The following is a 54,757-nucleotide window of genomic DNA, read 5'->3' as shown; positions in this document are numbered from 1 at the left end:
GATCTTCGCCATGGCCAGCCACGGCTCCGACCAGCTCATCGTCCAGCGCATCCTCGCGACCCGGACCCTGCGCGACGGCCAGAAGGCGATGATCGCCTCCGGCGTGTTCGTCACCCTCCAGTTCGCCGCCTTCTCCCTCGTCGGCGCCCTGCTGTGGGCCTACAACGAGGGCAAGAGCTTCAAGGCCCTCGGCTTGGGCAGTTCCGACAACCTCTACCCCGACTTCATCCTGCACGGGCTGCCCGTGGTGGTCTCCGGCCTGCTCGTCGCCGGCATCCTCGGCGCCGCCATGGGCTCGCTGTCCTCGGCCCTGAACTCGATGTCGAACTCGACGGTCGCCGACATCATCCACAGCTTCTTCCGCCGGACCCCCTCCGAGGAGTTCCTGCTCAGGCTCGCCCGCGTGATGACGCTGGCGTGGGCCGCACTGATGGCCGTCTTCGCCTGCGCCTTCAGCACCAGCACCGGCAACGTCTACCTCACCGGCCTGACCATCGCCGGCTACACCTACGGCGCACTGCTCGGCGCCTTCCTGCTCGGCCGCCTCGTACGGCGCGCCAACGAGGCCGACTCCGTCCTCGCCTTCCTGGCCACCGTCGCCGTGATGACCTACCTCGTGCGCGAGGTGAAGATCGACGTCACCACGGCCGCCGGGACCGTTCCCACCGCCATCGCGGCGCAGTGGCTGGTCCCGGTCGGCGTGCTGGTCACCCTCGCCGTCGGCGGCCTGCTCAGCCTCCTCCACCGCGCCCCCGACACCTCGCGCACCCCGGCGGACGACGCACGGCCCACCCCCGAGGCCGGCCTCCCCGAGGCGGCCGCCGCCCAGGAGTGACGCCGGCTCGTTCGACAGCGTGCCCGACGTTCGGAGCCGGCGGTGTCGCGAATGCGGATGAACGGGCGCGCCACGACGGCACCGTGACGCGGAGACGGCCCCGACGACGGCTAGAACGGGGGAATGCGTCTACCCTCCCTCGCCGCGCTCCCCGCAGCGGCCCTGCTCGTCATGCTCCCCGGCACCGCCCACGGCACCGCCCCCGTCGCACCGGAGCGGGCCCGCCGGCCCGTTCCCGTCACCCAGCCCGTTGCCAGTTCCGTACCCGTCACCCAGCCCGCGCCCGTTCCCCGGCCCCTCGCCGCGCCGCTGCCGGAGTACCGGTTCACCGGGGCCGGATTCGACGCCTGCTCGGCGCCGCCGCTGGAAGCCCTGTCCGCCTGGCGCACCGCCTCGCCCTACGGGGCAGTGAACATCTACAGCAGCGGAGGCCAGCGCCACTGCTCGCAGGACCGGCTGACGCCGGAGTGGGTCGCCGAGGCCCGCTCGATGGGGTGGAAGCTGGTGCCCACCCACGTCGGACTCCAGGCACCCTGCGCCGACCGCCCGGACAAACCACTGCGGATCGACCCAGCACGCGCCGAGGCGCAGGGCGAGGAGGAGGCGCAGGAGGCGGCGCAGGCACTGCGGACGCTGGGCCTGGGGCCGGGCAGCCCGGTGTACCTCGACATGGAGGGGTATCCGGTGGGCGACGCGGTGTGCAGCCGGGCGGTGGTCGACTTCACCGCCGGCTGGACCACGGCCCTGCACGAGGCCGGGTACCGGTCGGGCTTCTACTCCAGCATGAACTCCGGCATCGCGGACCTCGTCGCCGCCGTCCGGGCCGGGCGGTCCCCGGTGCCCGACGCGATCTGGTACGCCCGCTGGGACGGAAGGCCCACCACCACCGGCCAGGCCGGGCTGCCCGACGACCTGTGGACCGGCCACCAGCGCATCCACCAGTACCGGGGCAGCGCCGACGAGACGTACGGCGGGGTGACGCTCAACGTCGACCGCGACCAGCTGGACGGCCCGGTCGCAGGCGGTTACTGACCCCGGACGAACCGGCAGGCCGACCGGGAACGGGAACGGGGGCGGGACATGGGCCCGTACCGGGTGGACGGGAGGAGCTGGGAGGTGGCACTGCCGCGGGCACCGCACCGGGCAGGGGCTCCGGACCGGGTCCGGAGCCCCTTGCGGTGTGCTGCGGTCGCGGGTGGATCTCGCGGCCGAGGGCCGAGGGCCGGCGGACGGCCGCCTCGGCGGCCGAGCTCGGGCTACCTCCGCAGGTGGTCGCGCGGAGCCGGGGCGGTCAGGGCGCTTTCCGGGCCCTTGACCATCAGCCCCCCGACCAGCGCCGCGATCAGCAGGGCCGCGGCCGACAGGTACAGGGCCACGGGAGTGTGTCCGCCGGATTCCAGCCCGACCGTCCCGCCGAGCAGGGCGGCGGAGGCCGAACCGCCCAGCTCCTGGCCCGTGACGGCGAGGGCGGCCCGGCCGCCGCAGTCGTGCGCGACGATGCCTTCGGTGATCGCCGAATAGAGCAGGGTGGCGGCCGTGCCCAGTCCGACGCCGAGGCAGATCAGGCCGGACCAGGCCCCGGCGGGGGATTCCGGGCCCGTGCCGATGAGCAGGACACCGACCGCCGCGAGCCCCAACCCCGGTACCAGCAGAGCGCGGAACGCGACGCGGGGCAGCAGCGGGGCGGCGAGGAGCAGGGAGCCGGTGAGGAATGAGCCGGCCGTGACCGCGAACGCCACCAGCCCCGGTCCGGGCCCGACGGACCACAGGAACTCGGCCAGCGAGGGCACCGCCGACTCCAGGGCGAACCCGCTGAGGCACAGGGCGATCAGTGCGCCGCGGCGCCCGAGGGCCCCGGTCCCGTACGCCGGCAGGATCGCGGCGCCCGGTGTCCTGCCCTGCCGCCGGAAGAAGGCGGCCATCAGGACGACACCGCCGGCCAGGCACAGGGGCGGCAGCGGAGTGTCCCAGCCGAGCGCCGGCGACCGGTCGAGGGCGAAGACGACGGCGGCGACCCCCAGCGTGCTCAGCAGCGCGCCCAGCGCGTCGAATCCGGCCGGCGTGCGGTCGGGCAGGTCACGGACCAGGGCGGCCGTGCCGGCGAGGGCGATGAGGGCCAGCAGGATGATGACGTAAAGGGACATGCGCCACGTCGTGTACTGGGCGAGCGGCACGGCGAGGAACAGGCCGAGCACGGAACCGCCCAGGGCCGCCAGCGAGTAGAGCCCGAAGGCCTTCGTACGGGCCCTCGACCCGGTGAAGTGGACGGCGACCAGCGCGAACGAGGCCGGGGTGCTCAGGGCCGCGAAGACGCCCTGGGCGGTGTAGGCCCAGAGCATGGTGTCGGGCTCGGTGGACCACACCTGGACCGCGGTGGTCAGGGTGAACCCTGTCAGGCCGATGAGCAGCGTCGTCTTGCGGCCGATGAGGTCCGCCAGGTGTCCGCCGAGGAACAGCAGCGCACCGAAGGCCAGGAAGTGGCCGGTGTCCATCCACTGCGCGGACGAGCTGTCCGCGTCCAGATCGCGCATGACGTCGTACAGCAGCACGGTCGAGGTCGACGTGGCGAGGGCCACGGCCAGCTGTGCGATCGTCGCCATCGCCAGTGCCCACCCGCGCCGCAGGTTCGGGCCCGGCGGCGGTGCCGGCGGTCCGTATCCCGGCGGGGGCCCGGCGTGCGCCGGGTCGGTGGGCGCGTACGCGGGCGGGCCGTACGCGGGCGGGGCCAGGGGATACGAGGTCTCCTGGCCGGGGGCGGGGGCGGGGGCGGGGGCGGGGGCGGGAGCGGGGGCGGTGTGCCCGTGCGGAGACGGCTGCGGGCCCCGGTTCTGCGGGGTGAAGTCCAGCAGTTCCGCCGCCTTGCGCCCGATGTGGGCCAGCACCGGCCCCGGCAGCCACTCCCCGACTCGGTCCGGCTGCGTGCGCTCGACCACCTGGGCGGGCGTGGGCCGCGCCGCCGGGTCCTTGGCCAGGCACGCGCGGACGAGATCGACGAGCGAGTCCGGTACGCCGGTGAGGTCCGCCTCCTCCTCGGCGATCCGGAAGAGGTGGGCGTTGAGGCCGGTGTCCGTGGCGCCGAACAGGAGGCGGCCGGTGGCGGCGTAGACGAGAACCGCGCCCAGGCAGAACACGTCGCTGGCAGCGGTGAGTTCACGGCCCCGGACCTGCTCGGGGGACATGAAGCCAGGCGATCCGATCAGCATGCCGGTGCGGGTGAGCAGGCTGTCCCCGCCTATGCTTTCGAGCGCCCGGGCGATGCCGAAGTCGATGACGCGCGGCCCGTCCACGGTGACGAGGACGTTGGACGGCTTGAGGTCGCGGTGGATCAGCCCCGCCTGGTGCACGGCCTGCAGGGCGAGGGCCAGGCGGTTGGCGAGGGTGCGCACCGAGTGCTCGGGCAGCGGCCCGTAGCCCTTGCCGACCACGGTGGTCAGGTCGGGACCGGGGATGTACTGGGTGGCGACCCAGGGCACGGCCGCCTCGGTGTCGGCGTCCAGGACGGCGGCCGTCCAGTCCCCGCCCACCAGCCTGGCGGCGGCGACCTCGCGGGTGAACCGCCTGCGGAATTCGGGGTGGTGGGCGTGTTCGGCCTGCACGGTCTTCACGGCGACCGTCCGGCCGAGGTCGGACCGGCCGAGATAGACCAGGCCCATTCCGCCCTCACCCAGGCGGGCGATCAGACGGTAGGGGCCGATGTGTGTGGGGTCCTGCCCCGTCAGCTGTTCCACGGCGGAGGGATCAGTCCTTCACGTTGGGGCTCAGATGGTGACACAGCTTCACGAAGAGGTCGAGATTGGGCAGGACGTGCGCCCGCGCGGACCTCGGAGTCGGCCGCTCGGTCCGGATGTGCTCGATCTCGTCCTTGCCCATGCGGTGATCCCCCGTAGGTGAAAGTGCCTTGATCAGAAGATAGTGCAGTTGTCCACGGTCAAACCGCGGTTCAGCACTATGGATCCGGCCGGCCGGCAGCCGACTTCATCAGTCTGTGCGGCCCCGACGTGCTCTTGGACGGGACCGACCTGCGGCCGCAACTCCCTGGATGATCAAGCGGGTTGCGGCCGTCCCCGGCGAGCCGGTGGCCGCCCCGCTCCTCGGCCGGTGCCGGGGGACCGTGGTTCCGCGCGGCTACTTCCTCGCACTCGGCGGCAACACCGCGGCCGGCATCGACTCGCGCCACCACGGATACCTGCCGCCGTCAGGAATCCGGGGGCGAGTGGTGCGGCAGGTGTGAGGCGAGGAGAGGAGAGGGTGCCGTGCTACCGGTCCGACCCCTCCAGCACCTGCGTGACCAGGGCGACGTCGGCCTTGGGAATCACGATCACGTGCTGCTCGCCGCTCGCCGACAGGTCGAAGCGGGCCATCTTCGGGTGCGGCGTCCGCTGCTCCGACGGCGACAGGTGGAACGGGCCGCGGAGGGCGACGGTCTCGCCGGTGCGCCGGTTGCGCCAGGTCACCGTCTCGGCCGCGAGGTACAGGAGGCCGGCCGCCGCGTGCGGAACGGTGCGTCCCTTGCCGACCGACAGCATCTTGACCGTGCCCAGCGTCGGGCTGGAGCAGAACACCTGCAGGGTGGTACCGGCGCGGAGATCGGCCAGGTCCTTCTCGGTGCTCAGCCGCCGGATGCCGAGCACCGAGAGCAGGGTGTCGGAGAGGGTTCTGGTTCCCGCGGAGCGGCGTGTTTCGGTCGTCATGGCGCAGATCCTCGCAGGTCAGGCCGGAAGGCCCGCGACCGGGGTGGTACCACGAGGCCTGTCTGCCCCCGGGGGCGGAGGGCGGACGCGGCGTCCGTCGTGGTGGGGCACCGGGCGGGGTCTCAGGGCGTGCTGTCCTGCGGTCGTCTGTCGAACCTCGCGCCGCGCGGGGGTGCGGGTGGGGGGTCGGTGGAGGTGAGCAGTTGCAGCCCCAGGCTGCTGCAGGTGTGGAACACCGCCTTGCCCGCCCTGCGGGAGGTGATCAGGCGTGCGTGCCGTAGTGCTCTGGCGTGTTCGGAAGCGGATGCCTTGCTGATGTCGAGCGCGCGGGCGATCTCCGTGGTGGTGCGGTGGGCGGTCAGCAGGTGCAGGACTGCGGCGCGCGTGCTGCCGAGCAGCGTCCCCAACGGGTCGTCGGGCTCGTCCTCCCCGGTGAATCGCAGGGGTGCCGCCGCCGTCGGGTAGATCAGGACGCTGGGTGCGTCAGTGTGGTGGGCGATGATCGGACGGCCCTTCCAGAGGACCGACGGCAGTACCCGCAGCCCGTGGCCGGTCAGCCGGACGTCGACGTCGCCGGGTCGGTCGTACGCCAGTGTCGAACTGCTTTCCCAGTGGCCGCCGGGTACGAGGCCGGCGAGGGCGGTGTGAAGGCCCTGATGGGCCAGGATGCGTGTGCGCCAGGCGAGCTCCGCGTCGTGAGCGGCCTCGATCCGCGGCCACTGGTGGGCGAGCAGAGCCGTCCACGTCGTGCGCAGGGCGGATTCGAGCAGGTGCAGGCCCGCACTGTCGCGGCCCACCAGGGCGCGGGTGAAGGGCGTGACCGGGCGGGATGCGGGACACACGTGGTCCAGGTCGGTTCGTATGGTGGCGGCCGGTGTGTGCAGGACCAGGTCGAGGCCGGAGCCGAAGTCGGGGCTGACCGGGTCGAGGAACATCGGCCCTGCGCCGGAGGCAGGCACCAGGTCCAGCAGGGGCCGCCCTGCCACGGGGAAGGCCCGGCGTGCGGCCTGCTGCCACCGACCCGCATCGCAGGGCCGGGGCGGTCGCTGCAACTGGGCCACCGCCAGCGCGAGTTCCATCATCGGCGCGGGAGCGGGGACGAATGCGACCCGGAGGAGGTCGTCGGCGGAGAAGTGTAATCGCAGCACTGCAGGCTCCTTCTCGGTGATGTCCGACGGCCGCGTCGTTCGGCCTGGGCCGAACGGATGGCTGGTCGCGCACGGTTCTCACGAGTATGGCAACGCCGACGACGCCGGGACACGGGCGATCAGGACAAGCACCGTGGGCGACGGGCGGCGGCAATCAGGCGGTGGTGTCCGCTCGTCACCGCCGAGGCACCTGTCCGAACACTGCGATGGAGGAACTGGCATGAGGCTGGACCGTATCGGCAAGCGCGCGGCCGTGCTGATGGTCACGGGGCTGCTGGGTGCGGGGGTGTGCGCCGGGCCGGCGCAGGCATCCCCGAGCGCGGGGTACATCGGGGACGGCTACGGCAACAACAGCCACGGCGTCTGGTGCGTGCAGCACCTGGTCAACGACGTGGCCGCCGGTCACGGCAAGGGGCGCCCGCTCGCGGAGGACGGCGTGTGGGGCCCCAACACCAAGAGCTGGGTCCGGTGGTACCAGGGCATCGACGGAAGGACGCAGGACGGCATCGTCGGCAGGGACACCGGAGGCGACCTGCTGCTCGACGGCGACCAGTACTACGGCGGCTGGAACTACTGCTACACGTACGTGCCGTCGCACTTCTGAGTGAAAACGAGCGAGGCCCGGCACCCGGGTGGGTGCCGGGCCTCGCCCGGTGTGGAGCGCCAGGCCCGGGTTGCACGGACTCTTCCTACTGAAAGTAGGACGTGCTCTGGTAGCACCGCTGACGCCTGACGAGGAATCATTTCCCTCGCGACGGGATGAAGACTAGCAGGTCAGCGGCCCGCGATCGAAACCGGTCCCGGACCGGTCCCGCACCGGCCCGGACGAGGCCGCCTGCCGAGGAGCGCCGTGCGGGCAGAGCAGCGGACCGACAGGCCGGGTGCGCGCGGGCGTGCCACACTCGCACCATCCGGGTCCGACTACGGGCCCGGCGGCGGGGCCCAGGAGTCCCCGCCGGATGCCCCGATGCGAGGGGAGGGACGACGGCATGTCCTTCGAGGGTGCGGTCCCCGACGTCTACGAGCGGTACCTCGTCCCGCTGCTCTTCCGCCCCTACGCCGAGGAGCTGGCCCGGCGCCTGGCGCTGCGCCGCCCCCGGGACGTGATCGAGACCGCCGCCGGCACCGGCGCGCTCACCCGCGAGCTGGCCGCCGTCCTGGCGCAGGACGCCTCGGTCACCGCGACCGACCTCAGCGGCGCGATGCTCGACCGCGCGCGGGCCGTGCCGCTCGCCCGGCCGGTGCGCTGGGTCGAGGCGGACGCCATGGCGCTGCCCTTCCCGGACGGCTCCTGCGACGCGGTGGTCTGCCAGTTCGGGTACATGTTCTTCCCCGACCGTCCGCGCGCCTTCGGCGAGGCCCTGCGGGTGCTGCGGCCCGGCGGGGTGCTGCTGCTCAGCGTGTGGGACGACATCGCGGCGAACGACTTCCCCGCGATGGCCGAGGCGGCGGTCGGCGGGCTTTTCCCCGGGGACCCGCCCGACTTCCTGAGCCGTGTTCCGTACGGCTACCACGACCCCGCCGCGATCGCGCGGGATGTGGCGGACGGCGGCTTCACGAGCGCCCCGCGGATCGAGACCCTCGCCGCGCGGAGCCGCGCCGACTCGCCCGAGGACGTGGCGACGGCCCTGTGCGGCGGCACCCCGCTGCGCGACGAGATCGAGGCCCGGGGCACGCACACCCTGGACGAGGCGATCCGGACGGCCGCGGCGGCGATCGCCACCCGTTTCGGCACCGGCCCGGTCGAGGGCGCACTCAGCGCGCTGGTGGTGACCGTCACCCGCTGACGGCCCCGGCGTCTCCGTCCGGCACCCCGCCGGCACCCCGCCGGCACTCGGCGGCCCCTTTCCCGCCCGGGCCCCTTCCCCGCCCGACGAGGCTGACCTGGGCACAAGCGTTACATTGGGGCGGAAAGGGGCCCGATCGCCGGCGAGGTGTGGCCGATGCACTCGATCACCGACTGGTTGCGCGGCCTGTCCGGCCCGGTCGTGTACGCGGTCGTCGGCGGCATGGTCTTCACCGAGGACGCCCTGTTCTTCAGCTTCTTCATCCCCGGCGAGTCCGCCGCCGTCCTCGGGGGCTTCCTCGCCCACCAGGGCAGGGCCTCCCTCGGCTGGATGGTCCTGGTGGTGGTCTGCGCGGCCATCCTCGGCGACTCCGCCGGTTACGAGATCGGCCGGCACCTCGGTCCGGCGATCCTCCGCACCCGTCCGCTGCAGCGCCACGCCAAGCAGGTCGGCAGGGCGCAGGACCTGATCGGCCGGCGCGGGCCGGTGGCCGTCTTCGTCGGCCGTTTCATCGCCTTCCTCCGCCCGCTGGTGCCCTCGCTGGCCGGGATGTCCCGCATGCCGTACCGCCGGTTCCTGCTCTACAACGCCCTCGGCGGGATCGCCTGGGGCGTCGGCTTCACCCTGCTCGGCTACTTCGCCGGAGCCGCCTACACCAGGGTGGAGGGCACGGTCGGCCGCCTCGCCGCCATCACGATCGCCGCGATCGTCGCCGTCGCCCTGCTGGTCTGGTTCCTGCGTCGGCACCGCTCGCGCGGCCGCGAGCCGGCGGACGACGACAGCCGACGGAAGCCCTGAAAGAGGCCGCCCCGACCGGCTGCACGGACGGTGGTGCGGCCTTCGAAGGCTCAGCCCTCCTCGCGGGTCGTGCGTCGTCGGACATCGGCCATCAGCTTGTCCAGGACCGCGATGAGCGTGATGCGTTCGTCGTCCGACAGGCAACTGACGAGCGTGGCTTCCCGACCGAGCACGGTGTCGACGGAGCGCTCGATGAGCGCATGGCCTTCGGTCGTGAGTTTCACCAGGACGGTTCGACGGCCGGTGCCCGCCGATGCCCGTTCGACGAGGCCGTCGCGTTCGGCCCGGGCGACGCGTTGCGAGATCGCGCCGGCGGTGACCAGCGTCCGCCGGGCGAGCTCGCGGGTGCTGAGGGCGTAGGGCGGGCCTGAGCGGCGGATGACGGAGAGCAGGTCGAGGGTGGCCGCGTCGATCCCCGCGTCCCGCAGAGCCCGGCTGCGGTCGTCGGTGAAGAGCTTGGCCAGCCACCAGATGGGGGTGACGATCTCGATCGACTCGGTCGGAGTGCCCGGCCGCTCCCGTCGCCAGGCCGCGGCGATCTCGGTGGCGGAATGGGCGGGTGCCGGGTCCTCTGCTGCAGCGGCGTCGGCCACGATGTGATTCCTTGTCAGCCTCGGCTATGTTTAGGTCTAAACGTAGCAGCGGACAGGAGGAACCATGACCCGCACGGTGGTCGTCACCGGAGGAACCAGCGGCATCGGCCGTGCCATCGCCCAAAGGTTCGCCGGCGACCGGGCACAGGTGTTCATCACCGGCCGTCACACCGACACCGTCGAGCTGACCGCCAAGGAACTGGGGGTGCACGGGGTCGTCTGTGACGCGACCGACCCGGGGCAGGTCGCATCGCTCGCCGCCCGCCTCGGGGAGCTGGACGTCCTGGTCAACGCCGCCGGCGGCCTACCCGAGACGGCATCAGGCGACGGAGCATCCCTGGACGCGCTGCTCGCCCAGTGGCAGGCCAACCTGGCGCAGAACCTGCTCACCGCGGTGCTGACCACGGCCGCAGTCCAGAACAGGCTCACCGGCGGCAGTTCCGTCATCAGCATCGGATCGATCGGCGCCGAGCGCCGCGGCGGCTCCTACGGCGCGGCCAAGGCCGCTCTGGCCGCATGGAACGCCTCGCTGTCCGCCGAGCTCGCTCCCCAAGGTGTGACCTGCAACGTCATCTCCGCGGGTTACATCGCAGGCACCAACTTCTTCCGCGGCCAACTGAGCGACGAACGCCACCGCGCGCTGGTGGAGGAGACGCACAACAAACGACCGGGCACCGTCGACGACATCGCCGAGACCGCCTGTTTCCTCGCCTCCCCAGGTGCCCGGCACGTCACCGGCCAGACCATCCACGTCAACGGAGGCGCCTTCACCACGCGGTAGCGCCTGTTCCGGGCCGGTGCGTGGAACCAAGGGCCCGGGCCACCGAGTCGTTGCCGTAGGACGGGGAGTTCGAGCTCGACGACGACGGGGGACCGGGATGCGCCACAGGTGGCCGACCGAGCAGGAGTTGCGGCAGAGCTTCCACGCGGAACTGGAGCGAGTGGTCGCGGGCGGGGGAGTGCGTTCCTGCACCGGGCTGGACAACGACACCTCGGAGGCGCTGTGGGCGATCGCCTCGGCGGAGCCCGCGGACCGCGGGGCCCTGGTGCCGGCCGCCTACCGGGCGTTCGCCGGTCAGCTGGACGGCAGCAACGCGGCCCGCTGGCACGAGGACCTGGAGCGCCGGTTCGAGGAGCGCGAGCAGCGGCGCCAGGGCGAGGCGGACTGAGGGGCTGGATCACGCCGACGAAGAACTACCCGTCCTGCATGGCAGGTTGACCCGCCTGACGACGCTGCCGACCGCGCACCGATCAGTTGCTGTGCCACTCCCGGGCGGGAAGCGGGCCTTCCGAGGTGTCGCCCAGGCGCTCGACCCACGCCGGGGCGGCGAAGACCGGCCGGGTGAGCAGGATGTCGTCGGCGCGCTGGACGCGCAACAGGAGACCGATCTCCCCGTAGCTGTACGTCCCCTCCTGGGAGAAGCGAATCTCCTCGTCCAGGCCACGGTCCTGGAGCACGGTGTGCTCCCACTGGTCACGCTCGCTCTCCGCCAGCACCGACCAGATCGAATCCGACACCCGACTTCCCCCGCTGTTCGCCACCGCGCTCGGCCAGGCGGCCGAGCACGGCCGGATGCTACCCGGCAGGACCGACACCCCCGTGAGCCCGGAGCGGCCCCGGAACCCTTCACGGGCCGGATTGCAGCGTCTCGATCCGCTCGAAGAAGAACTCGTGCTTGAGGAAGGAGACGTCGTACTCGTGGCCCGGGTACGGCGGGACGAGCTGGGCGGCCTGGATCAGCCGCCAGCCGTCCCTGAGGGCGTCGAGTCCGGTGCCGTAGGGCGGCTCCGCGCTGTCTCCCGTGGTCGGAGAGGTGCGGCCGGTGCCGTCGTACCGCGACCAGCCGACCACCTCCGAGTCCAGCGCGGAGGTGAGCAGGTACAGCACGAGCACCTGCTGGCGGAGCACGGGAGCGGGGACCGTGGCCCCGGGCGAGTCGACCGTCATGCCGTTGCCTCCTGGGGCCGGTTGGAGACCCTGGTCACCCAGTGGTCGAGGTCGAAGCCGGGGTCGCCGGTCAGTTCGCGCCACAGCAGGGTGCGGTTGTAGCGCTCCAGACGCCCGGTGGCGGCTTCGTACCAGGGGAACACGACGTCCAGTTCGGAGCGCACGCGCGGATCGTGCAGGTCCGAGGTGTCCCACAGGAGTCGCTGGCGGACGGTCGGATTGAAGCGGATCTTGTACATGTAGCGGGTCGTGTCGCTGTCGTTGCGGCGACCGCCGTGCCAGAGGCCGTGGTGTACGAACACCACCGTCCCGGCCGGACAGACCAGTCGGTCCTGGCCACGAAGGTTCTGGTAACGGCCGGTGTCCGACTCGTTGATCCGGCGCAGGTGGCTGCCGGGGACGCTGAGGGTGCCGCCCATCTCCAGCGTCACCGCCTGCGGGTAGTACATCAGTTGGACGTCGAAAGCGTCCGGCCGGACGTCGATGATGGCGTCCGCGTGCAACGGCTGCGCCTCCCCGCCGCGGGGCTCGCGCACATGGACGGCGTGGTGGTCCACGAGCGGCCCGGGGCCGACCAGGCTGCGCAACGCGCCGTCGACCTGCGGGAGCGCCAGCAGCCTGGCGGTGAAGGAGTCCGGCGCGTAGGCCTGCGACAGTGGCGTCCCGTACGGGACCGGCGGCACCCCCTGCGCCAGCACCGCCAACGCCTCGGCGTTCAGGTCCGCAGGCACGACCGCGTCCAGCCGAAGAGATCCGCGGGCCACGAAGCGGGCCATCCGGACCGAGTCGAGCAGAATCCGTTTGGTGTCCATGGCGACAGACGCTAGGGCCGCGGGACCGCCCCGCGAGTGGGCCCGGTTCGCCATCCACTGGTCAATTTTCACCATGTGCCGCCTCGCCGGAGGCCACGGCCGGGACAGGGGGTACGCGGAGCCCGGGGTGGTAGAACCCGGGCATGGACACAGCACTCGCCCATCTCGACGGGCCTCCCGGCGTGGCGGCCGTCGGCATCGGGGTGCACGGCTGCGCCAGTCGTACGGACGTGTTCTCGCTGCCGAACCTGTGGCAGCTGCATCTCTACGGCTACGAGGCCGACCTGACGGTGAACGGCACCGCGCACGCGATCCGCCCGGGCCGGGTCAGCCTCATCCCGCCCGGCACCACGGTGCGCTACCGCTACCGGGGTCGCTCCGAGCACCTCTACGTGCACCTGCGACTCGGATCGGCCGGCCCACCGATCCGGATCCCGGTGATCCAGGACGCCGGAACCGAACTCGTGCCGCTCGGCGCGCAGTTGAACAGCGCGCTGTCGGCCTGGCCGAGCTCGCCGGCGCGGGCGACGGCCGAGGTCTGGGCCGCGCTGTGGCGGGTGGCCCACCTGGCCCCGCCGCGCACGGCCGGCACCACCGCGCCCCATCCGGCGGTCGCGGCCGCCTTGGCGATGATCGAGGCGCGCTTGGCCGAGCCGCTGAGCGTGGCGGAGATCGCGAAGGCGGCGGGTGTCTCGCACAACCACCTGACCAGGCTCTTCCGTGCCGCCACCGGGAGCACTGTCGTCGGCTACCTCCGCGCCCGGCGGATGGAGCGGGCCCGCCACTTCCTGCAGGCCACCACCTTGTCCATCCCCGCCATCGCGGCGTCGGTCGGCATGCCCGACCTCCAGGCCTTCAACAAGGCGTGCCGCCGCGACCTCGGAGCCTCCCCGCGCGCCATTCGCCACGGCCTGAACCGCCACGCCGTGCTCCAGGCGACACGGTTGCCGTAGGCCTCAGGGCCTCAGAGCAACCGGGGTGGGCACTCCAGCGGCGGTCAGGAAAGGGACAGCCACACGATCCGCAGGACGTCGACGCTGGGCGGGTCGGCGTCCGGGTGGACGAAGAGCTCGCCGGTGACCCCCGGGGCCAGTACGACGTTGCGCAGGTCGCCCCACTCGTCCACCGGCTCGCCCGAGCTCCCGTCGAGCCGGGTCAGTGCGTTCGTGACCTGGGCGAAGAGCGCGGGGTCGCGCTCGCCGATCTCCTGCAAGGCCTTCGACGGCTGGTCCTGCAGGTAGGTGCGCCAGTCACTCACCTGTGGCTCCCGGCAGGGGGCGGCGGGTGTCGGCGAGCCGGGCGGAGACGGCGGCTCGGAATCCGGCTCGGTCGGGCCCGTACGCGGCCGCCATCGCCTTCGTCCACCAGGAGGTGATCGCGGCTTCCCGCTCGACCGGGTCCTCCAGGGGGCCGATCTCGCGGTAGAAGGCCATGCGGTCGGCCGGGCTGGGCAGTGCCTGCGCGATGCCGTCGATACTGACGGGCACCCGGGGCCCGCTCGACGCGTGGTGGACAGGCTGGGCGCTCATCCGTCCCCTCCCTCGCTCGGCTGCGGCCTGACCGCCGCGCTACTGACGTGACGACCGTACCGGCTGCCGCACCCGTGAGGGAACGGCTCCCATCCTCGACGCAGCATCTCGGGGGCGGGGACGGTTGTCCGCCCCCGCCGCCAGGATGCACCGCGCCGCGTGTCCGGTCAGCTGGTGGGCAGGGTGCTGCCGGACAGGGTGTCCAGCGGGGCCCACTTGGGCAGGCCGGGCTTGTAGGAGGTGTGGTTCACGGCGCCGTCGGCGCCGCCGGCGAAGACGTCCACGGTGTTGGAGGAGGTGCTGAACAGCGAGGTCGGGATCCGGCCGGCGGCGAACCTCCAGTCGCCCAGGGCCTCCCAGGCGCTCCACGGCTTGCCGTTGTTGAACCAGTACGCGTGGTACAGGAACGAGTTGCGCCCGGTGGCGAAGAGCTCGATGGCGTCGGTGGCCGGGTTGTAGAGGGCGCTGGGGGCGCCGGCGAACCGGAAGTCGCCGTTGATGGTGCTCCAGTTGCTCCAGCCGGTCATGCCAGGGGTGTAGTAGCGGTGGGCGAGCGGGCCGTCGGTGGTGGTCGCGAAGACCTCGGCGGTCTTCGTGGACGGGTTGTAGACCAGGCTCGGGCTGCCGGCGAAGGCGGCCCCGTCCAGCGGGAGCCAGTCGCTCCAGGGCTTGCCGTCGTTGAACCAGTAGGTGTGGTACATGGTGCTGTTGCGCTCGATGGCGAACAGCTCGACGGCGTCGGTGGCCGGGTTGTAGAGGGCGCTGGGGGCGCCGTTGAACTTCCGGTCGTAGATGTTCGCCCAGGGGCTCCAGTCGGTCATGCCCGGGGTGTAGTAGGCGTGGGCGACGGGGCCGTCGGTGGTGGTCGCGAAGACCTCGGCGGTCCGGGTGGACGGGTTGTAGACGGCGCTGGCGCCGCCGCTGAACTTGGTCGTGCCCGTGCCCATCCAGGCGCGCCAGCCCTGCGCGTCGGCCAGGTAGTAGGTGTGCCACATGAGGCCGTCGCTGTCCACGGCGAACAGTTCGATGGCGGCGGTGGCCGGGTTGTACAGGGCGGTGGGCGAGCCGATGAACGGCTTCGTGCCGGCCGGGCGTTCGCTGATCGGCGTCCAGGTGCTCCAGCCCTGGCCGTTGATGTTGTACGCGCCCATGACGCGGCCCTTGTTGTCGACGGTGAACACCGTGGACGTCTGCTTGGCCGGGTCGTACACCGCACTGGCGGTCCGCGCGGTGGCGTTCGCCCGCACCTGCTGCACCCACCCCGCGAGGTCGTCCACGCGGGAGGACTGCGCGCCGGTGCGGGTCTCGGTGGCGGGGGTGCCGAGGCAGCCGCCCTGCCAGGAGCGGGAGGCGACGGCGACGAGTTCGGCCTTGCCGTTGGTCTCGCGGATCGCGGGGGCGCCGGTGTCGCCCTTGCAGATCGCGGCGCCGTTCTGGCCGGTGGTGGCGATGGTGGTGGGCTGGACGGCGTCGAGGCCGAACGCGCCCGCGTGCAGGGCGCCGGGCAGCCACTCGTCCTTGGTGCGCCCGTACCCGGGCACCCGCAGCTTCTCGCCGGCGGTCGGCGCGGTGGCGGCGAGGGCGAGCGGCGCAACGCCCTGGACGGGGGCGGCGAGGCGGGCCAGCACGAGGTCGCGGTCGGCGCGCGGCGCGAGTTCGAGGACGTCGACAGCCTTGCCGGCGATGGTGGCGGTGGTCTTCCACTTCGGCGCCCCGGCGGTCAGCGCCTGCGGCTGGGCGGGGTCGTCGGACAGGCAGCTCGCGGCGGTGATGACCCAGGACGGGTCGACGAGGGCGCCGGTGCAGGCGCGCAGGTTGTCGCCGATGGCGAGCCTGGCGGTGTAGGCGTAGGAGCCGTCCGTGACGGGGTCGCCGACGACGGCCCCGGCCGGGGAGGCGAAGGTGGTCAGCGCGCCGGCGGCTGCGGCCGCGATGAGCACGCCGGTTCGCAGCGGGCGGGACGAAGTCCTGTGAAGCACGTGGGTTCCAGTCGAATGAGGAGGATGGGGGAGCCGGGCTGAGCCGGAGTCGGCCGGTGCCAACCCGGCTGAGCCGAGGTCAGCCGGAGTCAGCCGGTGACGCGCAGTTCGACGACGGTGGTCGGGGCCTGGCCCAGGCCCTCGCCGACGCCGGTGAAGCCGTCCTTGGGCACGTCGGTGCTCTGCGAGGCGCCGGCGGCGGTGAGGCCGACCCGTACGGCCCGGCCCGCGGTCTGCGCGGCGAACACGTCCGGCAGCTCCAGGGCCAGGTAGCCGGTCACGGCGGGCGCGGTGAAGCAGATCTTGTTGTCCGTGTTGCCCGGCGCGCGGGTCCACAGCTGGATCTGCGTGGGCGTGGAGCAGTCGGCCAGCATGATGCCGCCGTCGCCGCGCAGTAGCTTGACGTTGCTGATGCCGGAGGCGCCGGGGTAGGAGAAGTCCTCGACCGCGGGCGGCGCCACGGAGGCATCGGTGGGCGGTGCGGGCGGCGGGGCGGTGTCGGCGGCGGCGAGCGCGCTCAGCCCGAAGACGCCTGCGGCGGTGGCGGCGAGGGCCGCCGTCCAGCCGCGGATGCGGTGCTTCATGGGTGATCCTGTGTCGGTCGGTGATCGGTCGTTGGCGTGGTGTCCGGTCAGCCGGTGACGCGCAGCTCGACGAGCATGGTCGGCTTCTGGCCCATGGCCTGACCGACGGTGGTGTAGCTGTTCTTGGCGACGTCGACGGTCTGCGCCACGCCCTCGGAGGTGAGGTCGGCGCGGACGGCCTTGTCCCCGGTCTGGATCATGAAGGTCTGCGGAAGTTCGAGGGACAGGTACCCGGTGGTGCCGGTGACCCGGAAGCAGACGCCGGGGCCGCCGCTGGGGCTCGGGACTGCGACGCTCCACAGCTGGATCTGGGTGACGGTGTTGCAGTCCGCCAGCATGATGTGGCCGTCGCCGCGGATGAGCTTGAGCTGCGGGTTCGGGGAGTCGCCGGGGTAGGCGAAGTCCTCGACGGCCGGCGGAGCGGTGGCGGCGTCACCCGCGGGAGTGGTGTCGGCGCTGGCGAGCGCACCGGCGCCGACCGTCGTGGCGGCGGCCACCGCACCGATGGCCAGCCATCGGACTATGGCGTTCTTCATCTCGCGTTCCTTTCATCGTGATTGACAGGACCTTGACCGCACGTCGGACGGTGCGGGTGAGGACTTGAGCCATGGGAAACGGCCGACGCGACCGGACGCCCCCGCGATTTACCGTCCCCCTGAAGACTTGACGGCCCGCAGTCTAGGGCATTGCCACTATTTGAATCACCGGTCCGGGTGCCAGGGGAGCTTCGAGAGTTCGAGAGCTGCTTGCCGGCCTGCAGAGTTGATAGGTCTTTGCCCGAATTTCCCACCATTCGGTGCGTCAGGAAGCTCCTTTTCCGCGTTTCTGGCGGCACGTCATCTGCGGATATGCTCCCGAGGCCGAAGTGCGGCCAGTGGATGTGGAGAGGTGGGTCTCTGGTGGATGGATTGAATGTCCGGTCCAGGTGGCGAAGGCGGGGTGGGCATTCCATATCCGGAAAGCTCACTCTGCGCCTTTTGCCGCTGACCTTGACAGCCGGACTGCTCGGCGTCGCGCCCTTCGCCGCCGCGGACCCGCTGCCCGAGGAAGTTGCGGTCCCGATGACCGAGCGCGGCAGGGTGGTCGCGTACTGGAAGGACGGCGGTGCGGCGGTCAAGGCCGCGGCCGAGGCAGCGCTGACCGGCTCGGACGATGACGTTCGCAAGTTCCTGGGCAGCGATCGGCTGCTCGCTCAGGTGCAGGACGACCAGGTCAGCGCCGCGCAGATCCTGACGCTCGGCGGCCCGAGCGTGCGGGAGGCTGCGCGCAAGGCACTGGCGGGCACGCCGGACGCCCTTCAGGCCTTCCTGAAGAACGGCTGGCAGGAGCCGCTGAAGGTCGATCAGCAGCTGAAGGCCGCCTCGCTGATGAACGGCGCCGGCCCCGGCGTCCAGGCAGCCGCGAAGGCGGCGCTGAACGGCACCCCCGACGACGTCCAGGTCTTCGTCAACGAGGGCCAGTACACCGCGCGCGACGCCGACGACCGGGTGAAGCTCGTCCAGATCCTCAGCGAGGGCGGCCCCAACACCCAGGCCGCGGCGCGACTGGCGATCAACGGTTCGATCGAGGACGTACGGGAGTTCCTCACCGTCGGCGTGCACGTCGCCAGGGCCCGTGACGCCGAGCGCACCAGCATCGCCCAGCTGACGCAGCAGGCCAAGGAGGCCTCCGCCCAGGCGGTGCGTGAGACGGAGGCAGCGAAGGAGGCCTCCGCCCAGGCGGTGGCGGCCTCGCAGCTGGCCAAGGAGTCGGCTGCGAAGGCTGCGGCCGAGACCGCGGCCGCCGGCAGTGACTCGAACGCGGCAGGAGCAGCAGCCGGGCGCGCGGCCGACGCCGCGGGCCGGGCGGCGGAGGCCGCCCAGACGGCGATGAAGGCCGCCCGCAGTGCCACCAACTCGGCGCGCACCGCGGCCAGCGCGGCATCCCAGGCGTCGTACGCCGCCGCGGGCGCGGCACAGGCGGCGACGGCGGCCCGCAACGCCGCCGCCGGAGCGGCGTCGGACCGCTCCAAGGCGGATGCCGCCGCGCAGGCCGCGACGGCGGCCGAGACCGCCGCGACTGCGGCTGCGGCCTCCTCCGCCTCACTCACGCAAGCCAACACGGCCGCCGCCGCCAGCCAGCAGGCCGCGGACGCCGCGCTGAGCGCGGGCGGCAACGCGCAGGCCGCCGCCGACTCGGCCGACCAGGCGGGCGGCTTCGCGTCCGCGGCCGGCGCCCAGTCGGCGCGGGCCAAGGCCGCCGCCGCCGCGACGCGTCGCCAGGCCCAGGAGGCGACGCGGGCAGCGAGCGCCGCCAAGTCGCTGGCGGGCGAGGCCGCGAAGGCCGCGACCGAAGCCAAGGCACTGGCGGACTCCGCAGCCACGCACGCCCACAACGCCGCGCTGGCCGCTCAGGAAACCGCCCAGCACGCGGGCGAGGCCGCGCAGGCCGCCGCCGTGTCCAAGGCCCACGCGGACGCCGCCGTGGCTGCCGCGCAGACCGCCAAGGACGCGGTCGACAAGGCCAACCAGGTCCACGACCTCGCCACGCGCGCCGAGGACGAGGACCTCACAGCCCGGACCGCAGCGGACGTGGAGAAGGCGCGGGCTGCCAAGGCTGCGTACGACGACAAGCAGGCCGCCATCGGCGACGCCGTCCAGCAGCTGCGCCAGAGCAAGGACGAGGCGGACCGTCTGGCCGCAGCACTCACCCAGCCGAATCCCGACACCGCCATGGTCGCCACGGACGGGCGCAAGCTCGCCGTCCTGTCCATGAAGATCGCCGGGCCGTGGGAAAGCGCCGCCGCGCGGACCGCAGTCGCCGGGGACGACACGACGGTGCTGGAGTACGTCCGTTCGGGACGGCGCCAGGCGATCGACCTCGACAACCGGGAGCGGGTCTCGAACCTCGCGGCCGGCTCTGAGCTGCCCGCCGTCCGCGCCGCGGCCACCACCGCCCTCAAGGGCGACGCCAACGCGGTGGCCGCATTCCTGAGTACCGGTCAGTACCAGGCAGCGGCCCCCGACTTCCAGCTCAGTGTCGCCAAGATCGTCAACGACGGCGGCCCCAGCGTCCAGGCAGCCGGGCGCGCCGCACTCAACGGCAGCGTCGACGCCCTGCGCGACTTCCTGAACAACGGCCGCTACCTCGCCCAGCTCTCCGACGACCAGGTCAAGGCCGCAGGGCTGCGCGCGTCCGGCGGGGCCGAGGTCAAGGCCGCCGCGCAGGTCGCGCTCGAAGGTCCGCCCGACGTCCTGCGCACCTTCATCGAGACCGGCCAGTACACCGCTGCGCGCAAGGACGCGCTGGCGGCGACCCACAAGGCCGAGATCGAGCGGATGATCGCCGAGGCGTCGGCCGTCACGGCCTACGCCCAGCAGAGCGCCGCCCAGGCCGTCCAGGCCGCTGCCGTCGCCCGCAACGCCGCCGACGAGGCGAAGGCCGCCTCCGACCAGGCCAAGGCGGCAGCAGACCAGGCCGCCGGTTACGCGGCCGACGCCCGCGCCAAGGCGGACGCGGCCGCCACGAGCGCGCAGAAGGCCGCCGAATCGGCCAAGACCGCCACGGCTGCCGAGGCCTCGGCGCGGAAGTCCGCCGCGTCCGCGGCGTACTCGGCGCAGAAGGCCCAGGCCTCCGCGAACTCCGCGCAGGTCTCCGCCGCCAGTGCCTACCAGTCGGCCGCCCAGGCGCGGGCCGACGCGGAGGCGGCAGGGCAGGACAAGCTGGTCGCGGCACAGGCGGCGACCAACGCCTTCCAGGCCTACACGACGAAGCACGAAGCGGAGCAGGAAGCCGCGCGGCAGGCCGCCGAGGAAGCCCAGACCGACGCGAAGCTGAAGGCCGAGGCCGAGGCCGCGCAGAAGGCGACCGAAGCGAACCTGGAGGCCGAACTCCGCAAGCAGATCGGGGAGAGCGGCGGCTCCAGCTGGATGGACACCGCCCTCGGCGTCGTCCACGGCCTGCTGGACATCGTCTCGCTGGTCCCCGGCATCGGTACCAGCGCAGCCCTCATCAACTGCGGCATCTACGCGCTGCAGAAGGACGTCGCGAACGCGACCATGGCCTGCCTCAGCGCCATCCCGCTGGCCGGAGACGCCGCCGCAGTCGCCAAGCTCGCCAAGTGGGCCGAGAAGATCCCCGGCGGCGCGAAGGTCCTGGGCTTCCTGGAGAAGCTGTTCTCCAAGGTCCCCGGGACCTGCCTGATCAGGCCGAACAGCTTCCCCGCCGGCACCCGCGTCCTGATGGCCGACGGCACCGCCCGGCCCATCGAGCAGATACGCGTCGGGGACCGCGTCCTCGCCACGGATCCCCAGACCGGGGAGACCGGCCCCAGGCCGGTCGACGCCACCATCTACACCCCGGACGACCGCGAGTTCGTCGACCTGGTCGTCGCGGACGGCAAGGGCAACTCCGGCAGCATCACGGCGACGGCCCACCACCCGTTCTGGTCGCAGAACCGTGCGGCCTGGGTCGACGCCGGCGAGATCACCGGCGGAGAGAAGCTGACCGCCCCGGCAGGCACCGCGACGGTGTCGTCCGCCAGGACGTGGAGCACTGTCCAGCCCGCCTACAACCTCACGGTCCGCGGCATCCACACCTACTACGTGATCGCCGGGAACACCCCGGTGCTCGTGCACAACACGGCGCCGGCCTGCGGCATCACGACGGAGGTTCTGGAGGACGCGTGGAAGACGTGGAACACGGAGGACAACCTCGTGCACGTCATCGACGTGGCGAAGCACGGGTTCGGTGACATCATCGCCAAGGCCGGAGGCCGCGAACAGGCCCTTCGCATGGTCATGGACAGCCTGCACAGCGCCACGGACCTGCCCGCCAGCGGACTCTACGAGGTCACCCGCGTGATCGAGGGCGAGGTGGTGACGATCCGAGGAGCGGTGGTCAACGGAGTACCGCGGCTCGGCACGGCATTCATCCGGGCGAAGTTCCCCGGAACCCCGTAGCCTTGCGCGAGGGCGCCGCAAGCAACCTCGAACGTGACAGTGAATTTGCTACTTCCCGCCCCCGCGGGCGATGTTCCGGAGGCCCCCACCATGACGGTTGCCATCACACCCCGACCCCTGAACTCCAGGGAGAGGGGCGTGCTCCAACTGGTACTCTCGCAGGAATTTCCCGGGGCAGCCGAGCTGCTGGCCCAGATCGACCTCGTCGAGGTGTACGCGCAGTGGGGTCCGGAATCGGCGAGCGTCGACGTACGGGTACGGGAAGGCGCACCGCCCTCGGTGGTGTCCGGCCTCGTTCCGGTGCGATCGATCGTCGTGGACGAAGCCGGCTCCCTGTTCGGGGAGATTCTCCTCTGGGTGGCCGACGGGTACCTCGCGGCCATTGAATTCGCGTGGTACGGCGACGAGCCGCCGCGGACCCTCCCCGAAGCGCGCATGATCTCCACCGAAGTCCAGGCCGACCAGTAGACCGGTTCGGTTCGCACCGGACCCGCACGGCCAAGAGCCCCGCCGGAATCCCTTCCGGCGGGGCTCTTCGGACATCCGGGCGCCCCGGATCCGATGCGCCGGTCGACCGGGCCGTCGAACGTCCGTCCTGGGTCGTCCTCCTCGGCGTCGGCCGGCTCGTACCGGTCGATCTACTGGGTGGTCGCCTGGACGTCGGTGGCTTTGAGGAACGCCAGGCGGTGGTTGAAGCGGATCGGGTAGTAGGTGTCGTGGCCGACGACCAGGGTGCGGTCGTCGGGCGCGTCGCCGTTGATGTTCTGGTCGTAGAAGTAGTCGGCCTGCTCGGGGGTGGCGGCGACGGCAAGGTACGCCTGTCCGGCCGGGACGGTCGCGCGCAGAGCCACCACCGGCAGCGGTTTGATGGCCGGGTAGGGCGTGTAGGCGGCGGCCTCGGGATAGGCCCGGCCGTAGACCGGGATGGTGGCGGCGCCCGGGTGCGGGGCCAGCACGGTGGTGGGCCCGGCGGCCCCGGTGCGCCGGTCGGTGTGCGCGGCTCGACCGTTCGGGTTGGCGAACCAGCACTTCTGGCCGTCGTACCAGATCGCCGTCCAGTCGCCCTGCTGGTCGGCGACGACGTAGCGGGCGCCGGTGGAGGCCTTGTCGCTCCAGTCGTCGGCCCTGGTGGTGGCGCTGTTGATCAGCGGGGCGTCCGGGGCGGGCCGGGTACGCAGGTAGACGAAGTTCTCGGGGCGGGCGGGGACCCCGCTGACGGGGGGCTCGTTGGCGGTGTCGAAGGGCGGGGCGATGGTGACGGTGTCGCCGGGGCGGGGCGGTGTGTCGGAGCCGGCGTCCAGCGGGGCGTGCAGCAGGTCGAAGTAGTGGGCCCAGTCCCAGAAGGTGCCGGGATCCCAGTGCATGTCGGCGATGGCGTCCTGAGTGGGGCCGGGGACGTCGTCGTGGCCGATGACGTGCTGGCGGTCCAGCGGGACGCCGAAGCGGTCGGCGAGGTAGCGCACCAGGGCCGCCGAGGACTGGTACAGCTGTTCGGAGTACCAGGTGGGGCGGTCGGTGGGCAGGGCGAAGCCCTCGTGTTCGATGCCGATGCTGTGCATGTTGACGGTCTTGTTGCCGGCGTGCCAGGCGATGTCGCTGGTGTGCACCAGCTGGGTGACGTGGCCGTCGCCGGCGCGCACCAGGTAGTGCGCGGTGGCCTGTTCGCGGGGGTCCTGGAAGGCGGCGAGCGCGCCGGCGTAGTCGCTCTCGGTGTCGTGGATGACGAGGTAGCGGATCTGCTGGCCGTCGTCGGGGCGGTGCGCGGGGTTGTAGTTGCCGTAGGAGGTGGGGTCGTCGGGGTCGGTCAGCGCGTAGGCGGCGGGGATGAAGTCGCAACCCAGGCCGGGCGGGCACTCGGGGGTCTGGGACGCCTGCAACGGAGCCGGGGACGACGGCGAGGGAGCCGGGAGCGAGGGGAGCGGAGGCGGTTCGGGCAGGGCGAGGTCCGGTACGCCGGGCAGGGTGAGCCACTGGCCCTCGGAGGTGGTGCGGGAAAGGCCCTGGCGCCAGGTGGCGTAGACACGGTCGGCGAAGGCGCGGCCGGCTGCCTCGCCGTCCGCTCCCGCCCGCCCGGCCTGGCCGAACCGAACGACGGCGGGGTACCAGTGGGCGGGGTCGGCAGTGCCCGCGGTACCGCTCTGCTGCCGGTAGCGCGCCAGCAGGGCGGCGCCGCCGCGAAGGTTCTGCGCGCTGTCGGTGCGCAGCTGGGCCGCCGGGCGGTGGATCAGGTCGGCGGCGGCCTGGAGGGTGTGCAGGGCCGGGGAGTCGACGACCCGGGGCCGGGTGGGCCGAGCGGGCCGTGCGGGGTGGGGTCGGTCCTCGCCGCGTTGTCCGGTGGCCCTCTCACCGGGGGCGGCGGCGTTCTCGGCGGCGACGTCGACCTCGGTCAGCCCGAGGACGCCGTAGTTGCCGGTGGTACTGGGCGCACCCCGGTGGGACTCCCACCGGCTCTCCTGGTAGGCCAGGGCCAGCAGCAGGCCGGGTGGGACGCCGAACTCGTCGGCCGCCGCGGTGAACTGGCGCTGCAGGACCAGCGCGCCGGCCGGGACGACGCTCGCGGTGGTGCCGTCGTCGGGTCGGGCGTGGGCAGCGGGCGCAGCCGGCGCGCTCGTACCGGGGGCGGCGCCGACGGCGGCCAGGGCGAGCAGGCCGGCCACCAGGGGCCGTGCCCGGCGGGCCGGGCGGGAGGGGGTGGGGGCGGGGGTGGGGAATCGGGCCATTCCACGGTTGTAACGTCTCTGACGACCGATCACCCGCCGTGACATTCGCCCGGCCGGGGCACGCGTGGGCGGCCGTGGCCCCGGCGTGCGGCAGACCACGACGTCGATCGGCCGACCTGGACCGGAGAAAGTACGCACCGGCGTGTAGACGGCGGTCGGCGCAATGATCGATCCGGGACGGGCCATCGGGCTGACGGTCCACCGTGCGTGCTAGAACCTTCGACGGCGCTGATCTCACCCGCGATCACCGCCGTCAGCACCGTGCATCCATCGGCAGCAACTCCTCCACCGAAGGAGAACCATGTCCGTCGCACGAACCGCACGCACCGTCCGATCCGCCCTGTTAGCGGCCCTCGCCGCGCTGGCGCTGCTGCTCTCCGGCGCGGCCGCCACCACGCCCGCCTCCGCCGCGACGACCGCCGCGACCACCGTCACCGGTCTGGACGGGGTGTGGGCCTGTGACGTCCCGGCCGGCTACGTCTACGACCAGGTGTCCATGAACCGCAGCTGCAGCGGCGGCGGCAGCTGGAACTCGCCGCAGTTCCACCTGCGTACGCCCGTCGACGGGCTGACCGCGTGTATCAGCACGCCGGCCTTCGTCTACGACTCCATCTCCTGGGGCTACGCGTGCAGCCAGCAGTCCGGCGTGATCTCCAACGCCTACCACCTGCGCACCCCGTACGACGGCCTGACCGCCTGCGTGGGCACCCCCGCCTTCACCTATGACTTCGTCGGCCGCAGCACCGCCTGCAGCCTGTCGTACGGAAGCGGCATCCCCTCCACCACCTTCCACCTGCGCAAGCCGGTCAACGGCATGTGGGCGTGCGACGTCCCCCGCGGCTGGACCTACAGCGCCACCACCTCGAACCTGGACTGCGCCAGCATCCAGGGTGTGCCGACCACCAAGTTCCTCCTGGTCGGCTGAGTCCGAGCAACACCCGTGGAACGGGCGGGCGACCCGGCGGCGGCCAGGCCGCCCGCCCCGGCCCACGGTGGGCGGCGGTGCCGACGTGCCGTCACATCCGGAGCAGGTTGCGCACCAGGCCTGTCATCTTCGGCGAGGGAGCGACGTTGAGCTCCCGCTGGAGGAACGAACGGTACCGCTGGTAGGAGTGCAGTGCGCTGGCGATGTTGCCCTCGGCAAGGTGCACCTCGACCACGATCCGATGCGCCGTCTCGCGCACGGGGTCGATCGCGATCGCCGCGAGCGCGGTCTGGAGCGCAGCCAAGTACCGCTCGGCGGCGCACAGTTGGCGGGCCAGGCTCTCCAGCGCGTACAGCCGCAGCTGGTCCCAGCGCTCGCGCTCCAGGCTGAGCCACTCCTCCTCCCAGCCGGGCAGCAGCTCGGCGGCGAGGTCGTCCACCAGGTCGTCGCAGCTGGCGGGCAACTGACTGAGCCCGGCCACCACTTGCCGTGCACTGCGGCGCGCGTCGCGCAGGTCCACCCGGACGGCGGGCGAGAGGCGCAGCCACCGTCCGGTGGTCTCGATCGGGATCGCCGAGCCCTCGTGCCGCGCATGGTACAGCGCGGCACGCAGGTTCGCCGCGGCGCGGCATTGCGTCGAATCCGGCCAGAGCCGCTCGGCCACGGCGACGCGCTGGACGCCGTCGTCATGCAGGGCCAGGAACGCCAGCAGGTGCTGAGCACTCACCGGAAGGAGGACACGGCCTCCGGCGTCGGTGGCCTCGAAGCCCCGCAGCAGTTCGATGCCCGGACCATCCCAGAACACAACCCCCACTCTGCCCCGACGGACCGTTCCGCGCACCCCCTCGGAGCCGCTGCGGACCCGAGCGCGCCGCGTGACCAGCGCGTTCGTTCGCCATCGCACGCTGCGTCGTGCGAGTGCTTCGCCACCGTCGCAGGGACGTTGCGCAAGCGTCCCGCGTGTGTCGTCCGGGCGTGCCGGAGGCTCGTCGCCGAGCGTCACGAGGCCGCCGGTGGACGGCCCGGGACCGCCCAGCAGCCCAGCTTCGCACGGGTGTTGACGGGGCGAGACGGCTCGACTCCGACGGGTGGCGCCACCACGACGGGTCACAGACCGTCACGGCGAGGCCGGATGGGTGGCCGCTCGGGCGACGGGCACACCTCCTCGCCGTGCCGATCGCAACGCCGGCGGGACGGAGCCGTGACGGTGCTCGGCCCGCCACCGTGACGCGCCGGAGCACGCCCGCCGCACGCCCGGGCTCGTTGACTTTCAGCAGTTGCTGCGGGCTCCGCAGCAGGCCGGCCCGACCGCCGGGAAGGGCCCCGCCCCCTGGAAAGGACCCCGACGCCCGGGAAGGTCCCCGACCCCCGAGAAGGGCGATGCCACATGGAGGCCAGAGCGGTGCTGTACGGCAGCCGAGCCCCGGAGGACGATCTCCTGGGCGACCCGGCCGTGTGCATCGCGGTCCTGGACGGCCCCGTCGACCTGTCACACCCGTGCTTCGACGGGGCGGACCTCACCCGGCTCGACACGCTCGTCACCGAGCCGGCCGGCGGCGGCCGGATGTCCCTGCACGGCACCCATGTCGCGAGCCTGCTCTTCGGCCAGCCCGGCAGCCCGGTGACCGGCCTCGCACCGCGGTGCCGCGGTCTGATCCTCCCGGTGTTCACCGACGCGGGGGAGGGCCGGGTGCCCCAGCTCGACCTGGCGCGGGCCGTCGAGCGCGCCGTCCAGGAGGGCGCGCACATCGTCAACATCAGCGGCGGCGAGCCCAGTCGGGACGCCCAGGCGGACGCCATGCTGGAGCGGGCGCTGCGACTGTGCGACGAGAGCGGCGTCCTGGTGGTCGCGGCCGTCGGCAACGACGGCTGCGACTGCGAACAGGTGCCGGCCGCCGTACCGACGGTGCTCGCCGTCGGCGCGGCCGGGCCCGGCGGCGAACCGCTGGAGTCGAGCAACTGGGGCTCCGCGTACGCGACCAACGGCGTCCTCGCGCCCGGGCAGGGCATCGAGGGCGCCGCGCCGGGCGGGGGGCGCACGGCCCTCACCGGAAGCAGCTTCGCCACACCACTGGTCTCCGGGGTTGCCGCCCTGCTGGTCGGCGCGCAGGTGCGCGCGGGACACCGCGCCGACCCGTTGGCCGCCGGTCGGGCCATTCTGCAGGGCGCGGCCGGCGCGCCCTGTGCGCCCGCCGAGGCGCCCGAGTGCCGGCGCCTGCTGGTCGGGCACCTGAATGCAGCCCGGGCGTACGAGCTGATCACCCGCGAAGACCTGACGGCCCGTCGGTCGGCCGCCGAGACCACCGCGGACGGCGTCCGCACCACCCCCTCCCCCGAGGCCGGGGCCGCCGCGATCGGCGCACCCTCGTCGCTCGGGACCTTCCCTTCCGACTCGCACGAGGGAGCCAGCACCATGGACACCGAGAGTGTTCCCGCCGTCACCGCCCAGGCGGCGCCGATCGCGCAGAGCGCACCGTACGAAGCCTTCGCGCCGGCCGCTGTCCCGGCGGCTGCCGCGGCTGTTGCCCCGGCTGCTGCTCCGGCCGTCGTACCGGCTGCTGCCGCCGCTCCGGGCACGCCGCCCGTCAGCCCCGTCCCCGTCCCGCCTTCCGCGCCGGCCCCGGCTCAGGCCGCGGTCGCCGGTGCCACCGCATCCGGCTTCGCCCCGGCGGCGCCCGTACTCGCGGCGCCCGTACCTGCCGCGCCCGTACCCACCGCTGCCAGCTCGCCGCCCGCGCCGGCGGCCGCCGTACCCACCGCACCGGCCACCCTTCCGCCCGACTCGGGCCGGCTGTCCCAGGCCCCCTGCGCCTGTCAGGGCGGGGTCCGGCCGTCCTGCGCCTCCACCAACGACCGGCCGCTGGTGTTCGCGATCGGCCAGGTCGGCGTGGACTTCCAGACCGAGGCCCGTCGGGACAGCTTCCGCCAGCTGATGGACCCCGTCCAGGGCAAGGAGGCCGGGGGCTCGGTGCCCGAATCGCCGGCCAACCCGTACGACGCCCAGCAGCTGCACGACTACCTGACGGTCAACCCGTGGGCCTCCGACAAGGTCACCTGGACGCTGAACCTGGAGAGCACCCCGGTCTACGCGATGGAGGCCGAACTCCCGGTCGGCATGGACTGGCCCAACACACCCCTGGACACCCTGCTCAGGACCGGCCGCACGCCGGAGCAGTTGCAGGAGCTCGACGATCCCGTCAGGTACCGGGCCCAGGCGCAGGCGCTCGTGGCCGATCCCGCCAAGCTCACGGACCTGCTGATGTCGCTCGACGGACCTGCGCCCCCGGTGTCGATGATCTACCGGTCGTTCCGCGACGCGTACCTCGGCCAGCACCTGCTGGCCACCGAGGACGGCTACATCTCCCGGATCTCGGTCCCCGGCCGGCTGACCGACCGGACGGTCCGGCTGTTCTCCGGGCAGGTCGTGCCCGTCATCGAGATCAAGAGCCGTGGCGTCTACATCTGGTACGAGAAGCAGCTGGTGGACGCCGTGGTGCAGGCCGTCAAGAAGGAGGCCGAGCAGCAGAAGGTGACGATCAACGAGCTGTACATCCAGAAGACCATGATCGCGTTCCTCGACAAGGTCTACTACCAGTTCCGCAACCTCGGGCAGACCTCTGCCGACCGGGCACTGAACGCCGCCGGGACGAACGCCTTCTCGGTCGCCAAGACCATCAGCCGGGCCATGCTCCTCGGTCAGGACATCCCCAGCACAGAGGACCAGGACAAGCCCAGCCTGTACTGCATCGACAGCGTTTCCGTCACGAAGAGCCCGTACTGCCGCATGGGCTCGGACTGCCAGGACGTGAGGGTGAGCTTCTTCGACCCGGAGAACGAGCGGCGCGCGCGGGTGAACATGCTGTTCACGATCGACGTCAGCGACGAGTTCCCCGTCACCCTGGCGCCAGCCCACCAGTTCATCGAGTCCTGAGCCCGCGGCGCCACCAGGAGGAGGCGGATCATGAAGACCCTCGAAACACAGCGCAAGCCCGACCGCTACCTGCCGGCGCTGGCCCCGCCGGTCCGGCGCGACGACCAGGCCGGGGCCGGTCGCCGAGCCGGTGGTCCGGGCGTCGAGGCGTCCCGGTCGGCGTGCGCCGGGCTGACCGGCCCGGCCCGGAGCATGTGCTACGCGGCCCTGTGACGGCCCGGCCCCTGACCCGGCGAACACCGAACAGAACCGGAACACGAGTAGGCACACAGCCAGGCACAACAGGCAAGCAAAAGAAGAAGGGATGACCGGAAATGATCAACGAAGAAGTCCGCGAGGAGCGCCACGCATGGTCCCCCGCCCCGCAGCTCCCGAAGCTGGCTCCGCCGGTCGACCGCACCGGCACCACCGGCGGCGCCCAGGACGGTACGCAGGGCGTCGAAGCCAACTTCGACTGGGGGAACATCCTGGGCACCGTGCTGAACACCGCTTCCAAGTTCCTCTGACGAGGCGCCCACGCCGACGGCAGAACCCGAGCCCTCTGCCGTCGGCACCCGTCCGGTGACGCGTCCACCGGGGACCGGCCACCGGAACGCCGAGCAGGAGAGGAAGAACCATGGACCAGCAGCCGCCCCAGGTACGACCGATCGACCGCAGTCAGGGCTACGACGCCTACCTGAAGGTGATCAAGGTGGTCCCCAGCGTGGACGACAGCCTGAACCCGGCCATGCCGCCCACCAACGTGATCCGCGGCTTCGTCGGCCGTGTGATGCCGCCCGGCCCCGCAGGCGCCATCGCCGTCGCCGAAGCCGAGGCGGGCGCGGGCGCGGGCCCGGCCACCGGGACGACCGGCGCACCTTCCGCCACCGAACCGTCCACGGCAATCATGGACGGCCCCGGCGGCATGTACGGCCCGAGCTTCTCGGACCCGGCCCCCTGGGCCTGCGGCGGCGCCCCCACTCCCGGCTGCCTGCCGCCACCGTCCCCTGCCATCGGCGGCCGGCGCTGACACCGCACCGAAAGGGATGAGCGGAAATGATCCACGAAGAAGCCCGCGAGGAGCGCCGGACGCGGTCCCCCGCCCCGCAGCTCCCGAAGCTCGCTCCGCCGGTCCACCGCGCCGGCACCCCCGCAGGTTCGCCCGGCTCCGCGGCCGGCGTCGAGGCCGACTCCATCTGGGACGACGTGAACCTGAACCCCCGATGGTCATGGACGGCTTCGCCCTCTGACCAGTACCGCCCCGCGCCACCCACACCCGAGAAAGGATGAGCGGAAATGATCAACGAAGATGTCCGCGAGGAACACCCGACCTGGTCCCCCGCCCCGCAGCTCCCGAAGCTGGCTCCGCCGGTCTACCGCGCCGGCACCCCCGCAGGTTCGCTCGGCTCCGCCGCCGGCGTCGAGGCCGACTCCTTCTGGGACGACGCCCTCGGCGTCATCTCGAAGGTCGCCCCGCTCGCACTCGCGGCGATCTGACGACCCCCGCACCGTGCCGACCGCCCGCCCCACCCGCCGGCGGCCGGCACCGCCCGTGCCCCCACCCCACCCACCGGCCGACCCCCGACACCGACCGCCACCGCCCTGAGTGAGTCATCGATCGCATCGGGCCGTCGTCCAGGTGAAGCAGCGGCAGCGCTTCCGCGCAGATGCCGGGCGCATCGTCGACGGCACGTCGGTGCCCGCCTGCGTCCCCGATGCGGGAAACGGGGTTGTCGCGGAGCTCCTCCGGCCGGACCCGGCCGCGCTGGGCCGGGTCCGGCCGGAGGAGCGAGCAACGAACGCAAGCGTGTTCTCGTGGCCGGCGGGCCGTCCAGGAGCCGCCATGACACTGACGCTGGCACGCGGTTCAAGCTATGAGCAGGCGGAGGCCGAGATCTGTCGCGTCGAGGTCGGCGAGGTGGCTGTTGCGCTCGGCCCACCGGCCGGATTCGAGGTCGTCGCCAAGGCTTCGTACCGCCCGCTGCTCGGCCTCCGGCCCGACTCTCGTCCACACCGACGTCGCACGGCGCACGGGATCCTCCAGATACGCCCCCGGGCGGCGCCAATAAGCCTCGAACAGGCCGTCAGCGCAGTCCCACGGGATCGGCACCGGCTCAGCGCGGGCGCCGATCGCGTCGGCCATCCCGGCAAGCGAGGGAAATCCTGTGAGAACGGCGGCGAACTCGGGCAGGTAGTCGCGGGTGAGCCAGAACCGGTCCTGCCACCCGGGCTCGTCAGTGTCGAACGTGAGCACCAGCACACGGCGGGCCACGCGCCGCATCTCGCGCAGCCCCGCTATCGGGTCCCCCAGTGGTGAACGGTGGAGACGGCCATCGCGACGTCGAAGGAGTGATCCTCGAACGGCAGGCTCTCCGCGGCGGCGGCCACGCACGGCGCCGAGCCGGCAGGCCGCTGCCCTCGCATGACCGCCGATGGCTCCACCGCGGTCACGTCGCGATCAACAGGCTCGTAGGAGCCGGTGCCGGCCCCGACGTTCAGCACCGTCTGCGCGTCCCCGAGCGCGTCCCAGATCTGCGCGGCGATGCGCGGATCGGTACGCCGTGTCGCGAGGTAGGCGCCGCCGATCGCGTCGTACAGCCGTGCACCGAGCATCTCCAGTTGCTCCTCCGGTGTCACCTTCAGTCCCTTCGCTCGTGCCTCAAGTTCCCTGTCGATGGCCGCCACCATGGCGTCAGCACGATCACGCCGCTCCAGCTGCAGGCCACGCAGTCGGCGCAGGTGCGCGACCGCGTCGGTGGACGGGTCGTCGACCAGTTCCGCTACTTCCCGCAGCCCGAAACCCAACCGCCGATAGGCCAACACCTCCCGCAGCCGCTCCACATCGCCCGCCGAGTAGGCCCGGTACCCGGCCACGGTCCGCGCAGACGGTCGGACGAGCCCGATCTCGTCATAGTGATGCAGCGTGCGGACGCTCACGTCGGCGAGCTCGGCCACGCGTCCCACGGTCCAGTGATCATCCACGGCACCGACTATGCAGCCTGACGCCACGTGAGGGTCAAGAGCCTCACTCCGGACCAGACGGTTGTGGAAGCTTCGTTGAGGACCGGCGACCCTCCACGCACTCCGCAGGAGCCGCATCGCCTCGACACCGCCGAGCACCGGCAGCACCGGCAGCACCGGCAGTGCTGGCAGGACCGGTTGCCGCGCTCAGTGCCGGTAGGCGGCTGTCGCGATCTCGATGAAGGACCGGATCAGCGGGTTCGCGTCGCCTTCGTTCCACACCGCCACCACGCGGCTGGGCGCCATGTCGGTCAGCGGTACGACCGCCAACTCCGGGGGCAGCTCGTGCCCGAGCGGGGCGAGGCCGACCGTGCCGTTCCACAGCACGGCGTGCAGGCACTCCTGGACAGCGCGCACCACCGGGCCCTCGCGCGGCGTGCCGCCGTTCCAGTACGCCTGCCAGAGGGGGTCGGTGCCCGGCGGGAACCGGAACCACCGGCGGTCGCCCAGCTCGGCCAGCCGCAGCCGGTCACGGCGGGCCAGCGGATCGTCGGCACGCAGGACCACGCCGACCGGATCGGTTCGCAGCACACGCACCGTCAGGGCGGTCTCGTCGAACGGCGCCCGGGTCAGGGCGACGTCGACCAGTCCGGCGTGCAGCCCGCAGGTCGGGTCGGTCAGATCGGTGTCGCGGATGCGGATGTCGATGCCGGGGTGGGCCCGGCGGTAGGCGGCGGCCAGCCTGGATACTCCCGGGTCGGTGCCGTCGCCCAGGATGCCGACGGTGATGGTCGCGGCGCCGGCCGCCGAGCTCATGCGTGCACGGACGCGGTCGGCGTGGTCGAGCAGGGCCCGCGCCTCGTCGAGCAGCACCGCGCCCACCGGGGTGAGCGTGACGCCGGTGGGCGAGCGGGCGAACAGCAGGGCCCCGACATCGGCCTCCAAGCGCTTGATCGCCCGGCTCAGCGGCGGCTGGCTGATGTGCAGTCGGGTGGCGGCGCGGCCGAAGTGGAGTTCCTCGGCGACAGCCACGAAGTAGCGCAGGGTCCGTAGCTCCACGCTGCAACGATACCCACCGGGTATCGGCGCCGCGGGACGGGTCTTGGACACCGGTGGACCCTCGGGAGTGCACTGGTGACCATGACCGAAGAAGCAGCAGCCGACGCGCCGCAGGCCCGCCCCGCCGTCTCGGTGGTGCGCCCCGGCGAGGGCGAGACGATCGTCCTGGGCACCACGCGCATGCGCGTCCTGGAGGACGGCAGCCGCACCGGACACCGCCTCGCGATCGCCGAGTCCGTCCTCGCCCCGCACACCCAGGGACCGCCGCAGCACCGCCACACCCAGCACGACGAGGGCTTCTACATCCTCTCCGGGACCGTGCGGTTCACCGTCGGGGACGAGGACCACGACGCCCCCGCGGGCACGCTCGTGATGGTTCCGCCCGGCACCCCGCACACCTTCGCCAACCCGACCGACCAACCCGCCGTCATGCTCAGCACCTTCACCCCCGACCTGTACGTGCAGTACTTCCGGGACCTCCAGGAAACCCTCGCCGGCGGCCGGCCGCTCACGCCCCAGGCCAACATCGACGCGATGAGCCGCTACGCCACCGTGCCCGCCACCGACCTCGCCTGAAGCAGTCGACGGTTGGTGTGAACCGCTGACCCATGAACGGGAACCATGAACCTCGCCTACTGGATCGTCGCGGGGCCGCTCGCCCTCTTCTACCTCTACGCGGGCACGCTGAAGCTGACCCGCAGCCGCGACCGACTCCGACCGATGATGGCCTGGGTCGACCGCATACCCCTGCCCGCCCTCAGAGCCCTGGGCACGGTCGAACTGCTCGGCGCGGCCGGTCTGATCCTGCCGCCGCTGACCGGCATCGCGCCCCCGCTGGCGGCGGCCGCGGCCGCCGGCTTCGTCCTCCTCCAGGCCGGCGCGATCGCCGTCCACCTGACCGGCGAAGACCGCCGGATCGCACTCAACCTCGGGCTCACCGCCACCGCGGCGGCAACCGTCTTTCTGGCCACCAGGCTGTGACCGAGCACAGCCCTCGACCGACGGATGCCACGCTGTGAGGTGCCGACAGATCACTCTCGCGCGAGGCGAGTTGGCGGGATCGTGGCGATCTCCCGGTCGACCAGGCCGATCGGCCCGTGTCGGTGCGAGGCCCTAGGGTGGGCGCCGTGGACGAGTTCGAGTACGCGGTACCGATCCTGCCGAGCCGGGATCTGGACGAGACCTTGGAGTTCTACTCCCCTCTGGGCTTCGAGCCGCGCGGGCGGTGGGACGGAGAGGACGGCTACCTGATCGTCGTCCGGGGCACGATCGAACTGCACTTCCGTCACGACCCCGGAGTGGACCCGCTGGCCACGGCCGGCAGCTGCTACCTGCAAGTCCGCGACGCGGACGCGCTGTACGGCGACTGGGCGCTGCTCGGCGTGCCCAGCGACCGGGCAACCGGCAGCCGGCTGACGCCGCCCACCGATACCGCCTACGGGATGCGGGAGTTCGGGCTGGTCGACCGCAGCGGCAACCTGCTGCGGATCGGCAGCCCGTACCGATCGCGCTGAGAAGCGATCCCGACCCGCCGACCGCCACCTTCGTGGTGTGGGCGGCTGACGCCCACCGACCACTGACCGAGATGGCCTGCGGGGACCGGCCGCCTCGGCCACCCTGAGCTCGATCGGTGGTGTCAGCAGGGGCTGCCGCCCGGACCGCCGAAAAACAGGTAGGTGCCCCAGTCGAACGACGACGAGTTGTTGGTGATCTGGACCGAGTAGCACGATCCGGTGACCGATCCCGCCTCCGCCAGAGTCGCGTACACGGCGCCGCCGCCCAGCGGATTGACCGCCGCCGCCCGCTGGTACGCGGCTTGGCCGAAGCCCGCCGAGGCGTGTTGTCCTGAACCCATTGAGGGCCAGAAGGTGAGGCTCGATCCGACCTCGCCGCCGAATTTGGCCCGGGTGGCTCCGGTGGTCAGCGGCCCGTTGTTGAACCATGACAGCGGAAAACAGCCGATCGGATTGTCGTCGAAACCCACCACCAGGCCGTCCTCGGCCCTACTGGCTACCGGGCTTCACCCGCAGGGGGGCCAGGGAGTCCAGCACGCGCTTCGTCAGGGCATCCGGCAGCGGGCCGTACATGAGGTTCTCGCCGGCCGCCTGGCCCGGCGCACTCAGCCCGTGGGCCAGGAAGTTGGTCAGGACGGCGGTGCCGGCGAAGGCGCGGTCGGCCCCGCCGTGGTCGCAGAAGCCGATGTAGCCGACGTCGACGATGGGGTAGCTGCCCGAGGCGGGCCTCGCGTAGTCGATCGTGACCGTCAGGTTGGTGCCCGTGCCCTGCACCGAGCCCCCGGCGGCCATCATGCTTGCGGAGTGGGGGGTGAGTTCCACCGCCTCGGAGCCGCCGGTCCTCACCTTGGCCTTCTGGAGGGCGCCGGCGTCCGGGAGCGGCACGAAGGACATCGACCACTGGCCCCCGGCGACGTACGCGGGGAGGTCGGACGCGTTCGTGCCGGACGCGGGCCGCGACTTGTCGGGCCACGCCCGGCCCGGCTGGTACGGGAAGTCGGCGGGCGCCGCCTTGGCGAGGTACTGGGTGAAGATGGCGGTGGACGCCGACTCGTTGCTCGGGATCCGCACGTCGATCGGCGTGTCCGGCAGGTTCCAGATCGAGTTGAGCGCCTTGATCGCCGGGTCGTTCCACTTGGTGATCTTGCCGGTGAAGATCTTGGCGAGCGTGGGGGCGTCGAACTCCAGCCCCTTGAGCCCGGGCGCGTTGTAGACCACGGCGATCGGCAGCACGGTGACCGGGATCTGGGAGGCGTAGCCGGTGGGGCAGTGGCGGCCGACGACGGACCGCTGATCGGCCGTCATGGGGGAGTCCAGGGCGACGCCGTCGGACTTGAAGGTCGCGTACTGGTCCATCACGGTGCCGCTCGCGGGGCCGTTGAAAGTGATCCCGGCGCCCGGGCACTCCTTGGCGTAATCCGCCTGCCACTGCTTGACGAGGGCCACCTGCAGCCCGTCCGCGCCGACCGCCTGCTTGCCGTCGGGGCCGCAGGCGGAGGCGGCGGTCGTCGCCGTCACCGAGGAGGACGGGCCGGGGTTCTGGCCGTGCGCCGGCTTGTCCGGGGCGCGGTCCTGCCAGGCGAGGAAACCCAGGGTGCCCGCCGTCGCGACGACCACCGTGGACAGCGCTGAGCCGATCAGCACACCCTTGCGCCTGCGAGGGCGCGTGTCGGCGTCGGCGAGGGACGGGCGGGTGGAGGGGGCCGCCATGTACGAGGGGACGACCGGTGGGACCGGGCCCGTCGGCGCTGCGGCCTCGGCGGGCGCAGTGGCCGGCGTCGCGGTCGGCGCCACGGTCGGCGTCGCGATCACCGGAGCCGGAGGAGCCACCGCCGCGAGCAGAGCCGCCGGGGCCGTAGGCGTGGGCGCCACCGGACCGGCCGCCACCGGACCGGCCGCCGCCGGGGCCGCCGCCGTCGGCGTCACCGGCCCCGTCCGAAACCGAACCGTCCGATCCCGCTCACCCTGCGCAGCAAGCCCCAACAACCGCTCAACCGTGGGCCGTTGCTCCGGATCCTTGGCCAGGCAGGCGGCCACCAGCGGACGCAGCTCCGCCGCGAGCCCGGTCAGGTCCGGCTCCTCGTACACCACCCGGAACCCCACCGCATGCGAGGAGTCCGCGCCGAACGGCCCGTACCCGGTGGCCGCGAAGGCGAGCACCGAGCCCAGCGCGAACACGTCCGTGGCCGCCGTCGCCGTACCACTGCGGAACTGCTCGGGCGCCATGAACGGCGGGGTGCCGACGGCCACTCCGGTGCTGGTCAGCTGGGTCTCGCCGGCCGCCTTGGCGATGCCGAAGTCGATGACGCGCGGGCCGTCCTCGGCGAGCAGCACGTTGCCGGGCTTGAGGTCGCGGTGCACGAGCCCGGCGCGATGGATCTCCCGCAGCGCCTCGGCCAGCCCGGCGGCCAGCCTGCGAACTTCGGGCGGGGTCAACGGGCCCTGGCCGGAGACCCGTTCTCCCAGCGAGGGACCGGCGATGAAGAGCGTCACCAGCCAGGGCGCCGGCGCGTCGGCGTCCGCGTCGAGCACGGGCGCGGTGAACGCCCCGCTGACCTTGCGCGCGGCCGCGACCTCCTGCCGGAACCGGGCCCGGAACTCGGCGTCCGCGGCCAGCTCGGGCCGGATCACCTTCACCGCCACCTGACGCCCGGACACCGACCGGGCGCGGTACACCACACCCATCCCGCCCGCGCCGAGCCTGCCCTCCAGGAGGTACCCGCCGATCTCTCGCGGATCGTTCTCCAGCAAGGTCACGTCCCGACCCCTCCCCCCGGCATGATCGGCCACCTGGCCGACCGGCCCAGCTTAGTGGGGCACCCGTTCACGAACCGACGGCAGCCCTCGATAACCGCAGGTCCACCCGCTGCTCGACCGTGCCGAGGCCGAACCTGCGGGTGGGACGGGTACCCGGCGGATGTCGTGTGAGGGTGGCCCGGCGGCCGTCCGATCCGACGGGCATATCGTCCGCTCCATAGGCCGGCCGACACTGCACGGCCATCCTGCCGAACACCCCGAACGTCAACTTCACCACCGGCACCCACGCAGCCGACACGGTCGACACGGCCAACGCGGCGCTCAACTGCCGCCCCGACGGCAGAGGTTGGTCGCTCGCCCCCTGGACTCGGCCCACCACCCGTTGGGCAGCCGAGTCGGGAGGGTGCACGGGGCCGTGATCCGCGGGGCCGTGACCGGGGCCGACCCGTCGCGGCCCCGCCGCACGTGCCGAGGCCGGACGCGCCGGCCTGGCGGGCCGCCGCGCGCTGGCTCCCGGCCCTGTCAGGCCGACCGGTTGTCCGGCGGTGTGGCCCGGGAGCTGCCCGGATCGGGGGCGGGCAGCGGCCAGGTGGGCCGGGTGAGCTGGTGGCGAAGGGCGTCGAGCCGGGCGAGGTGGGTGTCGAGGGCGGCGTTGACGGTGCTCGTGGTGGCGGCGACTCGGGCTTCGAGGTCGTGGATCCGGTCCAGGAGGTCCTGCCAGCGCTTCTCGGCGGCGGCGACGGGGTCAGGCGCGGCGTCGGTTGCTGTCATCGCGGAGCTGGGCGGTGTGATGGGTGAGGGCGTCGAGGCGGGTGGCGAGGTCGCCGTGGCCGGTGCCGAGGTGGGGGCGGATGGCGGCCAGGGGCGCTATGAGGTCGGCGGGGTCGGTGGCCCCGAGGGCGGCGGTCAGGGCGGCCTGGGCGGAGCGGGCGCCGGGGGCGAGCGTGGTCGTGGTGATCCGGGCGGCGAGGATCCGCAGCTCGGCGGCGTTGTCGCGGGCCCAGGCGGAGACCGTTCGGTCGGCGGCCCGGCGGTCGCGGACGGCCTTGACACGTTCGGCGCCGGTGCCGGCCTGCCGTGTGCTGCCGGCGGCGGGCTTGAGGCGCAGGTAGCGGTTCTCGGCGGCCTGGCGACTGGCGACGCCCATGGGGTGGGCGAGGTCGGCCCAGGTGGCGCCGGCTTCCCGCGCGGTCTCCACCAGGCCGGCTTCCCAGCCGGCGAGCTCGGTGCGCAGCTCGCGGAGCAGCACCAGGGCGGCCAGGGCCTGCTCGGGGCCTTCCTGCGCGTCGGGGCCTTCCTGCGCATCGGGGGCGGTCGAGGGCTGGGACGCGGGGTTCCGGGCGGTGCGGACGGCGTCGTCGATGGCGGCCAGCGCCGCCGCGGCCGCCAGGAACGAGGCGGGCCAGGCCGGCCGGGGACCGTCAGCGGGTCTGCGGGGCTTCTCACTCATGCAGTCACTCTATAGGCGACACGCGGACTTGTCATCGGATGGATGACGCGCTAGAAAGGTGTCAGGTGAAGCGCACTGGCACCCATTCGATCCATGGAGGTGTTTCGCGATGCTGCTGCGCACTGACCCGTTCCGCGAGCTGGACCGTCTGACCCAGCAGTTCCTGGGCAACACGGGGACCTGGTCGCGTCCGGCTCCGATGCCGCTGGACGCCTACCGCGCCGGCGAGGAGTACGTGATCTGCTTCGACCTGCCGGGGGTGGACCCGGAGGCGATCGACATCGACGTCGAGCGGAACATGGTGACGGTCAAGGCCGAGCGCAGGCCGCGCCACCAGGGCGAGGACGTGAAGTGGGAGCTGTCCGAGCGCCCGCTCGGCGTGTTCTCGCGCCAGGTCATGCTCTCCGACACCCTCGACCCCGCCGGGATCACCGCCGACTACGACGCGGGCGTGCTGACCCTGAAGATCCCGGTCGCCGAGAAGGCCAAGCCCCGCAAGGTCGCGATCAGCCACAGTGGCGACCGCAAGCAGATCCAGGCCTGACCCGCTCGCCGATGCCGTTGCGGCCGCCCCGATCTCTCCCCCCTCGATCGAAGGGGCGGCCGCAACACCCCCGACTGCCGGCCCCCGGCCGGCCATGGCGACCGGGAAACGCCATGAACGGCCGGAACCTTCATCGTGCACCGGCGCGCGCCTGGTCCTGCACGGGCCGCCCACCCCGCCGCCAGGCTCCTCCGCCTCCCCGGCCTTACGAGCCTCACGGGCCTTGGCGCCTGCCTGGCCCCGGCCGGCCCTCTGACCGCACCGCTCAGGCGACGCCCGGGCCCGGTCCGCTCCTCACCCACAAGGAGGACCCGCAGTGACTCTTCGATGGGAGGCGTTCCTGGAGGAGGTCCGGGAACGCGGTGAGTACGACACCCCGCAGGAGGCCGAACGCGCGGCCCGGGTCGTCCTGGCCCTGCTCGGCGCCCACCTGGTCGGCGACGTGCGCGCCGAACTGGCCGCCCGCCTGCCGGAGACCATGGCCCTGATCCTGCTCAACCCCCTGCAGGCAGCCGAACCGCTCGATCCCGAACGGTTCGTGCGCGCCACCGCGGCCTGGATAGAGGGCGCCACCGAGACCACCGCCGTGTGGGACATCGGCGCCGTCCTGTCCACGGTGGCCGACGCCGCCGGCGACGACCTCACCGGGCGCATCCTGCTCCAACTGCCGCCCGGCTACGACCTGCTGTTCGGACGCCCGACCGCAGGGACACGACCCTGACCACCCCGCACGCCGCCGCTGACCCGCCGGCGGCCAGCCCCTGGAAGGCCCCACGGTCATGACCCGCTACCGCCACCTCCTCCAGCAGGTCCGCAGCAGCGGCCGCTACCCCAGCGACGAGGAAGCCGAACGCGTCCTGGAGGCCGTCCTGGCCCTCCTCGGCTCCCAGCTCACCGGCGACGAACGCTGCGACCTCGCCGCAGTCCTGCCCGAACGGGCCCGGGCCGTCTTCGCCGCCCAGATCCCCCTGCCCCACCCCGTCACCGCCCCCGCCTTCGTCGAAGGCCTCGCCCACACCCTGGGCACCAGCCTCACCGCCGCCCGCTGGGACGCCTCCTCCGTCCTGGCCGCCCTCACCACCCTCACCGACGACCACCTCACCGACCGCCTCCTCGCCCACCTGCCCCGCGGCTACGCCCTGCTGTTCGGCCGCGCGGACCTGGCCGCCGTCGCCTGAAGCGGGATCCGGCCCGCGTACGCGCGACCAACGCCGGGCCGGGCCTTCGCCTTCGGCCGCGCCGCCTGGTGAACGGAGGCCACCGGCCTCTTGGCAGACCCGTCTACAAACACCCTTTCCCCGGCCGGAAGGGAGCCCCCATGTCCCCCCCGTCACGGCACACGCTTCAAGGACACCGGTGTCCCCGCGCCACTGCTGCGGATCACCACGCCGCCCTGGCCGGCACCGAACCACGCACCGGATGAGGTGAGGCGACCGATGGACAGACCCCGGCGCTACGCCGTCACCCTGCCCGGAACCCCCGGCCGGCACGGGCCACCCGAGGTCCTCGTCGTCCACCCCACCGGCGAGTTCACCGCTGCCGGGGTGCCGGTGTACGCGGATGAGACGGGCACCTTCCGGGTGGCGATCGAAGGGGAGGCGGCGAGGCCGCTCACCGCGCTCCCGGGGCCCGGCCACCACCCCTGCCTTCACGCCGTGCCACTGCCCGGGTAGAACGCGTACCAGGCACCCATCGAGAAAGGCTCGTGTCTTCCCAGCCGCCTGCGGTCTGTTCGGGCGGGTTCCCGTCCGCTGTTGAGAAGAGGCGGGAAGGCCGGTCAGGGAATCAGCACTGCGTCGCCGGCTCTTCGCCTTGCGTCTCTTCCGCGGCACGTGCGGTGAGAGCCCGGTCCGCTCGTGCTGCCCCGCCTGCCTCCCCTCAGCCAGCACGAGCGCCGGGCAGCACCGCATGTGCTGTGGGCCGTTCAATGCCAGAGTTGATCGAAGGTGTGGATGGCCTGCTGGGCCGCCGGGGCGAGGGTGTCGGTGGTGGCGGGCGAGCCGGCCGGCTGGAGGAGGTGGGTGACGTCGGGGAGGGTGACCAGGCCGGGTCCGCCGGTGCCGGCCGACTTGAGGGCGTTGACGAGGGGGTCGGTGGTCGAGCAGGGCACCTGGGTGTCGGCGGTGCCGCAGGTCACCATGACCTTGGTGCCGGACGGCACCTTGGCCGCGACGTCCGGCGGGTACACCGCATCGTCGGTGCGGGCGAAGGCCAGGTTGGCGTTGAGGCTCTGGAACACCGTCGCGATCGGCCCGGGCAGGTCCGTGGTGTCGGCGGGGCTGCCGGCGCGGATGCTCGTCACCCCGCTGGTGACGGCGGTCTTGACGGTGGAGGCCTCGGCGGGGCCGAGCTGTCCGGCGGAGACGGCGGCGTCCACCTGCTGGTCCACCTGAAGGGTGACGAGGTCGAGCAGGCGCTCGTCCTGGGGCTCCAGGAGCGCCAGACCGGCGGGGGCGGGCTTGGCGTTCCGCTCGACCTCCAGGGCGATCAGGGCGCCCTCGCTGTGGCCGGCGATGAGGAGCTTCTGCGGGTCGGCACCGGGCTGGCCCGCGAGGAACTGGTAGGCGGCAGTGGCCTGTTGGACGAAGGAATTCAGGTCGAGGCTGCCCGGGTCGCTCGCGTGGACGCCGAGACCGGTCTGTCCGGTGCCGTACTTGTCGTACCGCAGGGTCATGATGCCGTCGTCGCCCATGAGCTGGGCGATGTCGGCGAGGGTGTCGGGCATCAGCTGCGGGGGCTGGTTGCCGTCGCGGTCCGTGGGCCCGCTGCCGGGCAGCAGCAGTGCGGCCGGCACCTTGGTGCTGCCGGAGCTCTGCGGGATGTGCAGGGTGCCGTAGGTGGTGGTGCCGTTGACGACGAAGGACACCTGGTGGTCACCCGGGGCCGTGGGCGATCCGGAGGAGGACGGGGACGCCGAGGCGGTCGCCGGGGCCGACTCGACCAGCAAGGCGGCGTGGCCGGCGGCCGGGGCGGACTCGGCCTTGCCGCCGGAACCGCAGGCGGTGGTCAGGCCCAGCGCGGCGAGCAGGGCGAGCGCGGAGGCCATCCGGACGGTCGGGCGGTTCGAGGGTGTGGACGGGCACATGGCTTCACTCCTGAGATCGGTTCAGTCCTGAGATCGAGAGCCTGCGGTCGACAGCGGGAGCCCGCGCTCACAGCGCCGCAGCCGCCCGGACCTGCGCGGCCACGGCCTCCGGGTCCGGCACGGCCACCAGGAGCACGTCGAATTCGGCCTCGCCCTCGGCAAGTTCGATGCGTACGGCCCGCAGACCCCGCTTCGCCAGGACGAACTGTCGTCCCTCGGCGGAACTCCGCCAGGTCCCGGCCTTCACGACGCCCGGAACGCTGGTCCCCGGCGCGCGCATGCCGTGCGCCGCGGTCAGCGGCTGGTCCTCCACCGACACCGAGCGGACGGCGGCCAACGGCACGGCGATGTCGCCGTGCAGCGCCTCGACCCGCTCCCACGTCGTCAGGCGCACCGTCAGTCGGCCCGCCTCGGTCACGATCTCCGCCACGTTCGAACCTCCGCCGCAGTGCCAGGGGATCCACGGATTACCACCCGGTCGGCCGGGTGTGCGGCCTCGACACCACGCGACCACCCCTGCGGCCCATCGAGTGGAAGGCCCCACCCGCTCGCCACCGCTGCCGGATCGTCCTGCCGGGCCGCCGAGTCCGCTGATCCACGGAAGCCGAGCTGCCCCTGGCCACTCGGCCGGCGTTCAGGATCGGCTGGGTCCGCGGAGCGCCGGCCGACCAGGGCTCGGGGGCTGCGGGGCTGTCCATCGGGTTCGAGCGCCGTGAAGCGGCGATCTGCGAGCAATCTTCGAGCGACCTCGGCCGTTGCTCGCAGCCCCGCCTCCGCCGGGGCATGCGCAGGGTGCTAGAAATCCTTGGTGGACGTTCCCCCCGAACCTTCGACCCTCCGTGTCTTCGTGGCCCTGGCTCCGCCCGACGACGCCAAGGACGAGTTGGCCCGCTTCCTGCAGCCCGCTTACGCCAGGTACCCGCGGCTGCGGTGGAACCGGATCGAGGACTGGCACATCACCCTGGCCTTCCTCGGTGAACTGCCCTCCACGGCAGTGCCGTTGCTCCGGTCGGTGCTGGCCGGCCGGGCGGCGTCGCACCCCGCCCTGCAGCTGCGCCTGCGCGGGGGCGGCCACTTCGACGAGCGACTGCTGTGGAGCGGGATCGACGGAGACCTGGAGGGACTGCACCTGCTCGCCGCCGACGTCCGGGAGCAGGTCAGGTCCTGCGGGATCGAGTTCGGCGACCGCGTGCTGCGGCCCCATCTGACTCTCGCGCGATCCCGTCGCGACGATTCCACCAGCGTGCCGCAGGCTGCGGCCGGGCTCACCGGGTTCGTGGGCCGCCCGTGGCGGACCGAGCGTCTCCACCTGGTCGGCAGCAACTTCGGTCGCGGCCCCGGGCCGATCCGCTACCGCGACATCGAGGCGTGGCGATTCGCCACGACCTGATCGGCGCGAGTCTCGCTCTCCGCTGCCAGGGCGTCTTCTGGAACAAGCTCTGTCCCTGTATGCGCGCGGGATGTCGGTTCGGGACAACCGCTCCCACCTGGCCGGGATCCCCGGGATCGAGGTCAGTCCGGACCTGATCAATCCGGTCGGGTGGGGAAAACCGGTCGACAGGCCGGCCCGCGACGCACTGTGATGGCCTCACCTGCTCGCCGCACGGGGCGGGCCGACTCCAGGAGTTGCTCTTGGTGACCGAGACGATCGCGGACACCCGCCCTGCGATTGATGCCGCACTGGTCAGGCGCCTGGTCGATGCGCAGTTCCCGCACTGGGCCGCACTGCCTCTGGAACTGCTCGATCCGGCCGGCTCGGACCATGTGATCTACCGGTTGGGCGAGGAGTTGTCCGTCCGCCTGCCCCGTCACCTCGGCGCCGTCGGGCAGGCCCGCAAGGAGTCCGAGTGGCTGCCGCGACTCGCCCCGCACCTGCCGCTGGCAGTCCCGGTGCCGGTGGGGGTGGGGGAGCCCGACTTCGGCTATCCGTGGCCGTGGTCGGTGTCCCGCTGGCTGGACGGCGAGGTGGCGAGCGTCGAGGCGCTGGCCGATTCGTCCGAGGCCGCCGTCGAACTGGCCGGCTTCCTGGATGTTCTTCAGCGGTTCGAGCCCGACCGGATCCAGGCTCGGGGGGCGCGCGAGGATCTCACGGCCCGGCCGCTGGTCGCACGGGATCGGGCGACGCGGGCCGCCATCGCGGCGGTCGACGGCGCGTTCGACGGCGCGGCCATGACCGAGTTGTGGGACGCGGCGATCGGCGCCCCCGGATGGGATGGTCCTCCGGTCTGGTTCCACGGCGACTTCCACACCGGCAACCTGCTGACCGTCGACGGCCGCCTCAGCGCGGTCATCGACTTCGGCGGGCTCGGCATCGGGGATCCGGCCTGCGACATGATGATCGCCTTCACCCTGATGTCGGCCGGTAGCCGGGCCGCTTTCCGCGCCGCGCTCGGCGTGGACGACGCTACCTGGATCCGAGGCCGCGGCTGGGCCCTGGCCACGGCCCTCAATGCCTACACCTGCTACGCCGCCGTCAACCCTCGGGTCGCCGCGCAGACCACCCGTCAGATCACGGAGGCCCTCATCGGGTAGGCACTCGGGGAGGGGTACACCGGTTCACGGGGTGTGCGTGTCGTGTTCGGCTTCCGAGGCGGCGACTGTGCTGCTGCGGCGGAGGCTTGTCCTGGCGCCGATCGACGGCCACGGCCAGGCCGACACCGACCGTGCAGCAGCTCGGCGGTGCGGTGCCACCACCACGACCCGTCCCGCACACACGCCCCATGCACGAACACGACCCACATCGCTGCCTCCACCTCGGCCTTGGCTGCCTTTCGACCGACGGCAGGACACCCCCCCTGCTGGTGGCCCGGCCGCCATGCCTGAATGCCGGGAGACCGGTTCATCGTCCGGGTCCGTCCCACACGCAGAACCTACCGGGGTCGGGTGTGCCGCCGGGCACCGGTTTGTGGGCGCCTGGCGGCGCTGCGGTGGCGGGTGGTGTTCAGGGCAGGAAGGGTGAGAGCGCGGCGGCGGTCGTGGTGCGGAAGCGTTGTTCGCCCAGCGGGGCCGGGAAGTGGCCGCCGCGTTCGAGGCTGATCACTCCATGGGCTGCCGCCCACAGGACGTCGGTGACCTCGTCGACGTCGGTGTCCGCCCGCAGGACGCCTGCCCGCACGCAGTCGCGGGCCGCTTCGCGCAGCACGTCCAGGCTGGCTGCCGCGCCCGCGCGGGCTTCTTCGTCCGGTGTGAAGCCGGGTACGGCCTCGCCGAACATGATGCTGTAGAAGTTGGGCTCGCCCAGGGCGCCCGCGCGGTAGGCGCGTCCGAGGGCGGCCAGGTAGTCGGCGGGGCGCCGCCCTGGGCACGGCGTCCAGGCGGCGGCGCAGCCGCGCGAAGCCCTCGTTGTAGAGGCCGCCGTGATGCCGTCCTTGGACCGAAAAGCCGGTAGAGGACGGTGGTCGAGCAGTCGGCGGCGCGGCCAGGCGGCGCATGCTGAGCGCGGCCGGGCCCTCGGCGGCCAGAAGAGCGGCGGCGGTGTCGAGCACGGCAGTGCGCAGGGCGGCCTCGCCCTGGGCCTGCGCCCGGGCGAAGACGCCGGTGGGGGAGCTGGCGGGCATGGGCATGGATCCTCCGGCGGCGGTGGCGGTTGTCGTCGTTCGTCTTCTGCGGCGCGCGTCTCTACTGCCGGTCCGGCAGCGGCCGGTAGATCGGTATGCCGGCTTCCTCCAGGGCGGTGCGCCGGGCGAAGTACTCCTCGCCCATCGGGTCCACGCCCAGCAGCGGCATCGCGCTGCGCCAGGTCGTCACGTCTTCGGGGGCCAGCTGCGCGGCTGCCGCGAAGTGCCGCTGCGCCGCCTCGTGGTGGCTGTGGCGCAGCAGCCACAGGGCCAGCGCGGCGTGCGTGCGGGCGAGCTGCTGGCGGGGGTCGGCGGGACGGGTCAATTCGGCGACGGCGTCCGGGTGCAGGCCGGTGTCGTCGGCGGTCACCCAGCGCCGCAGCGCGTGGAGCGTCTTCGCGGAGTCGAGTCCGCTCATGGAGCGGAAGAGGTCGGTGGCGAACTGGGTGTCGTTCGGCCGTACGATCCGTCCCTGCTCGTCGATCCACACCACGGTCGGGACGTTGAGCAGCTGGTACAGGTCGGCGACCCGTCCGTCGACGTCGACCAGTGCCGGATGCGTCGGCGCGGCCTCGGCGATCCACGGTGCCGCGTCCTCGATCCGCCGGTCCACGGCGACGCTGACCACCGAGAACCCCTCGGCGGCCAGCGCCGCGTGCTGGCGCTGCCACTCGGGCAGGTCGTAGCGGCAGCCGCACCAGGATGCCCAGAACACCAACGCGACCTTTCGCCCGCGCAGTTCGCTCAGCGAGTGCCCCACCCCGTGGACGTCCGGCAGCGTGAAGCCGGGCGCCTGACCGGCCGCCAGCGCCGCCGACCGCTCGGCCGCCGACGCCCCCACCGCCATCACGCGGGCCTGCGGCTCCACCACGACCGGCCGCCCCAACAGCCGGGCGAATCCCGTGACTTCGAGCACCTGCCCGCCGTCCTTCGCCAGCCCGGCCACCGCCGCCTGCGGAACGCACACGTCCCCCGGCACCATCCCTGCGGCTTGCGCACGAACCCGAGCGCCTTCTCGACCTGCGCCGCTGCCAGCCACACCTGTGCCCCGGCTCCCGGCTCCTCCGTCAGCTCGCCCGTCACGACGGCCTCGCCGTGGTCGTCCACAACGGTCAGCTCGGTGGTGCTCACGATGTCCCCCGTGGTCGCGGGTGCGCCTGCGGGCGCGCCCCGTGGAATAACGCTGTGACTGGAAAATAACAGCGTTTTCCGCAGTGCAGCAACCCTCATCCATGCGGCCGCCGCCGCGCCGCGCGCCGCCGAGAGGCTTGCTCCGGCAGCTGACGAAAGGGATCCCGCAGCTCGTGCCCGCGCAGGAGAGGACGGGCGACCGCCGTGACGGGAAGCCCGATCCGGCCCGGGGCCGGCAGCGGGCACCCTCTCGCGGGCGGGCGGGTGCGTCCCTCGCGCCGTGGACCGGGGCTTCGGGCGGCGGGTGCTGCGCGGTCCGCGGGTAGCCGGATCTGGTCCTGGCAGGATGCGTGAGTGAAAAGATTCAGAATGCTGGCCTGCATCGGCCTGCTGGTTGCGCTCGCGGGGTGCGGCAGTAACGCGGCGGGTTACGCGGGGGCCTCATCCGACAATGAGACTGTGCAGGCGCCGGCTCCTGTGGGCACGAACTCGATCACTGTCCTGGTGATCTTCGTCGGTGGGCCCGCCGACGGTCGGACCGAGCGTCTGCCGCTGTCCCAGCTGGCAGGAGTCGCGATCTCCGGTGTGACCTATCGGAGCCGGCCCGGGCCGCCCCCGGAGGTGAAGAGCACTCCGCAGGGCCTGGCCCAGGTGATGCGGCCCGTCTGATCCGAACAGGCATCGCGGCGGTCGGACGAACGGCATTTCGGCCGGAGTTCACCGAGTGCCGTGCTCGGCCTCGGTGGCCTGGAGGCGGGAAGGACTCGGTGCCGGTCCCGATCGGCGTGAAGTGGAAGGTCAGCCGATCGGCGATGGCCGCGCCGGACTCCTCCCAGCCCTGGCCGTGCCACCCCTTGACCGGCCGGCTCCCCAGCCGGCTGCCGATCTTTTCGGAGGGGTGTGCCTTAGAACTCGTAACACGATCTTGGTGATCGTTGCTGGTGGGGCATGACCGATGTGACGATTCGTCCGTTCGTGATGGAGTGAGCAACAAGCCGTGGATCGTGGACGACGAGCTGTGGGCCCGGGTCGAGCCGCTGCTGCCGGCCTGGCCGGAGCGGTCGCCGGGCCCTCGCCCGGTAGATGACCGGCGTTGCCTGCAGGGCACCCTGTTCGTGCTCTGCACCGGCAGCCCGCGCCGCGCGCGTCGGGCGTCCCCGACCGGGCCTCAGCGCAGCGGCAGGCTCTCGATGGTGAAGGCCGGGCTGGTCAGCGGTTCGCCGTAGAGGTAGGTGTCCATCTGGGAGTTGGTCACCAGCAGCCGGCCCCCGCTCACGGCGACGCCGGTGGTGGTGTCGGCGCCTGGGAAGGTGCGTTCGGAGACGACGACTGCCCGGGTGCTCCCGGCGGACAGTCGCAGTTCGGTGACCTCGTTGTTCACCGAACGCGCGACGTACAGGGTGTTTCCTTGCCGGACGATGCCGTCGGCGCTGGGCAGCGGCGGTGCGTCGATCATGCGAACACCGCCGGTGGTGAGGTCGAGCCGGTAGAGGGCGCCGCTGTACCAGTAGCCGATGATCAGCGACGTGCCGTCGGGGGCGGTGGTGATGCCGTTACCGTTGGACTGGCCGGCCACGTAGTCCGGCAGGTGGTAGGCCACCCGCAGGGTCCGGTGGGCGCCGGTGGCGGGGCCATCCACCTCGGCGGCCGGAATCCGGTAGACCACGGCGCGCAGCGAGTCGGTGATGTAGACGTCACCGTTGGGAGCCACGGCCGCGTCGTTGACGAGGGTCTGTTCGCCGGTCTCAGGAACGGTGTAGGCCGCGACGAGCCTCCCGGAAGTGCTGTAGACGAAGAAGCGCCCGCTGAACGCGCCGGCGACCAGCAGGCGGTTGCCGGTGATCTTGATGCCGGCGGCCTGGGTGCGGCCGTCCTGGCCGGCCGGCAGGAAGGGTTCGAGCGTGGTCGCCCCGGGGCGTCCCCGGTAGACGGTGCCGTCGCCGATGCTGCTGGCGTAGACGAAGTGGCGGTCGGCCGCCACGCTTTCGGGGAACGCGCGGCTGCCGTCGAGGGTGATCGCCTGGTCGCCGTTCCCGCCCTGGGAGGCGTGGGCGGGGCGGGGCCACCGGGGGTGGCGGCGGTCGCGGGAAGCGTGAACGCGGTCAGGGCCGCAGAGGTGGCGGTAAGGGTGACGAGCGCGCGCCGCCCCATGACGCGGACGGTCGTACGGGCGGACGCGGCGCGGGTGGACGCGGTGTGCGGGGGAACTGTGCGGGAGGACATGGTCGGCAACTTTCCGGGTGATGGCAGGGTCGTACACGGTCATGGAACGAGGGGTGAGCGCCCCCGCGGCGGTCCGGGCGCGACGGCCGCGGGGGCGAGCGGACGGTCAGCGCAGCGCGGCGGCGATAGCGTCGGACAGGGCAGTGGCCGGCCGGCCGATCAGGCGGCTGAGGTCGCCGGATCCCGTGTACAGCTCGCCGCGGCTCATCCCGAGGTCGGCGTCGGCGAGGACGTGCGCCAGTTCGGCGGGCAGGCCGACCCCGGTCAGCGCCTCGCTGAGCCGGTCCGCGGGCAGATCGGTGTAGGCGATCGGCTCCCCGGTGGCCGCCGAGACCGCCTCCGCCAGCTCGGCCAGGGTGAACGCCTCGTCCGCACCCAGCTCGTACACCGCGCCCGCGTGGCCCTCGGTGGTCAGCACGACGGCGGCGGCCTCCGCGTAGTCGGCGCGTGATGCGGCGCTGATCCTGCCCGTGCCCGCGGCTCCGATCACCGTCCCGCTCCGGCGGAACAGGGGCAGTTGAGCGGTGTAGTTCTCCAGGTACCAGCTGTTGCGCAGCAGTGTGCTGGGGACCTCGCGTTCGCGCAGGTACTCCTCGGTGGCGCGGTGGGTGCGGGCCAGGATGCTGGTCGCCGTGTCGGCCTGCGTCATGCTCGTGTACGCCACCAGCGACACGCCGGCCGCCACTGCCGCGTCGACGGCCCGGCGGTGGTTGGCCGACCGCTCATCCACGGTGGTGGTGGACACCAGCAGCAGCCGGTCCGCTCCCTGGAACGCCGCCGCGAGGCTGTCCGGCTCCGCGAAGTCCGCCCGGCGCACCACGACGCCGCGGTGGCCGAGGTCTTCGATGCGTGCGGTGTCCCGTCCGGTCGCGACGATGTCCGCGGCCGGGACTCCGCGCCGCAGCAGCGCCTCGACGGTGAGCCTGCCCAACTGGCCTGAGGCTCCGGTGACGACGATGGATATGAGATCGCCCCTTCCTGCCGCGAACTCTCCTCGCGGCGTGACGAACCCCAGATTGACCTGATCACTCTCCATCGGTAAGTAGCCACTTGCTGGTAAGGTGACCACCTGCGGGAAAGTATCGAGGTGAGTGGAATGGCGACCGCCGAGAATGTGACGGAGCCCATGGCGTCATGGGACCCGTACACGCGCGGCTGCCCCTCGCGCGACCTGCTCGACCAGATCGGCAGCAAGTGGGCGGTGCTCGTGCTGGGAGAACTCGGCAAGCACGGAGCCTGCCGGTTCACCCGGTTGCGGCAGCGGCTGGCCGGAGTGAGCGAGAAGATGCTCACCCAGACGCTGCGCACGCTCGAACGCGACGGACTGGTCCGGCGGACCGTGTATCCCGAGGTGCCGCCCCACGTCGAGTACGACCTGACCCCCCTCGGTCAGACCCTGCGGGGACCACTGCGCGTACTCACCCAGTGGTCGGTGGAGCACGTCGGCGAAGTCCTTGCCGCACGTCAGGAGTACGACGTTCGCGCCGAGGGCACCGCCTGAGCCCCGCGCCCTACGGCCGCATCCACGCCGCGCAAGTCGCCGACATGACCTGCTCCCGGCCCGAACTCCTGGCGAGTACACGACGTGGAGCGTCCCACGACCGCTGGCTGCATCGACAACCAGGCGGGCATCCAGTGGACCGTGACCGACGCGTGGGTACCGGTGAAGACGCCCGCCGCACCGGAAGTCGTCCGCGGCAACAACATCAACTTCACCAAAGACATCGTCACCCCATACCAGTAGCACCGGCGCTGACTTCGGTGACGGCACCCAGAACTCGACGCTGTCCGGCAGCACCGTCACGCAAACCGCCGCCAACGGCGTCAATATCGGCGAGGCGGACGACTACCACCAGTCGTCGACGGCTCTGATGACCCTGAACGACACGGTCACCCAGAACAGAATCACTATGAGGGCAGCGAGATCCTGGTCAATGCCGTGAAAGTCAGGGACGGTAAACGTCTGGCGGTGTCACGGTCTGCGAGTCGGCTGAGCAGGCCGTCTGAGGCGCCGCCGGCAGATGGTCGCGCAGGCGAGTGATACGAGGGCTTCGTGCAGGTCGAGGCGCCATTCCCAGCGGACGGCGAGGCGCTTGAACTGGTGGAGCTGGGCGAAGGTCTGCTCGATGACGTAGCGGAGCTTGCCGAGGCCGATGATGTCGGGCTCGCCGCGGCGGGAGATGACGGGCAGGATCCGGCGTTTGCGCAGATCGCGGCGGTTGGGGTTGCTGTCGTAGCCCTTGTCGCCGGGCAGGGCGTCGGGGCGTTTGCGGGGGTGGCCGACGCGGCCGGCGACCTGTGGGATGCCGTCGACCAGGGCGAGGGTCTGGGTGACGTCGTTGACGTTGGCGGCGGTGGTGATCACGTGGAACGGGATGCCGCCGCCGTCGCTGATCAGGTGGTGTTTGCTGCCGGTCTTGCGGCGGTCGACCGGTGACGGGCCGGTGGCCTCGCCCCCTTTTTCGCGCGCACGTGGGAGGCATCCACGCACGCGCGCGTCCAGTCGATCAGCCCGGCCGCGTTCGACTCGGCCAGGAGTATGCGGTGCAGGGCCTCGAACACCCCTGCCCCCTGCCAGCGGCCGAGCCGCCGCCAGCAGGTCTGCCCGGAACCGAAGCCCAACTCCAGCGGCAACTGCCGCCAGGCGATGCCGGTGTAGAGCACGAACAGGGTGCCCTGCAGGCAACGCCGGTCATCTACCGGGCGAGGGCGCGGCGACCGCTCCGGCCAGGCCGGCAGCAGCGGCTCGACCCGGGCCCACAGCTCGTCGTCCACGATCCACGGCTTGTTGCTCACTCCATCACGAACGGACGAATCGTCACATCGGTCACGCCCCACCAGCAACGATCACCAAGATCGTGCTACGAGTTCTTATCGGCCAAGACCCGCTCGGACGTGATCCAGGACCGTCCGGAAGGCCCTCGACGAGCAGGATTACCGCCTGTACGACGAGCACCTTCCATCGGCCTCCACCAGCCTTTACGACCCGCTCCCAGCCGTCGGATGTCCGTCTGTCTGCCGCCCGCCCCCGGAGCACTTCATTGTGCCCACCGGCGGGGACTGAATTCCGAATCGAATGGGCCGTCACTGCCGAATCCGGCTCACTGACGGCGCTCGGCTGGCGGAAAATCGCCTGGGTTGTCCGCAGGTTCTTCTGTAGCGTCTGGGCTTGCTGCCATGAGTGATTCGTCACCACTAATCGCAGGGCATCGATACCAAACCCACGTAAGGACCCTCATGAGACACCGAATCGCCACAGCGGCCGCGGTTACACTGGCGGCCTCCCTGGCCGCCGTCGGCCTCCAGGGCACAGCCGCCCACGCGGCCGACACCTACTACTGCTCCACGCCGTTGAACCTGGGGCAGGGGATTTCCGTCGACGAGTGCATCCATCTCGGAGGCAACGGCTACTGGCAGCCGTACCTCCAGATCCACAACGGCTGGATCACAGTCCTGGGCCTCTCGAACGACAAGCAGTGGATCAACTCGGGTGGGGTTTACAACGCCTACAAGCCCATTCCCTACACCCAGGCACCGCCCGGCACCACGACGACGATCTGGGGAGCGTCCACCAACTGGCGGAATACCTGCTACGTCCAGGGGCAAGCTTTCGTCGATTTCCCTGGCCAGGCATATCAGTTGAATTCTCCCAGCGTAGAAGTCTGTTAGACCGCGTTCGAGATCCCGCTGAATGGCATGTAGAAGTGCCGAGCCGACCTCAGGCGAAGGCGGTCTCCGCGAAGGAGAACCCACCCCGCTGGTGGTGTTGGAGAGCAAGCGGCAGCGAGTGCTGGGGTGCCTGCCGTAGGTACTGGCGGAATCCAGCAGCTCGGAACTTGAGCTCGAAGAGGTGGCTTTCGAGGTGCCAGTGCGGGTCGTCCCGGCTGTCTTCCCGGGCCGAGCGGCGTAAGCGGTCGATTTCGAGACTGAAAGGCATCCCGGTGAAGTCGAAGTCACCCTCGATGTCGCCCAGACGTCCTCGAACACGAGCGTGGACGGCGCTGTGAACTGCTGGTTGCGGGTGCTGCTGCGAGTTCGGTTCGTACTGGCTTCCGCGCGCCTCGCTTCGGGTCGGAGTCCCCGGAAATTCGTCGCCGTGGCGCTGGTGAGCCGGTCGCGGTCGGGTCGGACGAGACGCCGCTCGCCGACCGGGCCGCGACCACCTCTCCGGCGAAACCGATCCGGAACCGCGCATCTGGACAAGCCAGTTGAGCGGCTCCGGTGATCGGCTCAGCTCAGGTCGAATTCGTTGGGATCGAACTCGAAGTCGTCGGCCGAGAATCCGCCGTAGGGGCCGCCGTTGAAGTAGTCCGCGAGGGCCTGGCCGACGATCTGCCGCACCTCGTCCTCGCACTCGACGATGGCCAAGGCGGCGGCCTGCTCGCCGCGAAGTTCGCTGCCTACCGCGAGTTGTACTGCACGAAGGTGAAGAGCACCGGCCCGGCGTCGGCCGACGAGGAGCCGACCGACCGCACAGGTGCACTGGTGGCGCCGGACCTGGCCCGGCCACCCCCGTGCCGGGTACCCGCCCGTCGCCCTGTCGTCACCGGGGCCGGGCCGGTGGCGCTGGGGGACGGCTACTCCATCGTGGTGGTGAGGGGCTTGTACTGCGCGGCCGTGAGCAAGTCGTTCAGTTCGTCGGTATTGGACAGGGTGATCTCGATCATCCAGCCGTCGCCGTATGGTTCGTGGTTGATCAGTTCGGGTTCGTCGTCGAGCTCGGGGTTCGCCTTGGTGATCGTTCCGGACACCGGCAGGAAGAGATCACTCACCGTCTTGACCGCCTCCACCGTGCCGAAGACGTCTTCGGCACGGAGTTTCTTTCCCACTGTGGGGATGTCGACGAAGACGACGTCGCCGAGTTGCGTCTGCGCGAAGTCGGTGATGCCCACACGGGCGGTGTTCCCCGTGACCAGGATCCACTCGTGGTTCTTGGTGTACTTGAGGTTTGTCGGGATGTCGGTCAATGGAGGTCTCCTCGCTGATGAAACGTCAGTTCGTAAGCCTGCTACAGGTCGAGTCTTTCCCCGCGATCCGCCACGGCCGCCATCCCAACGAGTGAACGCAGCAGCGGGCGGTCCGCCTGCTCACGGCCCTCCTGGACGTGCCCCCAGAGCCGTACGCCGCCACGTCCGCGGCTCTCGCTGGCCCGCCGGCCGCAAGCTGCGCCAGGCGGTGAACCACCGCACGGAGGAGGAGTTCTGCCCCGTGCGCCTGGGTTGCGGAGCCGCTGGAGGCGGCCCGCGCGACCAACGCCGCGCTGCACCCGTGCTGGTC

General features: G+C 72.1%; 58 protein-coding genes and 3 pseudogenes (1 of these 61 cut by a window edge). 31 read left to right on the top strand and 30 right to left on the bottom strand.

Annotation, left to right across the window (positions count from 1 at the left end):
- Both CRP52_RS35630 and CRP52_RS35625 read left to right on the top strand, forming a co-directional pair.
- Positions 1–835: the 3' portion of a sodium:solute symporter gene (locus CRP52_RS35630; protein WP_097240990.1), read on the top strand. Its footprint begins 737 nt before the window's first position; the window shows 835 of its 1,572 coding nt (coding positions 738–1,572); its start codon lies beyond the left edge, outside the window; its stop codon occupies positions 833–835.
- A gap of 123 nt (positions 836–958) precedes the next feature.
- Entirely contained in the window at positions 959–1,867 is a 909-nt protein-coding gene (locus CRP52_RS35625; protein WP_097240989.1) for a DUF1906 domain-containing protein, read from the top strand.
- Between the two features lie 224 nt (positions 1,868–2,091).
- Here CRP52_RS35625 and CRP52_RS40990 read toward each other — a convergent pair whose 3' ends face one another.
- Positions 2,092–4,563, bottom strand: a complete 2,472-nt coding sequence (locus CRP52_RS40990) for a bifunctional serine/threonine protein kinase/MFS transporter (RefSeq protein ID WP_097240988.1) — start codon at positions 4,561–4,563, stop codon at positions 2,092–2,094.
- A 10-nt stretch (positions 4,564–4,573) separates the two neighbouring features.
- Positions 4,574–4,705: a hypothetical protein gene (locus tag CRP52_RS40215; protein ID WP_257033223.1), complete on the bottom strand. Its 132-nt coding sequence runs from the start codon at positions 4,703–4,705 to the stop codon at positions 4,574–4,576.
- A gap of 169 nt (positions 4,706–4,874) precedes the next feature.
- Between CRP52_RS40215 and CRP52_RS35615 the strand changes: the two genes are divergently transcribed.
- Positions 4,875–5,066, top strand: a complete 192-nt coding sequence (locus CRP52_RS35615; protein WP_097240987.1) for a S26 family signal peptidase — start codon at positions 4,875–4,877, stop codon at positions 5,064–5,066.
- A gap of 25 nt (positions 5,067–5,091) precedes the next feature.
- Here the strand turns inward: CRP52_RS35615 and CRP52_RS35610 are convergent, their stop codons facing one another.
- Together CRP52_RS35610 and CRP52_RS35605 are read right to left on the bottom strand one after the other, a co-directional pair.
- Entirely contained in the window at positions 5,092–5,526 is a 435-nt protein-coding gene (locus tag CRP52_RS35610) for a hypothetical protein (RefSeq protein ID WP_097240986.1), read from the bottom strand.
- A gap of 122 nt (positions 5,527–5,648) precedes the next feature.
- Positions 5,649–6,674: an ArsR/SmtB family transcription factor gene (locus tag CRP52_RS35605; RefSeq protein ID WP_097240985.1), complete on the bottom strand. Its 1,026-nt coding sequence runs from the start codon at positions 6,672–6,674 to the stop codon at positions 5,649–5,651.
- Between the two features lie 220 nt (positions 6,675–6,894).
- On the opposite strand from CRP52_RS35605, the gene CRP52_RS35600 reads away from it, so the two are divergent.
- The 3 genes from CRP52_RS35600 (at position 6,895) to CRP52_RS35590 (ending at position 9,259) form a co-directional block, all read left to right on the top strand.
- Positions 6,895–7,278: a peptidoglycan-binding domain-containing protein gene (locus CRP52_RS35600; RefSeq protein ID WP_257033222.1), complete on the top strand. Its 384-nt coding sequence runs from the start codon at positions 6,895–6,897 to the stop codon at positions 7,276–7,278.
- A gap of 385 nt (positions 7,279–7,663) precedes the next feature.
- Entirely contained in the window at positions 7,664–8,461 is a 798-nt protein-coding gene (locus CRP52_RS35595) for a class I SAM-dependent methyltransferase (protein WP_097240984.1), read from the top strand.
- A 156-nt stretch (positions 8,462–8,617) separates the two neighbouring features.
- Positions 8,618–9,259, top strand: coding sequence for a DedA family protein (locus CRP52_RS35590; RefSeq protein ID WP_097240983.1), 642 nt, complete (start codon positions 8,618–8,620; stop codon positions 9,257–9,259).
- Between the two features lie 50 nt (positions 9,260–9,309).
- Here the strand turns inward: CRP52_RS35590 and CRP52_RS35585 are convergent, their stop codons facing one another.
- Entirely contained in the window at positions 9,310–9,852 is a 543-nt protein-coding gene (locus tag CRP52_RS35585; RefSeq protein WP_097240982.1) for a MarR family winged helix-turn-helix transcriptional regulator, read from the bottom strand.
- 64 nt (positions 9,853–9,916) lie between these two features.
- On the opposite strand from CRP52_RS35585, the gene CRP52_RS35580 reads away from it, so the two are divergent.
- The gene (locus tag CRP52_RS35580) at positions 9,917–10,633 is read left to right on the top strand and encodes an SDR family NAD(P)-dependent oxidoreductase (protein ID WP_097240981.1); all 717 of its coding nucleotides are present in this window, start codon (positions 9,917–9,919) and stop codon (positions 10,631–10,633) included.
- Positions 10,634–10,730: 97 nt separating this feature from the next.
- The gene (locus CRP52_RS35575; protein WP_097240980.1) at positions 10,731–11,021 is read left to right on the top strand and encodes a hypothetical protein; all 291 of its coding nucleotides are present in this window, start codon (positions 10,731–10,733) and stop codon (positions 11,019–11,021) included.
- A gap of 82 nt (positions 11,022–11,103) precedes the next feature.
- On the opposite strand, the gene CRP52_RS35570 is transcribed toward CRP52_RS35575, so the two are convergent.
- The 3 genes from CRP52_RS35570 to CRP52_RS35560 form a co-directional block, all read right to left on the bottom strand.
- Positions 11,104–11,370: a hypothetical protein gene (locus tag CRP52_RS35570; protein ID WP_097240979.1), complete on the bottom strand. Its 267-nt coding sequence runs from the start codon at positions 11,368–11,370 to the stop codon at positions 11,104–11,106.
- A 109-nt stretch (positions 11,371–11,479) separates the two neighbouring features.
- Entirely contained in the window at positions 11,480–11,800 is a 321-nt protein-coding gene (locus tag CRP52_RS35565; protein ID WP_097240978.1) for a hypothetical protein, read from the bottom strand.
- The gene (locus CRP52_RS35560) at positions 11,797–12,612 is read right to left on the bottom strand and encodes a phytanoyl-CoA dioxygenase family protein (protein ID WP_179853151.1); all 816 of its coding nucleotides are present in this window, start codon (positions 12,610–12,612) and stop codon (positions 11,797–11,799) included. The genes CRP52_RS35565 and CRP52_RS35560 overlap by 4 nt, the downstream gene beginning before the upstream one ends.
- 143 nt (positions 12,613–12,755) lie before the next feature.
- On the opposite strand from CRP52_RS35560, the gene CRP52_RS35555 reads away from it, so the two are divergent.
- Complete coding sequence (locus tag CRP52_RS35555; RefSeq protein ID WP_097240977.1) at positions 12,756–13,565, top strand: helix-turn-helix domain-containing protein; 810 nt, start codon at positions 12,756–12,758, stop codon at positions 13,563–13,565.
- A 44-nt stretch (positions 13,566–13,609) separates the two neighbouring features.
- Here CRP52_RS35555 and CRP52_RS35550 read toward each other — a convergent pair whose 3' ends face one another.
- From CRP52_RS35550 to CRP52_RS35530, 5 genes are all read right to left on the bottom strand, one after another.
- Entirely contained in the window at positions 13,610–13,870 is a 261-nt protein-coding gene (locus CRP52_RS35550) for a hypothetical protein (protein ID WP_097240976.1), read from the bottom strand.
- Positions 13,863–14,141 carry a hypothetical protein gene (locus CRP52_RS35545; protein ID WP_143685920.1) on the bottom strand — a complete coding sequence of 93 codons (279 nt, stop codon included), beginning with the start codon at positions 14,139–14,141 and terminating at the stop codon, positions 13,863–13,865. The genes CRP52_RS35550 and CRP52_RS35545 overlap by 8 nt, the downstream gene beginning before the upstream one ends.
- Positions 14,142–14,308: 167 nt before the next feature.
- Complete coding sequence (locus CRP52_RS35540; RefSeq protein ID WP_179853150.1) at positions 14,309–16,120, bottom strand: trypsin-like serine protease; 1,812 nt, start codon at positions 16,118–16,120, stop codon at positions 14,309–14,311.
- Between the two features lie 89 nt (positions 16,121–16,209).
- Positions 16,210–16,704, bottom strand: a complete 495-nt coding sequence (locus CRP52_RS35535) for a hypothetical protein (RefSeq protein WP_257033221.1) — start codon at positions 16,702–16,704, stop codon at positions 16,210–16,212.
- 47 nt (positions 16,705–16,751) lie between these two features.
- Entirely contained in the window at positions 16,752–17,240 is a 489-nt protein-coding gene (locus CRP52_RS35530; RefSeq protein WP_097240973.1) for a hypothetical protein, read from the bottom strand.
- 441 nt (positions 17,241–17,681) lie between these two features.
- Here CRP52_RS35530 and CRP52_RS35525 point away from each other — a divergent pair, with 441 nt between their 5' ends.
- Positions 17,682–21,644, top strand: coding sequence for a polymorphic toxin-type HINT domain-containing protein (locus CRP52_RS35525; RefSeq protein WP_179853149.1), 3,963 nt, complete (start codon positions 17,682–17,684; stop codon positions 21,642–21,644).
- A 138-nt stretch (positions 21,645–21,782) separates the two neighbouring features.
- Positions 21,783–22,112, top strand: coding sequence for a hypothetical protein (locus tag CRP52_RS35520; RefSeq protein WP_121179460.1), 330 nt, complete (start codon positions 21,783–21,785; stop codon positions 22,110–22,112).
- A gap of 170 nt (positions 22,113–22,282) precedes the next feature.
- Here the strand turns inward: CRP52_RS35520 and CRP52_RS35515 are convergent, their stop codons facing one another.
- Entirely contained in the window at positions 22,283–24,364 is a 2,082-nt protein-coding gene (locus CRP52_RS35515; protein ID WP_097240970.1) for a peptidoglycan recognition protein family protein, read from the bottom strand.
- A 301-nt stretch (positions 24,365–24,665) separates the two neighbouring features.
- On the opposite strand from CRP52_RS35515, the gene CRP52_RS35510 reads away from it, so the two are divergent.
- Positions 24,666–25,289, top strand: coding sequence for a hypothetical protein (locus CRP52_RS35510; RefSeq protein WP_097240969.1), 624 nt, complete (start codon positions 24,666–24,668; stop codon positions 25,287–25,289).
- A 91-nt stretch (positions 25,290–25,380) separates the two neighbouring features.
- Here CRP52_RS35510 and CRP52_RS38790 read toward each other — a convergent pair whose 3' ends face one another.
- A complete protein-coding gene (locus CRP52_RS38790; protein WP_179853148.1) occupies positions 25,381–26,016 on the bottom strand; it encodes an AfsR/SARP family transcriptional regulator in 636 nt (211 codons plus the stop codon).
- 660 nt (positions 26,017–26,676) lie between these two features.
- Here CRP52_RS38790 and CRP52_RS35500 point away from each other — a divergent pair.
- From CRP52_RS35500 to CRP52_RS38785, 5 genes are all read left to right on the top strand, one after another.
- Positions 26,677–29,220 carry a S8 family serine peptidase gene (locus tag CRP52_RS35500; protein WP_097240967.1) on the top strand — a complete coding sequence of 848 codons (2,544 nt, stop codon included), beginning with the start codon at positions 26,677–26,679 and terminating at the stop codon, positions 29,218–29,220.
- Between the two features lie 30 nt (positions 29,221–29,250).
- Entirely contained in the window at positions 29,251–29,433 is a 183-nt protein-coding gene (locus tag CRP52_RS35495) for a hypothetical protein (RefSeq protein ID WP_097240966.1), read from the top strand.
- A gap of 101 nt (positions 29,434–29,534) precedes the next feature.
- Entirely contained in the window at positions 29,535–29,726 is a 192-nt protein-coding gene (locus tag CRP52_RS35490; protein WP_097240965.1) for a hypothetical protein, read from the top strand.
- Positions 29,727–29,836: 110 nt separating this feature from the next.
- Positions 29,837–30,229, top strand: coding sequence for a hypothetical protein (locus tag CRP52_RS35485; protein WP_097240964.1), 393 nt, complete (start codon positions 29,837–29,839; stop codon positions 30,227–30,229).
- A gap of 266 nt (positions 30,230–30,495) precedes the next feature.
- A complete protein-coding gene (locus tag CRP52_RS38785; RefSeq protein WP_097240963.1) occupies positions 30,496–30,696 on the top strand; it encodes a hypothetical protein in 201 nt (66 codons plus the stop codon).
- A 370-nt stretch (positions 30,697–31,066) separates the two neighbouring features.
- On the opposite strand, the pseudogene CRP52_RS35475 reads toward CRP52_RS38785, so the two are convergent.
- Both CRP52_RS35475 and CRP52_RS35470 read right to left on the bottom strand, forming a co-directional pair.
- Positions 31,067–32,163 (bottom strand): annotated as a pseudogene (locus CRP52_RS35475) (MerR family transcriptional regulator).
- 204 nt (positions 32,164–32,367) lie between these two features.
- Entirely contained in the window at positions 32,368–33,219 is an 852-nt protein-coding gene (locus CRP52_RS35470; protein ID WP_257033220.1) for a LysR family transcriptional regulator, read from the bottom strand.
- A gap of 81 nt (positions 33,220–33,300) precedes the next feature.
- Here CRP52_RS35470 and CRP52_RS35465 point away from each other — a divergent pair, with 81 nt between their 5' ends.
- The 3 genes from CRP52_RS35465 (at position 33,301) to CRP52_RS35455 (ending at position 34,733) form a co-directional block, all read left to right on the top strand.
- Positions 33,301–33,795, top strand: coding sequence for a cupin domain-containing protein (locus CRP52_RS35465; protein WP_179853147.1), 495 nt, complete (start codon positions 33,301–33,303; stop codon positions 33,793–33,795).
- A 45-nt stretch (positions 33,796–33,840) separates the two neighbouring features.
- Positions 33,841–34,200 (top strand): DoxX family protein, encoded by a 360-nt coding sequence (locus CRP52_RS35460; protein WP_097240961.1) that lies wholly within the window; start codon positions 33,841–33,843, stop codon positions 34,198–34,200.
- Positions 34,201–34,346: 146 nt separating this feature from the next.
- A complete protein-coding gene (locus CRP52_RS35455; protein WP_143685919.1) occupies positions 34,347–34,733 on the top strand; it encodes a bleomycin resistance protein in 387 nt (128 codons plus the stop codon).
- 122 nt (positions 34,734–34,855) lie between these two features.
- Here CRP52_RS35455 and CRP52_RS35450 read toward each other — a convergent pair whose 3' ends face one another.
- The 4 genes from CRP52_RS35450 to CRP52_RS35430 form a co-directional block, all read right to left on the bottom strand.
- A complete protein-coding gene (locus CRP52_RS35450) occupies positions 34,856–35,206 on the bottom strand; it encodes a neprosin family prolyl endopeptidase (protein WP_179853146.1) in 351 nt (116 codons plus the stop codon).
- A gap of 16 nt (positions 35,207–35,222) precedes the next feature.
- Positions 35,223–37,490, bottom strand: coding sequence for a serine/threonine-protein kinase (locus CRP52_RS35445; RefSeq protein WP_097240958.1), 2,268 nt, complete (start codon positions 37,488–37,490; stop codon positions 35,223–35,225).
- Positions 37,491–38,012: 522 nt separating this feature from the next.
- Positions 38,013–38,261, bottom strand: a complete 249-nt coding sequence (locus CRP52_RS35435; protein WP_097240956.1) for a hypothetical protein — start codon at positions 38,259–38,261, stop codon at positions 38,013–38,015.
- Positions 38,236–38,940, bottom strand: coding sequence for a hypothetical protein (locus CRP52_RS35430; protein ID WP_097240955.1), 705 nt, complete (start codon positions 38,938–38,940; stop codon positions 38,236–38,238). The genes CRP52_RS35435 and CRP52_RS35430 overlap by 26 nt, the downstream gene beginning before the upstream one ends.
- Positions 38,941–39,049: 109 nt before the next feature.
- Here CRP52_RS35430 and CRP52_RS35425 point away from each other — a divergent pair, with 109 nt between their 5' ends.
- The 4 genes from CRP52_RS35425 to CRP52_RS35410 all read left to right on the top strand — a co-directional run bounded on the left by CRP52_RS35425 (position 39,050) and on the right by CRP52_RS35410 (position 41,157).
- Positions 39,050–39,484 (top strand): Hsp20/alpha crystallin family protein, encoded by a 435-nt coding sequence (locus CRP52_RS35425; RefSeq protein WP_097240954.1) that lies wholly within the window; start codon positions 39,050–39,052, stop codon positions 39,482–39,484.
- Positions 39,485–39,800: 316 nt separating this feature from the next.
- Positions 39,801–40,205: a DUF2267 domain-containing protein gene (locus CRP52_RS35420; protein WP_097240953.1), complete on the top strand. Its 405-nt coding sequence runs from the start codon at positions 39,801–39,803 to the stop codon at positions 40,203–40,205.
- A 58-nt stretch (positions 40,206–40,263) separates the two neighbouring features.
- Positions 40,264–40,662, top strand: coding sequence for a DUF2267 domain-containing protein (locus tag CRP52_RS35415; RefSeq protein WP_097240952.1), 399 nt, complete (start codon positions 40,264–40,266; stop codon positions 40,660–40,662).
- Positions 40,663–40,920: 258 nt separating this feature from the next.
- Positions 40,921–41,157: a DUF6296 family protein gene (locus CRP52_RS35410; protein WP_097240951.1), complete on the top strand. Its 237-nt coding sequence runs from the start codon at positions 40,921–40,923 to the stop codon at positions 41,155–41,157.
- Between the two features lie 251 nt (positions 41,158–41,408).
- Here the strand turns inward: CRP52_RS35410 and CRP52_RS35405 are convergent, their stop codons facing one another.
- Both CRP52_RS35405 and CRP52_RS35400 read right to left on the bottom strand, forming a co-directional pair.
- Complete coding sequence (locus CRP52_RS35405; RefSeq protein WP_097240950.1) at positions 41,409–42,569, bottom strand: alpha/beta hydrolase family protein; 1,161 nt, start codon at positions 42,567–42,569, stop codon at positions 41,409–41,411.
- Between the two features lie 67 nt (positions 42,570–42,636).
- Positions 42,637–42,999: a hypothetical protein gene (locus tag CRP52_RS35400; RefSeq protein ID WP_097240949.1), complete on the bottom strand. Its 363-nt coding sequence runs from the start codon at positions 42,997–42,999 to the stop codon at positions 42,637–42,639.
- Positions 43,000–43,377: 378 nt separating this feature from the next.
- Between CRP52_RS35400 and thpR the strand changes: the two genes are divergently transcribed.
- Positions 43,378–43,959, top strand: a complete 582-nt coding sequence (gene thpR, locus CRP52_RS35395) for an RNA 2',3'-cyclic phosphodiesterase (protein WP_097240948.1) — start codon at positions 43,378–43,380, stop codon at positions 43,957–43,959.
- Between the two features lie 245 nt (positions 43,960–44,204).
- Complete coding sequence (locus tag CRP52_RS35390) at positions 44,205–45,101, top strand: aminoglycoside phosphotransferase family protein (RefSeq protein ID WP_373560587.1); 897 nt, start codon at positions 44,205–44,207, stop codon at positions 45,099–45,101.
- Between the two features lie 409 nt (positions 45,102–45,510).
- Here the strand turns inward: CRP52_RS35390 and CRP52_RS38780 are convergent, their stop codons facing one another.
- Positions 45,511–45,846, bottom strand: a complete 336-nt coding sequence (locus tag CRP52_RS38780) for a TetR-like C-terminal domain-containing protein (protein WP_306458944.1) — start codon at positions 45,844–45,846, stop codon at positions 45,511–45,513.
- Between the two features lie 341 nt (positions 45,847–46,187).
- Positions 46,188–47,257 (bottom strand): annotated as a pseudogene (locus CRP52_RS35380) (redoxin domain-containing protein).
- A 369-nt stretch (positions 47,258–47,626) separates the two neighbouring features.
- Here CRP52_RS35380 and CRP52_RS40210 point away from each other — a divergent pair.
- On the top strand, positions 47,627–47,926 hold the full coding sequence (locus CRP52_RS40210; protein WP_257033219.1) for a hypothetical protein: 300 nt from the start codon (positions 47,627–47,629) through the stop codon (positions 47,924–47,926).
- Between the two features lie 314 nt (positions 47,927–48,240).
- Positions 48,241–48,387 (top strand): annotated as a pseudogene (locus tag CRP52_RS40205) (transposase); the annotation flags it as partial.
- A 38-nt stretch (positions 48,388–48,425) separates the two neighbouring features.
- Here the strand turns inward: CRP52_RS40205 and CRP52_RS35365 are convergent.
- Both CRP52_RS35365 and CRP52_RS35360 read right to left on the bottom strand, forming a co-directional pair.
- Complete coding sequence (locus CRP52_RS35365) at positions 48,426–49,238, bottom strand: superoxide dismutase (protein ID WP_097240944.1); 813 nt, start codon at positions 49,236–49,238, stop codon at positions 48,426–48,428.
- A gap of 348 nt (positions 49,239–49,586) precedes the next feature.
- The gene (locus tag CRP52_RS35360) at positions 49,587–50,444 is read right to left on the bottom strand and encodes an SDR family oxidoreductase (RefSeq protein WP_097241163.1); all 858 of its coding nucleotides are present in this window, start codon (positions 50,442–50,444) and stop codon (positions 49,587–49,589) included.
- Positions 50,445–50,576: 132 nt separating this feature from the next.
- Between CRP52_RS35360 and CRP52_RS35355 the strand changes: the two genes are divergently transcribed.
- Both CRP52_RS35355 and CRP52_RS38775 read left to right on the top strand, forming a co-directional pair.
- On the top strand, positions 50,577–50,981 hold the full coding sequence (locus tag CRP52_RS35355; RefSeq protein WP_030557509.1) for a winged helix-turn-helix transcriptional regulator: 405 nt from the start codon (positions 50,577–50,579) through the stop codon (positions 50,979–50,981).
- An 84-nt stretch (positions 50,982–51,065) separates the two neighbouring features.
- Positions 51,066–51,224, top strand: coding sequence for a hypothetical protein (locus CRP52_RS38775; RefSeq protein WP_179853144.1), 159 nt, complete (start codon positions 51,066–51,068; stop codon positions 51,222–51,224).
- A gap of 228 nt (positions 51,225–51,452) precedes the next feature.
- On the opposite strand, the gene CRP52_RS35350 is transcribed toward CRP52_RS38775, so the two are convergent.
- A protein-coding gene (locus tag CRP52_RS35350; RefSeq protein ID WP_257033218.1) for an IS5 family transposase occupies positions 51,453–52,276 on the bottom strand; the annotation gives its coding sequence in 2 pieces (ribosomal slippage) (positions 51,453–51,956 and positions 51,959–52,276; 822 coding nt in all).
- Positions 52,277–52,717: 441 nt separating this feature from the next.
- Between CRP52_RS35350 and CRP52_RS35345 the strand changes: the two genes are divergently transcribed.
- A complete protein-coding gene (locus CRP52_RS35345) occupies positions 52,718–53,149 on the top strand; it encodes a hypothetical protein (protein WP_097240943.1) in 432 nt (143 codons plus the stop codon).
- Between the two features lie 561 nt (positions 53,150–53,710).
- Here CRP52_RS35345 and CRP52_RS38770 read toward each other — a convergent pair.
- Both CRP52_RS38770 and gcvH read right to left on the bottom strand, forming a co-directional pair.
- Complete coding sequence (locus CRP52_RS38770) at positions 53,711–53,848, bottom strand: hypothetical protein (protein ID WP_179853143.1); 138 nt, start codon at positions 53,846–53,848, stop codon at positions 53,711–53,713.
- A 209-nt stretch (positions 53,849–54,057) separates the two neighbouring features.
- Positions 54,058–54,447: a glycine cleavage system protein GcvH gene (gene gcvH, locus CRP52_RS35335; RefSeq protein ID WP_097240941.1), complete on the bottom strand. Its 390-nt coding sequence runs from the start codon at positions 54,445–54,447 to the stop codon at positions 54,058–54,060.
- Positions 54,448–54,757: the final 310 nt, after the last annotated feature.

This window comes from Streptomyces sp. 1331.2 (assembly GCF_900199205.1).
In the GTDB taxonomy this organism is placed as follows: domain Bacteria; phylum Actinomycetota; class Actinomycetes; order Streptomycetales; family Streptomycetaceae; genus Kitasatospora.
The sequence above is the reverse complement of the archived record's forward strand: the minus strand, read 5'-3'. Positions and strand labels throughout refer to the sequence as shown.

What these genes read in the sequence shown, in the direction of transcription:
- CRP52_RS35600 (WP_257033222.1), top strand. Translation starts at nt 6,895, where the DNA reads ATGAGGCTGGACCGTATCGGCAAGCGCGCGGCCGTGCTGATGGTCACG.
- CRP52_RS35485 (WP_097240964.1), top strand. Translation starts at nt 29,837, where the DNA reads ATGGACCAGCAGCCGCCCCAGGTACGACCGATCGACCGCAGTCAGGGC.
- CRP52_RS35590 (WP_097240983.1), top strand. Translation starts at nt 8,618, where the DNA reads ATGCACTCGATCACCGACTGGTTGCGCGGCCTGTCCGGCCCGGTCGTG.
- CRP52_RS35355 (WP_030557509.1), top strand. Translation starts at nt 50,577, where the DNA reads ATGGCGACCGCCGAGAATGTGACGGAGCCCATGGCGTCATGGGACCCG.
- CRP52_RS35515 (WP_097240970.1), bottom strand. Translation starts at nt 24,364, where the DNA reads ATGGCCCGATTCCCCACCCCCGCCCCCACCCCCTCCCGCCCGGCCCGC.
- CRP52_RS35460 (WP_097240961.1), top strand. Translation starts at nt 33,841, where the DNA reads ATGAACCTCGCCTACTGGATCGTCGCGGGGCCGCTCGCCCTCTTCTAC.
- CRP52_RS35555 (WP_097240977.1), top strand. Translation starts at nt 12,756, where the DNA reads ATGGACACAGCACTCGCCCATCTCGACGGGCCTCCCGGCGTGGCGGCC.
- CRP52_RS35535 (WP_257033221.1), bottom strand. Translation starts at nt 16,704, where the DNA reads ATGAAGCACCGCATCCGCGGCTGGACGGCGGCCCTCGCCGCCACCGCC.
- CRP52_RS35345 (WP_097240943.1), top strand. Translation starts at nt 52,718, where the DNA reads ATGAGACACCGAATCGCCACAGCGGCCGCGGTTACACTGGCGGCCTCC.
- CRP52_RS35435 (WP_097240956.1), bottom strand. Translation starts at nt 38,261, where the DNA reads ATGACAGCAACCGACGCCGCGCCTGACCCCGTCGCCGCCGCCGAGAAG.
- CRP52_RS35530 (WP_097240973.1), bottom strand. Translation starts at nt 17,240, where the DNA reads ATGAAGAACGCCATAGTCCGATGGCTGGCCATCGGTGCGGTGGCCGCC.
- CRP52_RS35490 (WP_097240965.1), top strand. Translation starts at nt 29,535, where the DNA reads ATGATCAACGAAGAAGTCCGCGAGGAGCGCCACGCATGGTCCCCCGCC.
- CRP52_RS35565 (WP_097240978.1), bottom strand. Translation starts at nt 11,800, where the DNA reads ATGACGGTCGACTCGCCCGGGGCCACGGTCCCCGCTCCCGTGCTCCGC.
- CRP52_RS35625 (WP_097240989.1), top strand. Translation starts at nt 959, where the DNA reads ATGCGTCTACCCTCCCTCGCCGCGCTCCCCGCAGCGGCCCTGCTCGTC.
- CRP52_RS35510 (WP_097240969.1), top strand. Translation starts at nt 24,666, where the DNA reads ATGTCCGTCGCACGAACCGCACGCACCGTCCGATCCGCCCTGTTAGCG.
- CRP52_RS35615 (WP_097240987.1), top strand. Translation starts at nt 4,875, where the DNA reads ATGATCAAGCGGGTTGCGGCCGTCCCCGGCGAGCCGGTGGCCGCCCCG.
- CRP52_RS35500 (WP_097240967.1), top strand. Translation starts at nt 26,677, where the DNA reads ATGGAGGCCAGAGCGGTGCTGTACGGCAGCCGAGCCCCGGAGGACGAT.
- CRP52_RS35465 (WP_179853147.1), top strand. Translation starts at nt 33,301, where the DNA reads ATGACCGAAGAAGCAGCAGCCGACGCGCCGCAGGCCCGCCCCGCCGTC.
- CRP52_RS35595 (WP_097240984.1), top strand. Translation starts at nt 7,664, where the DNA reads ATGTCCTTCGAGGGTGCGGTCCCCGACGTCTACGAGCGGTACCTCGTC.
- CRP52_RS35560 (WP_179853151.1), bottom strand. Translation starts at nt 12,612, where the DNA reads ATGGACACCAAACGGATTCTGCTCGACTCGGTCCGGATGGCCCGCTTC.
- CRP52_RS35495 (WP_097240966.1), top strand. Translation starts at nt 29,251, where the DNA reads ATGAAGACCCTCGAAACACAGCGCAAGCCCGACCGCTACCTGCCGGCG.
- CRP52_RS35610 (WP_097240986.1), bottom strand. Translation starts at nt 5,526, where the DNA reads ATGACGACCGAAACACGCCGCTCCGCGGGAACCAGAACCCTCTCCGAC.
- CRP52_RS35410 (WP_097240951.1), top strand. Translation starts at nt 40,921, where the DNA reads ATGGACAGACCCCGGCGCTACGCCGTCACCCTGCCCGGAACCCCCGGC.
- CRP52_RS35580 (WP_097240981.1), top strand. Translation starts at nt 9,917, where the DNA reads ATGACCCGCACGGTGGTCGTCACCGGAGGAACCAGCGGCATCGGCCGT.
- CRP52_RS35545 (WP_143685920.1), bottom strand. Translation starts at nt 14,141, where the DNA reads ATGAGCGCCCAGCCTGTCCACCACGCGTCGAGCGGGCCCCGGGTGCCC.
- CRP52_RS40215 (WP_257033223.1), bottom strand. Translation starts at nt 4,705, where the DNA reads ATGGGCAAGGACGAGATCGAGCACATCCGGACCGAGCGGCCGACTCCG.
- CRP52_RS35430 (WP_097240955.1), bottom strand. Translation starts at nt 38,940, where the DNA reads ATGAGTGAGAAGCCCCGCAGACCCGCTGACGGTCCCCGGCCGGCCTGG.
- CRP52_RS35405 (WP_097240950.1), bottom strand. Translation starts at nt 42,569, where the DNA reads ATGTGCCCGTCCACACCCTCGAACCGCCCGACCGTCCGGATGGCCTCC.
- CRP52_RS35425 (WP_097240954.1), top strand. Translation starts at nt 39,050, where the DNA reads ATGCTGCTGCGCACTGACCCGTTCCGCGAGCTGGACCGTCTGACCCAG.
- CRP52_RS40210 (WP_257033219.1), top strand. Translation starts at nt 47,627, where the DNA reads ATGCTGGCCTGCATCGGCCTGCTGGTTGCGCTCGCGGGGTGCGGCAGT.
- CRP52_RS38785 (WP_097240963.1), top strand. Translation starts at nt 30,496, where the DNA reads ATGATCAACGAAGATGTCCGCGAGGAACACCCGACCTGGTCCCCCGCC.
- CRP52_RS35415 (WP_097240952.1), top strand. Translation starts at nt 40,264, where the DNA reads ATGACCCGCTACCGCCACCTCCTCCAGCAGGTCCGCAGCAGCGGCCGC.
- CRP52_RS35575 (WP_097240980.1), top strand. Translation starts at nt 10,731, where the DNA reads ATGCGCCACAGGTGGCCGACCGAGCAGGAGTTGCGGCAGAGCTTCCAC.